General features: G+C 66.1%; 53 protein-coding genes, 4 pseudogenes and 1 riboswitch (1 of these 58 running past the window's edge). Of the genes and pseudogenes, 30 read left to right on the top strand and 27 right to left on the bottom strand.

All coding sequences use genetic code 11. The features are described 5' to 3' along the window. The 4 genes from QMO14_RS18100 to thiC all read left to right on the top strand — a co-directional run. A protein-coding gene (locus tag QMO14_RS18100; RefSeq protein WP_301508801.1) for an acyl-CoA dehydrogenase family protein crosses the window boundary here: on the top strand, positions 1-664 show its 3' portion. The gene continues 467 nt to the left of window position 1, outside the view; 664 of the gene's 1,131 nt are visible here — the last part of the coding sequence; its start codon lies beyond the left edge, outside the window; it ends in the stop codon at positions 662-664. A 1-nt stretch (position 665) separates the two neighbouring features. After that, entirely contained in the window at positions 666-1,505 is an 840-nt protein-coding gene (locus tag QMO14_RS18095) for a metallophosphoesterase (protein ID WP_301508800.1), read from the top strand. A 158-nt stretch (positions 1,506-1,663) separates the two neighbouring features. Beyond that, positions 1,664-2,107, top strand: a complete 444-nt coding sequence (locus tag QMO14_RS18090) for a YchJ family protein (RefSeq protein ID WP_301508799.1) — start codon at positions 1,664-1,666, stop codon at positions 2,105-2,107. A gap of 41 nt (positions 2,108-2,148) precedes the next feature. Beyond that, a riboswitch (TPP riboswitch) is annotated at positions 2,149-2,254 on the top strand. Between the two features lie 89 nt (positions 2,255-2,343). Further along, positions 2,344-4,227, top strand: a complete 1,884-nt coding sequence (gene thiC / locus QMO14_RS18085) for a phosphomethylpyrimidine synthase ThiC (RefSeq protein ID WP_301508798.1) — start codon at positions 2,344-2,346, stop codon at positions 4,225-4,227. Between the two features lie 42 nt (positions 4,228-4,269). On the opposite strand, the gene QMO14_RS18080 is transcribed toward thiC, so the two are convergent. From QMO14_RS18080 to glyQ, 5 genes are read right to left on the bottom strand one after another with little or no spacing between them, the layout of a single operon-like run. Further along, the gene (locus QMO14_RS18080) at positions 4,270-5,244 is read right to left on the bottom strand and encodes a M48 family metallopeptidase (protein WP_301508796.1); all 975 of its coding nucleotides are present in this window, start codon (positions 5,242-5,244) and stop codon (positions 4,270-4,272) included. Between the two features lie 36 nt (positions 5,245-5,280). Further along, complete coding sequence (locus QMO14_RS18075; RefSeq protein ID WP_301508795.1) at positions 5,281-6,054, bottom strand: 1-acyl-sn-glycerol-3-phosphate acyltransferase; 774 nt, start codon at positions 6,052-6,054, stop codon at positions 5,281-5,283. Further along, a complete protein-coding gene (gene gmhB, locus QMO14_RS18070) occupies positions 6,054-6,647 on the bottom strand; it encodes a D-glycero-beta-D-manno-heptose 1,7-bisphosphate 7-phosphatase (RefSeq protein ID WP_301508794.1) in 594 nt (197 codons plus the stop codon). The genes QMO14_RS18075 and gmhB overlap by 1 nt, the downstream gene beginning before the upstream one ends. Positions 6,648-6,669: 22 nt before the next feature. After that, entirely contained in the window at positions 6,670-8,802 is a 2,133-nt protein-coding gene (gene glyS, locus QMO14_RS18065) for a glycine--tRNA ligase subunit beta (protein ID WP_301508815.1), read from the bottom strand. Between the two features lie 15 nt (positions 8,803-8,817). Beyond that, entirely contained in the window at positions 8,818-9,726 is a 909-nt protein-coding gene (gene glyQ / locus QMO14_RS18060) for a glycine--tRNA ligase subunit alpha (protein WP_301508814.1), read from the bottom strand. Between the two features lie 234 nt (positions 9,727-9,960). On the opposite strand from glyQ, the gene QMO14_RS18055 reads away from it, so the two are divergent. From QMO14_RS18055 to QMO14_RS18045, 3 genes are read left to right on the top strand one after another with little or no spacing between them, the layout of a single operon-like run. Then, a complete protein-coding gene (locus QMO14_RS18055; RefSeq protein WP_301508793.1) occupies positions 9,961-10,956 on the top strand; it encodes a diacylglycerol kinase family protein in 996 nt (331 codons plus the stop codon). Next, on the top strand, positions 10,953-11,774 hold the full coding sequence (locus tag QMO14_RS18050) for a metallophosphoesterase (RefSeq protein WP_301508792.1): 822 nt from the start codon (positions 10,953-10,955) through the stop codon (positions 11,772-11,774). The genes QMO14_RS18055 and QMO14_RS18050 overlap by 4 nt, the downstream gene beginning before the upstream one ends. Before the next feature lie 11 nt (positions 11,775-11,785). Continuing rightward, a complete protein-coding gene (locus QMO14_RS18045; RefSeq protein WP_301508791.1) occupies positions 11,786-12,640 on the top strand; it encodes a phosphatase PAP2 family protein in 855 nt (284 codons plus the stop codon). Positions 12,641-12,700: 60 nt separating this feature from the next. Here the strand turns inward: QMO14_RS18045 and QMO14_RS18040 are convergent, their stop codons facing one another. Next, complete coding sequence (locus QMO14_RS18040; RefSeq protein WP_301508788.1) at positions 12,701-13,771, bottom strand: asparaginase; 1,071 nt, start codon at positions 13,769-13,771, stop codon at positions 12,701-12,703. A gap of 168 nt (positions 13,772-13,939) precedes the next feature. Between QMO14_RS18040 and QMO14_RS18035 the strand changes: the two genes are divergently transcribed. Together QMO14_RS18035 and QMO14_RS18030 are read left to right on the top strand one after the other, a co-directional pair. Beyond that, positions 13,940-14,617 (top strand): TetR family transcriptional regulator C-terminal domain-containing protein, encoded by a 678-nt coding sequence (locus tag QMO14_RS18035; protein ID WP_301508813.1) that lies wholly within the window; start codon positions 13,940-13,942, stop codon positions 14,615-14,617. 180 nt (positions 14,618-14,797) lie between these two features. Continuing rightward, entirely contained in the window at positions 14,798-16,402 is a 1,605-nt protein-coding gene (locus QMO14_RS18030; protein WP_301508786.1) for a carboxypeptidase regulatory-like domain-containing protein, read from the top strand. A 42-nt stretch (positions 16,403-16,444) separates the two neighbouring features. Here the strand turns inward: QMO14_RS18030 and QMO14_RS18025 are convergent, their stop codons facing one another. The 6 genes from QMO14_RS18025 to QMO14_RS18000 all read right to left on the bottom strand — a co-directional run bounded on the left by QMO14_RS18025 (position 16,445) and on the right by QMO14_RS18000 (position 22,153). Continuing rightward, positions 16,445-16,780 (bottom strand): hypothetical protein, encoded by a 336-nt coding sequence (locus QMO14_RS18025; RefSeq protein ID WP_301508785.1) that lies wholly within the window; start codon positions 16,778-16,780, stop codon positions 16,445-16,447. A gap of 78 nt (positions 16,781-16,858) precedes the next feature. Then, entirely contained in the window at positions 16,859-17,248 is a 390-nt protein-coding gene (locus QMO14_RS18020; RefSeq protein ID WP_301508784.1) for a hypothetical protein, read from the bottom strand. 253 nt (positions 17,249-17,501) lie between these two features. Next, a complete protein-coding gene (locus QMO14_RS18015) occupies positions 17,502-18,536 on the bottom strand; it encodes a spore coat U domain-containing protein (RefSeq protein WP_301508782.1) in 1,035 nt (344 codons plus the stop codon). Continuing rightward, complete coding sequence (locus QMO14_RS18010) at positions 18,533-20,944, bottom strand: fimbria/pilus outer membrane usher protein (protein WP_301508781.1); 2,412 nt, start codon at positions 20,942-20,944, stop codon at positions 18,533-18,535. The genes QMO14_RS18015 and QMO14_RS18010 overlap by 4 nt, the downstream gene beginning before the upstream one ends. Continuing rightward, entirely contained in the window at positions 20,895-21,626 is a 732-nt protein-coding gene (locus QMO14_RS18005) for a molecular chaperone (RefSeq protein ID WP_301508779.1), read from the bottom strand. Before QMO14_RS18005 ends, QMO14_RS18010 begins: the two co-directional genes overlap by 50 nt. A 14-nt stretch (positions 21,627-21,640) precedes the next feature. Then, on the bottom strand, positions 21,641-22,153 hold the full coding sequence (locus QMO14_RS18000; protein ID WP_301508777.1) for a spore coat protein U domain-containing protein: 513 nt from the start codon (positions 22,151-22,153) through the stop codon (positions 21,641-21,643). A gap of 314 nt (positions 22,154-22,467) precedes the next feature. On the opposite strand from QMO14_RS18000, the gene QMO14_RS17995 reads away from it, so the two are divergent. The 7 genes from QMO14_RS17995 to QMO14_RS17965 all read left to right on the top strand — a co-directional run bounded on the left by QMO14_RS17995 (position 22,468) and on the right by QMO14_RS17965 (position 29,327). Further along, entirely contained in the window at positions 22,468-23,055 is a 588-nt protein-coding gene (locus tag QMO14_RS17995; protein WP_301508775.1) for an NAD(P)H-dependent oxidoreductase, read from the top strand. Further along, on the top strand, positions 23,052-24,320 hold the full coding sequence (locus tag QMO14_RS17990) for an amidohydrolase family protein (RefSeq protein ID WP_301508774.1): 1,269 nt from the start codon (positions 23,052-23,054) through the stop codon (positions 24,318-24,320). The genes QMO14_RS17995 and QMO14_RS17990 overlap by 4 nt, the downstream gene beginning before the upstream one ends. A gap of 20 nt (positions 24,321-24,340) precedes the next feature. Continuing rightward, entirely contained in the window at positions 24,341-25,204 is an 864-nt protein-coding gene (locus QMO14_RS17985) for a creatininase family protein (protein ID WP_301508773.1), read from the top strand. Between the two features lie 88 nt (positions 25,205-25,292). Then, positions 25,293-26,276, top strand: a complete 984-nt coding sequence (locus QMO14_RS17980) for an ABC transporter substrate-binding protein (protein ID WP_301508772.1) — start codon at positions 25,293-25,295, stop codon at positions 26,274-26,276. 20 nt (positions 26,277-26,296) lie between these two features. Further along, the gene (locus QMO14_RS17975) at positions 26,297-27,133 is read left to right on the top strand and encodes an ABC transporter ATP-binding protein (protein WP_301508771.1); all 837 of its coding nucleotides are present in this window, start codon (positions 26,297-26,299) and stop codon (positions 27,131-27,133) included. Further along, on the top strand, positions 27,130-27,939 hold the full coding sequence (locus QMO14_RS17970) for an ABC transporter permease (protein WP_301508769.1): 810 nt from the start codon (positions 27,130-27,132) through the stop codon (positions 27,937-27,939). Before QMO14_RS17975 ends, QMO14_RS17970 begins: the two co-directional genes overlap by 4 nt. An 8-nt stretch (positions 27,940-27,947) precedes the next feature. Continuing rightward, positions 27,948-29,327: an FAD-binding oxidoreductase gene (locus tag QMO14_RS17965; RefSeq protein ID WP_301508812.1), complete on the top strand. Its 1,380-nt coding sequence runs from the start codon at positions 27,948-27,950 to the stop codon at positions 29,325-29,327. 6 nt (positions 29,328-29,333) lie between these two features. Here QMO14_RS17965 and lnt read toward each other — a convergent pair whose 3' ends face one another. The 4 genes from lnt to QMO14_RS17945 form a co-directional block, all read right to left on the bottom strand. Next, positions 29,334-30,899: an apolipoprotein N-acyltransferase gene (gene lnt / locus QMO14_RS17960; RefSeq protein ID WP_301508767.1), complete on the bottom strand. Its 1,566-nt coding sequence runs from the start codon at positions 30,897-30,899 to the stop codon at positions 29,334-29,336. Continuing rightward, positions 30,899-31,777 (bottom strand): HlyC/CorC family transporter, encoded by an 879-nt coding sequence (locus tag QMO14_RS17955; RefSeq protein WP_126023798.1) that lies wholly within the window; start codon positions 31,775-31,777, stop codon positions 30,899-30,901. Before QMO14_RS17955 ends, lnt begins: the two co-directional genes overlap by 1 nt. A 110-nt stretch (positions 31,778-31,887) precedes the next feature. Beyond that, the gene (locus QMO14_RS17950) at positions 31,888-32,616 is read right to left on the bottom strand and encodes a GNAT family N-acetyltransferase (protein WP_176668965.1); all 729 of its coding nucleotides are present in this window, start codon (positions 32,614-32,616) and stop codon (positions 31,888-31,890) included. Between the two features lie 109 nt (positions 32,617-32,725). After that, a complete protein-coding gene (locus QMO14_RS17945) occupies positions 32,726-33,199 on the bottom strand; it encodes an Lrp/AsnC family transcriptional regulator (RefSeq protein ID WP_093206014.1) in 474 nt (157 codons plus the stop codon). A gap of 155 nt (positions 33,200-33,354) precedes the next feature. Here QMO14_RS17945 and hppD point away from each other — a divergent pair, with 155 nt between their 5' ends. From hppD to QMO14_RS17920, 5 genes are all read left to right on the top strand, one after another. Beyond that, positions 33,355-34,482 (top strand): 4-hydroxyphenylpyruvate dioxygenase, encoded by a 1,128-nt coding sequence (gene hppD / locus QMO14_RS17940; RefSeq protein WP_301508765.1) that lies wholly within the window; start codon positions 33,355-33,357, stop codon positions 34,480-34,482. A 35-nt stretch (positions 34,483-34,517) separates the two neighbouring features. Then, a complete protein-coding gene (locus QMO14_RS17935; protein WP_301508764.1) occupies positions 34,518-35,324 on the top strand; it encodes a transporter substrate-binding domain-containing protein in 807 nt (268 codons plus the stop codon). Positions 35,325-35,355: 31 nt separating this feature from the next. Then, the gene (phhA, locus tag QMO14_RS17930; protein WP_301508763.1) at positions 35,356-36,231 is read left to right on the top strand and encodes a phenylalanine 4-monooxygenase; all 876 of its coding nucleotides are present in this window, start codon (positions 35,356-35,358) and stop codon (positions 36,229-36,231) included. Positions 36,232-36,355: 124 nt separating this feature from the next. Beyond that, positions 36,356-38,053, top strand: a complete 1,698-nt coding sequence (locus QMO14_RS17925) for an AMP-binding protein (protein ID WP_301508762.1) — start codon at positions 36,356-36,358, stop codon at positions 38,051-38,053. Positions 38,054-38,059: 6 nt separating this feature from the next. Beyond that, the gene (locus tag QMO14_RS17920) at positions 38,060-38,992 is read left to right on the top strand and encodes an MBL fold metallo-hydrolase (RefSeq protein WP_301508760.1); all 933 of its coding nucleotides are present in this window, start codon (positions 38,060-38,062) and stop codon (positions 38,990-38,992) included. Between the two features lie 59 nt (positions 38,993-39,051). Here QMO14_RS17920 and QMO14_RS17915 read toward each other — a convergent pair whose 3' ends face one another. Further along, entirely contained in the window at positions 39,052-39,456 is a 405-nt protein-coding gene (locus QMO14_RS17915) for a hypothetical protein (RefSeq protein ID WP_301508759.1), read from the bottom strand. Positions 39,457-39,485: 29 nt separating this feature from the next. Continuing rightward, a pseudogene (locus QMO14_RS33395) lies at positions 39,486-39,602 on the bottom strand (hypothetical protein); the annotation flags it as partial. A gap of 365 nt (positions 39,603-39,967) precedes the next feature. Here QMO14_RS33395 and QMO14_RS17910 point away from each other — a divergent pair. After that, entirely contained in the window at positions 39,968-41,326 is a 1,359-nt protein-coding gene (locus QMO14_RS17910; RefSeq protein ID WP_093299162.1) for an integrase family protein, read from the top strand. Positions 41,327-41,686: 360 nt separating this feature from the next. Then, complete coding sequence (locus QMO14_RS17905) at positions 41,687-42,523, top strand: hypothetical protein (protein WP_093299160.1); 837 nt, start codon at positions 41,687-41,689, stop codon at positions 42,521-42,523. Positions 42,524-42,840: 317 nt separating this feature from the next. On the opposite strand, the pseudogene QMO14_RS17900 reads toward QMO14_RS17905, so the two are convergent. Both QMO14_RS17900 and QMO14_RS17895 read right to left on the bottom strand, forming a co-directional pair. Next, positions 42,841-42,954 (bottom strand): annotated as a pseudogene (locus QMO14_RS17900) (transposase domain-containing protein); the annotation flags it as partial. Positions 42,955-43,034: 80 nt separating this feature from the next. Further along, positions 43,035-43,587: pseudogene (locus QMO14_RS17895) on the bottom strand (ATP-binding protein); the annotation flags it as partial. 225 nt (positions 43,588-43,812) lie between these two features. Here QMO14_RS17895 and QMO14_RS17890 point away from each other — a divergent pair. From QMO14_RS17890 to QMO14_RS17870, 5 genes are all read left to right on the top strand, one after another. After that, positions 43,813-44,031: a DNA-binding protein gene (locus QMO14_RS17890; protein ID WP_093299157.1), complete on the top strand. Its 219-nt coding sequence runs from the start codon at positions 43,813-43,815 to the stop codon at positions 44,029-44,031. Continuing rightward, the gene (locus QMO14_RS17885; protein ID WP_093299155.1) at positions 44,028-44,372 is read left to right on the top strand and encodes a hypothetical protein; all 345 of its coding nucleotides are present in this window, start codon (positions 44,028-44,030) and stop codon (positions 44,370-44,372) included. The genes QMO14_RS17890 and QMO14_RS17885 overlap by 4 nt, the downstream gene beginning before the upstream one ends. After that, complete coding sequence (locus tag QMO14_RS17880; RefSeq protein ID WP_228121887.1) at positions 44,369-45,796, top strand: YfjI family protein; 1,428 nt, start codon at positions 44,369-44,371, stop codon at positions 45,794-45,796. The genes QMO14_RS17885 and QMO14_RS17880 overlap by 4 nt, the downstream gene beginning before the upstream one ends. Before the next feature lie 1,023 nt (positions 45,797-46,819). Next, positions 46,820-48,082, top strand: coding sequence for an inovirus-type Gp2 protein (locus QMO14_RS17875; RefSeq protein WP_093299152.1), 1,263 nt, complete (start codon positions 46,820-46,822; stop codon positions 48,080-48,082). 133 nt (positions 48,083-48,215) lie between these two features. Further along, positions 48,216-48,653 carry a DNA-binding transcriptional regulator gene (locus tag QMO14_RS17870; RefSeq protein WP_093299904.1) on the top strand — a complete coding sequence of 146 codons (438 nt, stop codon included), beginning with the start codon at positions 48,216-48,218 and terminating at the stop codon, positions 48,651-48,653. Positions 48,654-48,706: 53 nt separating this feature from the next. On the opposite strand, the gene QMO14_RS17865 is transcribed toward QMO14_RS17870, so the two are convergent. Then, a complete protein-coding gene (locus QMO14_RS17865; RefSeq protein WP_301508758.1) occupies positions 48,707-49,018 on the bottom strand; it encodes a hypothetical protein in 312 nt (103 codons plus the stop codon). Between the two features lie 47 nt (positions 49,019-49,065). Here QMO14_RS17865 and istA point away from each other — a divergent pair, with 47 nt between their 5' ends. Both istA and istB read left to right on the top strand, forming a co-directional pair. Then, positions 49,066-50,577: an IS21 family transposase gene (gene istA, locus QMO14_RS17860; RefSeq protein WP_027730572.1), complete on the top strand. Its 1,512-nt coding sequence runs from the start codon at positions 49,066-49,068 to the stop codon at positions 50,575-50,577. Further along, entirely contained in the window at positions 50,570-51,379 is an 810-nt protein-coding gene (istB, locus tag QMO14_RS17855; protein WP_027730573.1) for an IS21-like element helper ATPase IstB, read from the top strand. The genes istA and istB overlap by 8 nt, the downstream gene beginning before the upstream one ends. A 103-nt stretch (positions 51,380-51,482) precedes the next feature. Here the strand turns inward: istB and QMO14_RS17850 are convergent, their stop codons facing one another. The 6 genes and pseudogenes from QMO14_RS17850 to QMO14_RS17825 all read right to left on the bottom strand — a co-directional run. Next, positions 51,483-53,717, bottom strand: a complete 2,235-nt coding sequence (locus QMO14_RS17850; RefSeq protein ID WP_301508756.1) for a DNA cytosine methyltransferase — start codon at positions 53,715-53,717, stop codon at positions 51,483-51,485. Continuing rightward, positions 53,714-53,881, bottom strand: coding sequence for a hypothetical protein (locus QMO14_RS17845; RefSeq protein WP_301508754.1), 168 nt, complete (start codon positions 53,879-53,881; stop codon positions 53,714-53,716). The genes QMO14_RS17850 and QMO14_RS17845 overlap by 4 nt, the downstream gene beginning before the upstream one ends. Before the next feature lie 6 nt (positions 53,882-53,887). Continuing rightward, positions 53,888-54,622 (bottom strand): hypothetical protein, encoded by a 735-nt coding sequence (locus QMO14_RS17840; RefSeq protein WP_301508753.1) that lies wholly within the window; start codon positions 54,620-54,622, stop codon positions 53,888-53,890. 118 nt (positions 54,623-54,740) lie between these two features. Beyond that, entirely contained in the window at positions 54,741-54,977 is a 237-nt protein-coding gene (locus tag QMO14_RS17835; RefSeq protein WP_301508752.1) for a hypothetical protein, read from the bottom strand. A 1-nt stretch (position 54,978) separates the two neighbouring features. Beyond that, entirely contained in the window at positions 54,979-55,596 is a 618-nt protein-coding gene (locus tag QMO14_RS17830) for a 3'-5' exonuclease (protein WP_301508751.1), read from the bottom strand. Further along, a pseudogene (locus QMO14_RS17825) lies at positions 55,593-56,051 on the bottom strand (recombinase RecF); the annotation flags it as partial. The pseudogene QMO14_RS17825 and the gene QMO14_RS17830, both read right to left, overlap by 4 nt.

Below are 56,051 nucleotides of genomic sequence, written 5' to 3'. Positions count from 1 at the left end.
CAGCGGCAAGAACGGGCAGGTCGCCATCGTCATCGCGGTGACCGACAAGGGCGCGGGCAAGCGCGGCATGAGCGCGTTCATCGTGCCGACGAACGCACCCGGCTACAACGTGGCGCGGCTGGAGGACAAGCTGGGCCAGCACAGCAGCGACACAGCGCAGATCAACTTCGACGGCTGCCGCATTCCGCGCGAGAACCTCATCGGCGCGGAGGGCGAGGGCTACAAGATCGCGCTCGGCGCGCTGGAAGGCGGGCGCATCGGCATCGCCGCTCAGAGCGTGGGCATGGCGCGCAGCGCCTTCGACGCCGCACTGGCCTACGCCAAGGAGCGCCAGGCCTTCGGCGGCTCGATCTTCGACCAGCAGGCCGTTGGCTTCCGCCTTGCCGAATGCGCGACGCAGATCGAAGCCGCGCGCCAGCTGATCTGGCATGCGGCCAGCCTGCGCGACGCCGGCCTGCCCTGCCTGAAGGAAGCCGCCATGGCCAAGCTTTTCGCGAGCGAGATGGCCGAGCGCGTGTGCAGCGCCGCCATCCAGACGCTGGGCGGCTACGGCTACGTGAACGACTTTCCGCTGGAGCGCATCTACCGCGACGTGCGCGTGTGCCAGATCTACGAAGGCACTTCGGACATCCAGAAGCTGCTGATCCAACGCGCGCTGGCGTGACGTGAGCGAGCGCCGAGGGCGACGCCCGGTCTGGCTGTACGCCGCGGCCGTCGTGCTCGCGGCATTGGCCGTCTGGAGCTTCGTCATCGAGCCACGCTGGGTGGCCGCGCGCGTCGAGCCCCTGAGCTCGGCGCAATGGCAGGCGCCCGCCGGCCTGAAGGTCGCGGTGGCAGGCGACTGGCATCTCACATCCCGCTCTGCATGGCGCATCACCGGCGTGGAGCGTGCCGCGCGCATCGTCGAGGAGATCAACACCGCACAGCCCGACGTGGTGCTGCTGGCCGGCGACTTCCTCGCGGGTACGGGTGAAGACGACGAGCCGCTGCCCATCGAAGACATGGCCGCCGTGCTCGGCAAGCTGAAGGCGCCGCAGGGCGTGTATGCGGTGCTCGGCAACCACGACTGGTGGCATGACGGTGAGCGCACGGCAAAGGCACTCACCGCACAGGGCATCCGCGTACTGGAGAACGCCTCGGCGCGCCTGCCCGGCCACGACATCTGGGTGGTCGGCATCGGCGACCATTCCACCGGCCATTCGGAGCCGATGCGCGCGCTGGCCGGCGCGCCGCCCGGCGCGGCGACGCTGGTCATGATGCACGACCCCTTCAGCTTCGCGACCATGCCGCGCACGCGCGGGCTGGTGGTGGCCTCGCACACGCACGGCGGGCAGGTGAGCGTGCCGGGCTATGGCGCACTGATCGTGCCGGGCGCCGCCCCGCGCGAGTGGGCCTACGGCTGGATCACACACAAGGACAGGCGCATGTACGTCACCAGCGGGCTGGGCGTGAGCATCCTGCCGGTGCGCTTCAATATGCGGCCGGAGTGGGTGATGTTCCGGTAGGGCCTGCCGCCGTCGTCTCCGAGACCATGCGCTGATCCGCAAGCCCGCCGACGCGCACCGCGTGCAGCGGGCCATCGCCGCGAATCGGCCTTCATGGCCGCATCCGCGGGCTTGCCCTCTCGGCACAAAGGCCGCGAGGTGTTCCAATGTGGGTCTTCATGAGTGCCTCCGCCCCATTCCCCGGGTCCCTCCTCGGGTCCTTCTCCGGCCCCTGCCCCTGCGGCCGGACCGACCGCCGCGACAAGCCCGTCCCCCACGCCCAGTGCTGCGGCCGCTACCTCGACGATTTCGACCGCACGCCCGCGCCCGACGCCGAATCGCTGATGCGCTCGCGCTACTCGGCCTTCGTGCTGGAGCGCGGCGACTACCTGCTCGCCACCTGGCATCCGTCGAAACGCCCCGCCTCCATCGATTTCGAACCGGGCGTCAAATGGCTCGGGCTGGACGTCCGCGCGCGCTCGGTGCTCGACGCCGACCACGCCGAGGTCGAGTTCGTCGCGCGCCAGCGCGGCCCCTCGGGCGTCGCCACCCGCCTGCACGAGCGCAGCCGCTTCGTGCGCGAGGACGGCCGCTGGTACTACCTCGACGGCGACCTGCGGTAACAACCCGCGGGTTGACTCGACGGTCCGAGGCTCGCACAATCGGCCCCGCTCCGGGGTGCACGCATGTGGCGTGCTGAGATGGCAAAGCTGCCGACCCGCGAACTTGATCCGGGTCATACCGGCGTAAGAAGAGCTGCACTCCCTGACTTCGGTCCGTCCACCTTCCCGTGACGGGCATTTGCCGAAGACCACCGAGCGATTGCGGAGCACCCTTTCCTCAACAAGGAGTGCCTCCGATGAATGCCCCCGACAAGTTCACCTCGCTGCTTTCGCTGACGCGCGAGCCCTTTCCCGCGTCGCACAAGTGCGTCATTCCAGGCAGCCGGCCCGACCTGTTCGTGCCCGTGCGCGACGTGCAGTTGACCAACGGCGAGACCGTGTCGCTCTACGACACCTCGGGCCCATACACCGACCCGAAGGTCGAGATCGACGTGCGCCGCGGCCTGCCCGACGTGCGCGGCGCGTGGATCGCCGAACGCAGCGACACCGAAAGCTACGAAGGCCGCGTGCACCACGCGCTGGACGACGGCGCCAAGAACGAGGACCGCGACGCCCAGCGCCTGGCCGAACTGCGCGCCGGCGCCTCGGCGCTGCAGCGCACGCCGCGCCGCGCGAAGTCGGGCAGCAACGTGACGCAGATGCACTACGCACGCCGCGGCATCGTCACGCCCGAGATGGAATACGTGGCCCTGCGCGAGAACGGCAAGCGCGAATGGATGGCCGAGTACCTCGCCAACGAGGAGCGGGCCAGGCGCGTGGCGGGCAACCCGATGGGCGCGAGCATTCCGCGCATCATCACGCCCGAGTTCGTGCGCGACGAGGTGGCGCGCGGCCGCGCGATCATTCCCGCGAACATCAACCACCCCGAAGTCGAGCCGATGGCCATCGGCCGCAACTTCAAGGTGAAGATCAACGCCAACATCGGCAACTCGGCCGTCACCTCGAGCATCGAGGAAGAGGTGGAGAAGCTGGTGTGGGCCATCCGCTGGGGCGCGGACAACGTGATGGACCTTTCCACCGGCAAGAACATCCACACCACGCGCGACTGGATCGTGCGCAACAGCCCCGTGCCGATCGGCACCGTGCCCATCTACCAGGCGCTCGAAAAGGTGGGCGGCGTGGCCGAGGACCTCACCTGGGAGATCTACCGCGACACGCTCATCGAGCAGGCGGAACAGGGCGTCGACTACTTCACCATCCACGCCGGGCTGCGCCTGCCGTTCATCCACCTGACGGCCGACCGCATGACCGGCATCGTGTCGCGCGGCGGCTCGATCATGGCCAAGTGGTGCATCGCGCATCACAAGGAGAGCTTCCTCTACACGCACTTCGAGGACATCTGCGACATCATGAAGGCCTACGACGTGAGCTTCTCGCTCGGCGACGGCCTGCGCCCCGGCTCGGGCGCCGACGCCAACGACGAGGCCCAGTTCGCCGAGCTGCGCACGCTGGGCGAGCTCACGCAGATCGCCTGGAAGCACGACGTGCAGACCATGATCGAAGGCCCGGGCCATGTGCCGATGCACATGATCCAGTCGAACATGGACGAGCAGCTCAAGCACTGCCACGAGGCGCCGTTCTACACGCTGGGGCCGCTGACCATCGACATCGCGCCGGGCTACGACCACATCGCCAGCGCGATCGGCGCGGCCATGATCGGCTGGGCCGGCACCGCCATGCTCTGCTACGTGACGCCGAAGGAGCACCTGGGCCTGCCCGACCGGGACGACGTGAAGCAGGGGATCATTGCCTACAAGATCGCCGCGCACGCGGCGGACGTGGCCAAGGGCCACCCGGGCGCCCGCTCGCGCGACGATGCGCTGAGCAAGGCCCGCTTCGAGTTCCGCTGGCAGGACCAGTTCAACCTGGGCCTCGACCCCGACACCGCGCGCGAATTCCACGACGAGACGCTGCCCAAGGATTCGAGCAAGGTGGCGCACTTCTGCTCGATGTGCGGCCCCAAGTTCTGCTCGATGAAGATCACGCAGGAAGTGCGCGAGTACGCAGCGAAGAAGGGCGTGGCCGAGGATCAGGCCATGAGCGAAGGCATGGAGGAGAAGTCGAAGGAGTTCATGGCGGGCGGGGGCGAGATGTACGTCCCCATCAAGGCCGTGTCCTGAGGCCCCGGCTCGATCCGGTCTTGAGGCCGGGGAACCCCGGCCTCAGTTCCAGCGCGGAACCGCCTCGTCCTTGAGCTGCTGCCGCAGCACGTCGTAGTCGGGCAGCACGCTCTCCACCGTTTCCCAGAAACGGTGCGAGTGGTCCATCACCCTCAGATGGGCCAGTTCGTGCGCGACGACATAGTCGATCACCGGCAGCCGGAAATGGATCAGCCGCCAGTTGAGCCTGATCGACCCGTCCGCGCTCGCGCTGCCCCAGCGCGTGGCCGCGTTGGACAGCGACAGCTTCTGCCACCGCACGCCGAGCAGCGGCGCGAAGTGGTCCAGCCGCTCGATGAAGAGCTTGCGCGCCTGGCGCATGAGCCAGGCCTGCGCCGCGTCGCGGATCTGCGAGGGCTCGGCGTTCTGCGAAACGGCCAGCCGCAGCACGCGCGGCACGCCGTCTTCCGTGGCCGCATCCAGCGTGCCGCCCACGCTCGAGAAGCCATGCTTCGGATCGAGCCGCATCACGACCGGTTCGCCCAGGAACGGAAAGCCCGCGCCGTCCTTCCACTCGATGCGCGTGGCTTCCACGCGCGCGAGGCGCTGGCGCGTCTCCGTGAGCTTGCGCAGGATCCAGTCCGACTTCTCGTGGATGGCCGCATCGACATCGCGCAGCGCCACCCACCGCGGCGCGCGCACCGACAGCCCCTCGGCGCCCACCAGGAAGCCGATGGTCTTGCGCTTGCCGCGCTTGAACTCGTAGGCCACGCGCGCCGAACCCAGCACCACTTCACGCGTGGCCTGGGGGTGGGCGAAGTTCGCGAGCGTCAGCGCGTCGGCCAGGGGCACCGCGGGCGGCGCATGCGGATCGACAGGCTCCGCGGGAAGAGCCGCCGCATCCGGCTGCACGGCGGGCGGCATCGCCGGCTTGGGCTTCTTCGGACGGCGCGGACGTGCCGGCGCGGGCGCCGGAGGCGCGAACTCGCTCCCCAGCCCCTCGAACAGGTCCATCGTGAACCGGAGCAGTCCCCCCATGGCGGGCTTTCTGGTTTCTGTTCTACCGGCTCGCCTTCAGCTCACCGCTTCCTGCCGGGCGGGCTGCGACGGACTGTTGACGTAGGCCTCGGGGTCGAGGCGGCGCATCTCGGCCTCGATCCATTCCTCGACTTCGCGCATCAGCTCGTCGGGCTTGCGGCCCACGCTGGGGATGGCCGGGCCGATGGACACGTCGACCACACCGGGGCGCTTGATGAAGGCCTTGCGCGGCCACACCTTGGCCGAGGTCACGGCGATCGGGATCACCGGCACGCCTGTTTCACAGGCCAGCCGCGTGCCGCCGCTCTTGTAGGTGCCCTTCTGCCCGCGCGGAATGCGCGTGCCCTCGGGGAACATGATGATCCAGATGCCCTGCGCGAGCAGCTTGCGACCCTGGTTCACCACCTTGTTGAAGGCCTGCGCGCGCTGGCTGCGGTCGATGTGGATCATGTCCAGCCGCGCCATCGCCCAGCCGAAGAAGGGGATGTAGAGCAGTTCCTTCTTGAACACGTAGGCCAGCGGATGCGGCATCAGCGTGGGCATCAGGAAGGTCTCGAGCGTCGACTGGTGCTTCACCAGCAGAACCGCGCCGGCCAGTTTGTCGGTCGGCAGGTTCTCCATGCCGCTCACCCGGGTCTTGATGCCCAGCAGCACACGCGCGCCGCCAATGGCCCAGCCGAGCCAGCGCGCAGCCATCCAGTAGAGCGGAATGCCGCGCTTCCACAGCGAGCTGACGCACATGATGATGCCCCAGGGCACCACGGTGACGAGCATCCACAGTGCGTGGAGAACGGAACGGAAAAACGCCATCAGACAGCCACCTGCAGTGCATCCCGCGCTTCGCGCGCGAGCAGAAAGTCGACAAAGGCGGCGAGATCGTCGTGGACCAACGTGTTCGCCGGGTATTCGGAAGGAAGCGGATCGACGCCGCGGCAGGCCGCGCCCATGCCCGTAAGCAGCAGGTGCGGCTCGCAGCCGGCGGCCGCGCCGGCCTGCAGGTCGCGCAGGCTGTCGCCGCAGGTCGGCACGCCCTTGAGGTCGATGCCGTAGCGGTCGCCGATCTGCAGGAACAGGCCCGGCTTGGGCTTGCGGCAGTCGCAGTCCTCGTCGGGGCTGTGCGGGCAGTAGAAAACCGCGTCGACCTTGCCGCCCACGGCCGCGAGCATCTTGTGCATCTTGGCGTGCATGGCGTTCAGCGAAGCCATGTCGAACAGGCCGCGGCCCAGGCCCGACTGGTTCGACGCGATCACCACGTGCCAGCCCGCATGATTGAGCCGCGCGACTGCCTCCAGCGCACCGGGCAGCGGCGTCCACTCGATGTCGCTCTTCACGAAGTCTTCGCGGTGCACGTTGATCGTGCCGTTGCGGTCGAGGATGACGAGTTTCATGGCGGTGCCGCCCATGGTGGTGTTGCCGTAGGAATGTTCAGACCGCCAGCCGCTCGAGCTGCGCCACCCGGTTCATCGCGGCGTGCAGCGACATCAGCAGGCCCAGCCGGTTCAGGCGCAGGTCGGCCTGTTCGGCGTTGACCATCACGCCGTCGAAGAAGGCGTCGACCGGCTCGCGCAGCGCGGCCAGCGTCTGCAGCGAGGCGGTGTAGTCGCCGGCTTCGAACTGCGCATTCGCGGCGGGCACGACCAGCGCCATGGCCGCATGCAGCGCCTTCTCGGCCGGCTCCTGCAGCAGCAGCTCGCTGACGTGCGCGTCGGCCTCGGGGGCCTTCTTGAGGATGTTGCCGATGCGCTTGTTCGCCGCCGCCAGCGCGGCGGCGGCGGGCAGGGCGGCAAAGGCACGCACTGCGGCCAGAAGCTTGGGCACCTCGCCCAGGCGCTGCGGGCGCGGTGCGAGCACGGCCTCGACTTCCTGCGCGCTGGCGCCCTGCTCGCGCAGGCTGCCGGCAAGGCGGTCGAGGATGAAGTCCTGCAGCTCGCCCGTGGCCCGGCCGCTCTCGAAGCCGGCGATGCCGGCGAACTGCGCGGCCGTTGCCTGCAGCAGCGCGTCGAGCCCCAGCGGCAGGTCTTTCTCGATGAGCATGCGGATCACGCCCAGCGCATGGCGGCGCAGCGCGAAGGGGTCGCGGTCGCCGGTGGGCAGGTTGCCGATGCCGAACATGCCGACCAGCGTCTCCAGCTTGTCGGCCAGCGCCACCACGAGGCCCACGGTGTTGCGCGGCAGTCCGTCGCCGGCGAAGCGCGGCTTGTAGTGGTCTTCGATGGCGTCGGCCACCGATGCATCGAGGCCGTCGTGCAGCGCGTAGTAGCGGCCCATGATGCCCTGCAGCTCGGGGAACTCGCCGACCATGTCGGTCACGAGGTCGGCCTTGGCGAGTTGGGCTGCCTGCGTGGCATGCGCGGCGAGCGCCGTGTCGCCGATCTGCTCGGCGATGCCGCGTGCGATGCGCATCACGCGCTCCACGCGCTCGCCCTGCGTGCCCAGCTTGTTGTGATAGACCACCTTGCCCAGCGACTCGACGCGCGAGGCCAGCGACTTCTTGCGGTCCTGGTCGAAGAAGAACTTGGCATCGGCCAGGCGCGGGCGCACCACGCGCTCGTTGCCTTCGACGACCGCGCTCGCGTCCTCGGGGCTGATGTTGCTGACGACGAGGAACCTGTTGGTGAGCCTGCCCGAGGCGTCAAGCAGCGGAAAGTACTTCTGGTTGGCCTTCATCGTGAGGATGAGGCATTCCTGCGGCACTTCGAGGAACTCGCGCTCGAAGCTGCAGACCAGCACGTTCGGGCGCTCGACCAGCGCGGTCACCTCGTCGAGCAGCGCGTCGTCGTCGATGGGCACCGAGCCGCCGCCGGCCTTCACCGCCGCCGCGGCCAGCTGGCGCGCGATTTCGGCGCGGCGAGCCTCGAAACTGGCGATGACGGCGCCGTCTTCCTGCAGCTGCAGGGCGTAGCTGTTGGCGTCGCGCAGCACGACCGGATCGACCGCCGCTTCGAAGCGGTGGCCGTGCGTTTCGCGGCCGGCCTTCAGGCCCAGCGCCTCGATGGGCACCACGGCATCGCCGTGCAGCGCCACGAGGCCGTGCGCGGGGCGCACGAAGCTCACGCTGGTCCAGCCCGGCAGTTCGCAGCCGCTTTCGAGCTGGTAGCTCATGACCTTCGGGATCGGCAGCTTGGCGATGGCTTCTGCCAGCGCCTTCTGCAGGCCTTCGGCCAGCGTGGCGCCCTTGGCGGTGCTTTCGTAGAACAGGGCTTCGGCCTTGCCGTCCATGGCGCGCTTGAGGCCGGGCACGGCCGAGGCGTCGGCACCGAGCGCGCCCAGGCGCTTGAGCAGCGCGGGCGTGGGCTGGCCCGAGGCGTCGAGGCCCACGGCCACGGGCATGAGCTTCTGCGACACGGCCTTGTCGGCGGCACGGTCGGCCACATGCGTGATGTGCGCCGCGAGGCGGCGCGGCGAGGCGTAGGAGGTCAGCACGGAGCCGGCCTCGGCCAGGCCCTGGGCCACGAGCTGGTCGCGCAGCACGCCCGCAAAGGCGTCGCCGAGCTTCTTCAGCGCCTTCGGCGGCAGCTCTTCGACAAACAGTTCGACCAGGAGGGAGTTCTTGTTCATGGGGGTCGTCATCGCTCAGGCAGCCTTCTTCGGGGGGATCTGCGCGACCCATTCGCGCGGCGCCATCGGGAAGCCCAGGCGCTCGCGGCTGTCGTAGTAGCTCTGCGCCACGCTGCGCGCGAGGTTGCGGATGCGGCCGATATAGGCCGCGCGCTCGGTCACGCTGATCGCGCCGCGCGCGTCCAGCAGGTTGAAGCTGTGCGCGGCCTTCAGCACCTGCTCGTAGGCCGGCAGCGCGAGCTGGGCTTCCATGAGGTGCCTGGCCTGCTTCTCGTGCGCGTTGAAGGCGGTGAACAGGAACTCGGCGTCGCTGTGCTCGAAGTTGTAGGTCGACTGCTCGACCTCGTTCTGCTTGTAGACGTCGCCGTAGCTCAGACCGTCGGTCCAGGTGAGGTTATAGACGTTGTCCACGCCCTGCAGGTACATGGCCAGGCGCTCCAGGCCGTAGGTGATCTCGCCGGTGATGGGCTTGCAGTCGATGCCGCCGACCTGCTGGAAATAGGTGAACTGCGTCACTTCCATGCCGTTGAGCCAGACCTCCCAGCCCAGGCCCCACGCGCCGAGGGTGGGATTCTCCCAGTCGTCTTCCACGAAGCGGATGTCGTTCTTCTTCAGGTCGAAGCCCAGGGCTTCGAGGCTGCCGAGATAGAGCTCCAGGATGTTCGAGGGCGCCGGCTTCAGCACCACCTGGTATTGGTAGTAGTGCTGCAGGCGGTTGGGGTTCTCGCCATAGCGGCCGTCCTTGGGGCGGCGGCTGGGCTGCACGTAGGCTGCTTTCCAGGGCTCGGGGCCGAGCGCGCGCAGGAAGGTGGCGGTGTGCGAGGTGCCCGCGCCCACCTCCATGTCGTACGGCTGCAGCAGCGCGCAGCCCTTGTCGGCCCAATACGACTGCAATTTGAGAATGATTTGCTGGAAGGTCAACATGAAGCTGGCCGGCACGTAGCCGGACATTGGACGGTAGCGCGGCGACACGCCGCGAAAGCGGGCGATTTTACGTTCGGAGGGCTGCTCTCCCACAGCGGGACGGGAAGTCGCCCTCTGGCGGCTTCGGGCCGCGCGTGCGACAACACCCCGGCCCGTCACGCGCGAAGGTCCCGCCGCCCGCGCCCGCACCTCCTCCCCTTCTTGCTTCGACCCGCTTTTCCGAGATTCCTGGACATGCCCGAGCCCCACACGCCCGAGACGCCCGAAACAGCCCTCGACGCCCCCCTTTTCATCGTGCTCAACGCCGGCTCCGGCAGCGAAGACGCGGCCGAGGCCCGCCGGGTCATCGAGGAGGGCTGCGCCGCGGCCGGCCGGCGGCTGCGCATCTTCGTGGTCGACGAGCCCGGCCGGCTGCAGGCGCTGGCGCGCGAGGCGGTCGAGCGGGCGCGCGCCGCCGCCGGCGTGGTGGTGGCCGCTGGCGGCGACGGCACCATCAACGCGGTGGCGCAGGCCACGCTGGGCAGCGGCTGCGCCTTCGGCGTGCTGCCGCAGGGCACCTTCAACTACTTCAGCCGCACCCACGGCATTCCGCGCGACACCGCGCAGGCGCTTCGGGTCCTGCTGACGGAACAGCCGCGGCCGGTGCAGGTGGGGCTGGTGAACGACCGGGTGTTCCTGGTCAATGCCAGCATGGGCCTGTACGCCGACTTGCTGGAAGAGCGCGAGACCTACAAGTCGCGCTTCGGCCGAAGCCGCTGGATCGCCTTCGGCGCCGGGCTGCTGACGGTGCTGCGCGGCCACCGGCACTGGAACCTGCGCATGGCCTGGCGCGGCAAGGAGCGCGACATCCGCACGCCGACGCTGTTCGTCGGCAACAACCCGTTGCAGCTGCACCAGGTCGGCATTCCCGAGGCCGACGCGCCCGAGCAGGGCCAGCTGGCGGCCATCGTGCTCAAGCCGGTGGGGCCGCTGTCGATGCCGGGGCTGCTGGTGCGCGGCGCGCTCGGGCGGCTGGGCGATGCCGACGAGGTGCTGACCTTCCCGTTCGAGTCGCTGACCGTCAAGGCGAGCCGGGCATTGGGCCCGCTCGGTCCGCGCCGCGTGAAGGTGGCGACCGACGGCGAGATCGGCTGGGTCGACATGCCGCTGCTGCTGCGCGTGGCGCCCGAGCGGCTGTGGCTGGTGCGGCCGCAGGAGACGGCGCCCGAACTCGAGGCAGCGCGCGAATGAGCGGCCTGCTGCAGATATCCGACCCCCACTTCGGCACCGAGCAGCCCGAGGTGCTGCAGGCGCTCGAGCGGCTGGCGCATGCGCTGGCGCCCGAGCTGGTGGTGCTCTCGGGCGACATCACCCAGCGCGCCACCGTGGCGCAGTTCGCGGCGGCGCGCGCCTTCGCCGACCGGCTCGGCACACCGGTGCTGGCCATTCCGGGCAATCACGACATTCCGCTGTTCCAGCTGGCGGCGCGCGTGTTCGCGCCGTACGCGCGCTACCGCCGGGCCTTCGGCGACGATCTCGAACCCGTGTTCGACTCGCCCCGATGGCTGGTGGTCGCGGTCAACACCACGCGCTGGTACCGGCATGAAGACGGCGCGGTCTCGTCCGCGCAGGTCGAGCGCGTGGCACGGCGGCTCGAGGCGGCCTCGCCAGCGCAGCTGCGGGTGGTGGTGACGCACCAGCCGGTGATGGTCACGCGCACGCGGGACCTGGGCAACCGCCTGCACGGGCGCGAGGAAGCCGTGGCGCGCTGGTGCGCGGCGGGGGCCGACATGATCCTGGGCGGCCACATCCACCTGCCCTTCGTGCGGCCGCTGCACGACGCCTTCGCGGGCTGCGCGCGCACGACATGGGCGGTGCAGGCGGGCACGGCCGTGTCGCGGCGGGTGCGCGCGGGGCACCCCAACTCGGTGAACGTGGTGCGCGCGGACATCGCCGAAGGCCGCCGCGCGTGCCGCGTGGAACGCTGGGACTACGTGGCGGCCGACAAGGCCTTCGGCTGCGCCGAAGTATTCGGCCTTTCCCTTGCCAACGAGACAGCGCGGCCTTAGGGTGCTGCCGCATGCCGCTCGAAGCCTCCCTTTCCTCCGTCCCCTCCGTTCTCTCCACTTCCCCTCTTGTCGTCTTCGCCGGACAGCTCGGCGCGCATGCGTTGCCCTGGTTCCTGACGCTGCTCGCGGTCTCAGTGCTTGGTGCCGGCGCAGCCTGCCATCTTCTGCAGAGGCGCCACTTCAGGCGGCAGGACCTCGAAGAGCCCAGCGAGCCGCGCATCGCGCTCGCCTTCGCGTCGGGCTTCGTCCTGATCCTGCTGGCGTCGAGCCTGTTCGCGTGGATCGCTTCGAACATCTCCGACGGCCACGTGCTCGGCCAGGCTGACCACGCGCTGACCGACGCCATCGCCGCGAACCTGCCGCGGGCCGCGCTGGTGGCGTTCAGCTGGGTCACGCACCTGGGCGACGCGGCCTTCCTCGGGCCGGTGTGCGTGCTGGTGGCCGCCGTGCTGTGGCGGCACCGGCATCGCGGACTGGCGCTGGGCTGGGTGCTCGCGCTGGTCGGCATCGTGTTGCTGAACCCCGCGCTCAAGCAGATCTTCGCGCGGGCCCGCCCGATCCACGACCACGGACTGGCGCTGGAGACGAGCTACAGCTTTCCGAGCGGCCACAGCGCGGGCGCGATCGTGAGCTACGGGATGCTGTTGTATTTGCTTCTGCGCACGCTGCCGGTGCGCTGGCATGTGCCGGGTGCGATGGCGGCCGCGGGCGCCATCGTCACCATCGCGTGCAGCCGCATCTTCCTGCAGGTGCACTTCGCGAGCGACGTGGTGGCCGGCCTGCTCACCGGCCTGGCCTGGCTGCTCGTGTGCGTGGGCGGCCTGGAGTACGCGCGCCACCGACGGCTGCAGCGCGCGCTGGCCTGAGCATCGCCTGGCAGGCGTTCGCGAGGAACGGACACCGCGAGGCGAGCAGGCCTGGGGAGATCAGTACTCCCAGAAGATGCGCTGCAGTTCCTTGGTGTTGTTGGTCTTGGTCAGGGCAACCATGGCCAGGATGCGCGCCTTCTGCGGGCGCAGGTCGTGCGCCACCACCCAGTCGTACTTGTCGTCGGGCTGCTCGGCGTTGCGAATGACGAAGCCGTCGGGCACGCGGGCGCTGCGGATCACGATCACGCCGTCGGCGCGGGCCTTCTGCAGGTTCGGAACGATGCGGTCGGCCACCGAGCCGTTGCCGGTGCCGCCGTGGATCAGCGCCTTGGCGCCGCTCCTGGCKATGGCGTCGATGGCCACCGAGCTCACGCCCTCGTAGCCCATCGCGATCTCGACCGGCGGCAGCGTGGTGATGCTGTCGATGTCGAACTCCGAGTTCATGGTGTGGCGCTTCACCGGCGCGCGGAACCAGTAGTTGCGGCCCTCGACGATCATGCCCAGCGGGCCCCACTGGCTGGAGAACGCATTGGTCTTGATGTTGACGTTCTTGCTCACGTCGCGGCCGCTGTCGATGTTGTCGTTCATCGTCACCAGCACGCCCTTGCCCATCGCGTCCTTGCTGCCCGCCACGTTCACGGCGTTGTACAGGTTGAGCGCGCCGTCGGCCGACAGCGCGGTGCCCGGGCGCATGGAGCCGACCACCACGATCGGCTTGCTGGTGTGCACGGTCAGCGTGAGGAAGTAGGCGGTTTCTTCCAGCGTGTCGGTGCCGTGGGTGATGACGATGCCGTCCACGTCCGACTGCTTCGCCAGCGCCGACACGCGCCTGGCCAGCGTCAGCAGGTTGTCGTTGGTGAGGCTTTCCGATGCGACCTGGAACACCTGTTCGCCGCGCACGTTGGCCACCTTGGAGAGCTCCGGCAGACCGGCGATCAGCTTCTCGACGCCGACCTTGGCGGCCGCGTAGGTGGCGCTGTTGACGGCCGAGGCGCCGGCCCCGGCGATGGTGCCGCCGGTGGCGAGGATCACCACATTGGGCAGCGCCTGCTGCGCCTGCGCGAGCGCGCTGGCGGCCAGCAGCGCGGCGCCGGCCGCGAAGGCACGGAAACGGGGAGAAAGGTACATGGAAAACTCCTGTGTTGATGTGAATCTTTTCTTGGGCGGCGAGGAAGATACAGGAACCATGCCTGCATGCCCCGGCCGCGCGATGCCGGCATGGCATGCGGTCATGCCAGGAGCACCGGTGGTATTACCATCGTCACCGACCGCGCGTACCGCCGCACACCCGCCACCATGAACGCCGAAACCGCCGCCCTCCCCACCTCGACCGCCCAGGAAATGCCCGCGCCCGACGGGCCCCTGTCGCGCGCCAGGCCCGGGCGCGAACGCATCATGGCGGCGATCCGCACCGCGGCCGTCACAGAGTTCAGCCTGCACGGCCTCAAGGGCACCTCGACGCAGGCCATCGCGGCGCGCGCCGGCCTCACCAAGCCCCAGCTTCACTACTACATCGCCGGCAAGGAGGAGCTCTACGAAGAGCTGCTGATGCAGGTGCTGCACGCATGGAAGGTGGTGTTCTCCTTCGAGGACGCGAGCGATCCGGCCACGGTGCTGGGCGACTACATCCGCAAGAAGCTCGACCACGCCATCGACAGCCCCGAGATGTCGCGCATCTTCACGCGCGAAATTCTCGATGGCGGGCGCAACCTCGACCGCTACTGGCCCAACGCACGGGCCTGGACGCAGAAGAAGATCGACGTCATCAACGGCTGGATCGCGCGCGGGCAGATGCGCCCGCTCGACGCCCGCATCCTGCTGATGCACATCTGGGCCATGACGCAGAGCTACGCCGACTACGCGATCCAGACGCGCGTGATGCTCGGCCTGCCGCCCGACGCGCCCTTCGACCGCGAGCCCATCGGGCGCGAACTGGTGGCCTTCGTGCTGCACGGCTGCGGCATCGAGGCCTGAGCGCCGGCTGCGGCCGGAGCCAATCCTTTCTTCTTACCTCTCTTTCCACCGTCCTCTCGTCTCCTGCAACGCAGTGACTTTGTGCACTGTGTTCGGCGCGCTCGCGCGCCTACCTTCGCGTGCTTCGCTGTCCAGGCTGTCTCATGACAGCGAATCACGAATACACAGGAGAAGAGGACCATGAAGATCAGATTTTTTCTTGCCGCGATCGCAACAGCCGCGGCCCTGGCAGCTTGCGGCGGAGGCGACTCAGGCCCAGGCTTCGTTGCCCTGCCCCCGCCCCAGCAGAACGAGCCGCCGCCACCGCCTCCTCCCCCGCCGCCGCAGAGCAACGCAAAGGTCAGCGGCCGCGTGACGAATGCGCTCGACGGCCAGGGGGTCGCGCAGGTCACGGTCACGGCGGCGGGCGTCTCTGCCGTCACGGACGCCGATGGCAGCTACTCGCTCACCGAGATCCCGCCGAATGCGTCCGTGCTGCTGAGCTTCTCGAAGAACGGCATGGTGCCGCAGAGCCGGGCCACGGCCGCGCTCGCCGGATCGGGTGCATCGACGGTAGTCAACGTGCCGATGCTCCCTGTGGCAGTGACGGAGACCTTCGACGGGCAATCGGCGCACGACGTCGTCGTCCCGGGCTCGACCGCGATGGTTCGCCTGAGCGCCAACTCGCTTCGCCGCCCCGACGGTAGCGCGCCCAGCGGACTGGTGACCGCGCGGGTGACGCCCATCGCGCCGGCCAACGACGTCAATGTGATGCCCGGCAACTATCTGGCCGCGGCAGAAGGCGGCAGCGCGCCGATGGAGAGCTTCGGCGCGCTTGACGCCAGCTTCGCGGACGCCGACGGCACGCCGCTGAATCTGGCTGCAGGCACAAGCGCAACGGTGCGCATCGCCCCGTCCTCGCGCAGCGGCACCCTGCCTGCGTCGGTGCCGCTGTTCTTCTACAACACCACCACGGGCCTGTGGGTGCAGGAGGGCTCCGCCACGCTGCAGGGCACGGCGCCCAACCAGTACTACGAAGGCACGGTGACGCACTTCACCACCTGGAACGCCGACCAGATCTACAACACCGTGCGCATCAACGGCTGCGTGCAGGATGCGGCGGGCGCACGGGTCGCGGGTGCGCTGGTGGCGTCGGAAGGCAAGTCGTACACCGGCCTGGCATCGACGCTGACGAATGCAAACGGTGAGTTCTCGGTCGCCGTGAAGCGTTCCAGCTCGGCCTTCGTGGTCGCCACCACCGCGAGCGAGATCTCCAACTCCCCGACGGTAGAAGCCGGGGATCAGGACATCTCGCTGGGCGGCTGTCTCCAACTCACGCGCTCCGCGCTGTCGATCAAGCTGACCTGGGGCGAGCGTCCGCGCGACCTCGACTCGCACACGCTGGGCGCCAACGCCGACGAACATGTCTACTACAGCGACAAGGGCAGCCTCGCTACAGCGCCGTTCATCGCGCTCGACGTGGACGATGTGGACAGCTTCGGTCCCGAAGTCACGACCTTTGCCAAGCTGGCCAAGAACCGCACCTACCGCTTCTATGTCCGCAACTTCTCGGGCACCTTCGATCCGGGGCAGACCGGTTCGCCCGCGCGGGTCGAGGTGAGCAATCGCGGCGCACAGACGGTCTTCTCGCCGCCCGCAGGCGAAAGCGGCAGCACGGACTTCTGGCATGTCTTCGACATCCGCACTGACGAAGCCTGCAACGCGTCCGTGGTTCCAGTCCAGCAGTTCCTGGCCGATCCTCCGGCGCCGCTCGACACCAGCGGCAACGCGCAGTACTGCAACTGACCAGTGCGACGCGGCGGCGCGGGCAAGCGATGCGCGCGCCGCCTACAGGCCGTGCACGACCCAGGCGCCCGCGGGCGCCGCCGGGACGTGCACGGCGTGCTCGCCGGGCCGGGCGAAGCTGTACTCGCGGCCGCCGATGGTGATCGACCTCATGTTGGTCCAGACCAGATAGTCGTACCCCTCGGCGGTCTGCGCGGCCCGCAGCACCTGGAACACCGGCGGCACGATCACCACGAGGCGCACCTGCGCGGTCGCTGAGTTGGCACCGAAGCTGCTCTCCGCCGCGCACAGCAGCGGCGCGAGCATCGCGAGCGCGGCCAAGACAGCGCGCGCCGATTGAAGCCGATGTACCGACGTGAGGCCCGATCCGTTGTCCATTGCGAGAACGTGAAGCGCGGGCGCGGCACAGGCGCCCGACCTCCGGATATCGGCAGGAACGGAAAGAAATGCAGGGGCTCAGTACGTCACTGTCACCCGAGTCGCGTTGCTGCCGTCGCCGGCCGCGGCGCTCGCGGACTGCGGCGAAGCGCCGCCAGCGGTCACCGCCATTGCACCGAGCGAGCCGTGCAAGGCGGCACCGAGGCTGTCGCGGCCGTCGGCATCGGCACCCGGCACCATGAAGCTCGCTTCTCCGACCTTGTCGAACCGGTACTCCCGCCCCTTGATGACCACCGACGCCATGTTGGTCCAGACGCGGTACGCATGCCCGCCTTTCATGGGCGTGACCTCGAGCACCTTGAAGGTCGGAAGGACGTTGATGCTCAGGGTGAAGCGGCCAGTGGCGCTGCCCGCGCCGTGCGTCGGCTCCGCGGAGCTGAGCTGCAGGGGCAGCAGGAGCAACAGCACGCCGGCAGTTGCCAGCGGTGGAGCCGTTCGCGGCGACCGCAGCGCAGTCGCCCTTGCAGTACGCCTGTTTCCGGGCATGGGAACTCCTCTCGTCGCAACCTGGATGGAGGCATCGAATCGATGCCCAGTCAGGCTTATCGGCAGAGTCGCGGAAAAATGAAGGCCGTCCGGACGTCATTCTTCGCACATTGCCCGCAAATTGCCAGCGGGCATCCCATTTCAGTGCGGCCGCGGGCGCGGCCCAGGCGTGAACTCAGTAGGTCACGCTGACCGTGACGACGTCCATGTAGCTGTCCGGCCGCACGTTGGTGCTGGCACCGAGAACGCGGCCATACAGGGGCAGCGGCTGGACCTGGCCATTGCCTGTGCCCCCGATGGTGTTGGTTCCCGCGATGTTGCCCCAGGCATTCGTGCGGCCGGAGTTGCGGTAGAGCTGGTATGGCACCGTGTCCGTGTTGCCGGGTACGCCCCCGGTCGGCGTCATCGCCCCCGCACCATTGGCCACGTTGTTGGACGGCGTCAGCCCGACCGTGTAGGAGGTGGGCGTCGTGCAGGTGACGTAGATGGTGCTGAGCTGGTCGATGTTGGCCCCGCCCGGCAGGCCGGCGACGGAGCCGAAGTTCAGCGGATCGGCCGTGACGATGCAGCTCTTGGAGACGGTCGCGCTGACGATGAAGGCGAACTGGTCTGCCAGCGTCGTGCCGCAGGTGGTCGGCGCGCCGGCCGTGCTCGACGTGAGCGTGATCGACGTGTGGATCCCCGCGAAGTTGTCTTGGTACGTGCCGGGGGGCGCCGTGCCCTGATTTGCGAGCAGTTCCCCGCGCATGGTGGCGCTTCCCGAGATAGTGTTGTTGCTGGACCGGGCGGGAATGCTGATGTTGATGGTGAACGGATTCGGCACCGCGGCGTTGCCGTTCGAGCCCCAGATCGTGTTGCTCGTCCCCTGATAGAGCTGGAACCTCAGGCTGTCGCCCGCGCCGTTCTTCATGACGCGCGGATTGAAGTTCGTGAGGCCCTCGTTGCCGTCGCCGATGTTGAAGCAGACCCTGGCGTACTCGGTGGTGTTGTTGTTACCGGTCTTGGTGCAGCTGTAGGTCAGCGTGGCGTTGGCGGGCGCTGCGGTGCCGGCGACCAGATCGACGGTGCCGAAGGCCACGCCCGTCATCGATGCGGTGCAGTTGATCGAAGCCTGCGCGCTGCCCGCCGACATCAGCCACAGCAGCACACAGAACAGGGGCAGGCGCAGGGCCTGCAGGGTGCGGGTCAGATGGCTCGTCATGGTGGTCATGGTGTCTTGGCCTCCCTGGCGCAGCGCAGCGGCCCGATCTGCGGGATTGCCGCGCCTTCCTTGCGATAGTCGAAGCTGGTCCGGCAGACGCCACCGGGCGTCTGCACGTCGAGCGTGTTGTGGGCCTGCAGCGATTCCAGGTACACGGCGCCATCGAAGCCGACCAGCGCCGGCTCGCCACCCTGTCCGTTGGCGCGCACGCGGCTGCCCAGCGGCAGCGGCTTGCCCGCCTCGTCCACCAGCAGCAGCGCGGCCGCGCTGACCGGCGTGATGCCGAAGCGCACCAGCGTGCCGGCGCGATCGCTAGGCGAAGCCACCGTCTTCACCCGCTCGATCCTCACATCGGCCGGCAGCTGCATCGGGTCGATGGACAGCTGGTTGTTCTGGTAGGAGCGCAGCGGCGCCACCAGCAGCATGCCCTTGTCGTCCGTGGTACCGATGTCGCGGTTCTCCAGCTTCACGGGCACGCCGGCGATGCCGTCGGTGGAGACCACCGCGAAGGCATCGTCGATGCGCCGGGCCGCGAAGGGCTGGCCGCCCATGAACGCGATCGAGCCGGTGGCGCCCGCGTAGGCGAAGCGGTTGTCGCCGAGCACGCTGATGCCGGCCATGGCGCGGCCGTAGCGGCCGAGGTAGTCGATCTCTGCCTGTCCGCCGTTCTGGCCGCCGCCCTGGCGCAGGCCGGCGCGCCAGCCGATGCCGCCGTCGCCCGGCATGGAGCTCTGCGCGTCGGCGGTGTAGACGGTCTGGTCGCGGTCGCGCTGGACGCCGGCGCTGGCGGTGATTTTTCCGTCCAGCGCCCAGGTGAAGCCGACGAAGAGGCTGCGCTCGCGGCGCTTGTCCAGGTTCTGGTTGACGCTCACGTTCATCGAGGCGCTCTTTCCGATGGCCCGGAACCAGTAGACGCTGGCCAGGCGCGTCGCCTCCTGCGCCGGATAGCGCAGGTAGAGATAGCTGATGCCGAAGCTGCCGAGGTCCTTGGTGGTGTAGCCGACAGACGCCCGGCCCGAGCCGCGCGGCGGCGCGCTGCCGTACAGGGAAGCGACGTCGCGGTACTCGCCGCGCGTGCGCGTGCCCTCGACCGCGAAGTTGAACTGGTTGTCGCGCCAGCTGTAGCCCAGGTTGAGCAGCGAGCCCTGCTCGCCGCGATAGCTGCTGTGCGCCACGGCGCCCGTGAACACGCCGCTCTGCCCGAAGAGCCACGCACCGCCGACGCCGCCCTTGACCAGCCCCTTGGTGGCCTCGCCGTGCGCCTCCAGCGTGAAGCTGTTGCTCACGCCGTAGCGCCAGGTGCCGGTGGCGGCGGGATCGCTGCCGTAGTCGTTCGAGCGCAGGCCGTAGTTCTTTCTCACCACGCCGAGGTCGACGGACCAGTCGGACAGGCCCTCCTGCAGCAGCCGCTGGGTGTCGTACAGCGAGAAGTCGAGCGTGGTGGCACGGCCGAACGCGTCGGTGAGTACCACCTGTGCGTTGCCCGCGCCGTTGATGCTCGGCACCGTGTTGAGCTGGAAGGGCCCCGCCGGAACCTGGCCCGTGTACTGGCGCAGGCCGTTGATGTAGAGCTCCACCTGCGAGGGCAGCGCGGCCGCGCCCAGGAACGCCGGCAGCGGGGTGGTGGTGCGGTAGGGCTGCAGCGAGAAGTTGCGCGAAAGCTGGATGCCGCCGATGCGGGTGGAGCGCGACCACGGCAGCGACGCGGTGGTGGTGTCGCCCACGCGCAGCGTCAGCATGTCGTCGGGGAAAGATCGGCTCCAGGTGGTGTCGAGCCGCACCGAGTCGTGCGCCCAGTCCTCGTTGCCGGAGCGATAGGCGCGCGACATCATGGTGCTGGTGAACACGCTGCTGCCGCTGAAGGCGCGCACTTCGGCCAGGGCATTGAGGCTGGTGCTGTTGCCTCGGCCCTGCGTGCCGTAGAGGTCGTAGTTGAGCAGCAGGCCGGGGGAGGCGCTGGCCTTCGGCGAGTTGATCGTCGACGTGTTGACCACGGTCGTGGGCAGGCGCACCGCGTCGGCGGTGGCATTGATCGCAACACTCTGGGTTGCAGCGTCGTACGCAACCTTCACGCCGGGAAGGCTGTTGAGCCGCACGGGGTCGGACGCGCCCGCCGGCAGGATGAAACCCAGCTGCCGCAGCGTGGAGGCGCTGGCCCAGAGCTCGCGGCCACGCAGGCCGAAATGCACCAGTCCCTGGGGGTTGCCGTTGAGGCTCAGCTCCAGGTAGAGGTCGCTGCCGCCCGGGCCGGTGATGTCGCCTTCGGCCGCGGATGCGACCAGCCAGGGCCCCTGTTCGGCTGCAGTCTTCTCGGCCTGAGCGGCGAATGACGCCAGGCCAGACAGAAGCAGCAGTGGAAGCAGGCGCTCAGCGGACGCGTGGAAGTGGCGGGATCTTTTCCTGCGTCGCGTTGCCATTGATCTTCGTTTCCAGGACTCCGCCGGAGGCAAAGGCTTCCGCGGGTGTCTTCAAGGGCCAACGCATGCTCGCGCCCGGCAGCACGTAGCCCATCAGGCCCGCGTGCACCGCGCTGCGCTTGCCGGCGGCATCGACAAAATCCAGATCGGCGAGCTGGGCGTGCATGCCGCCGCCGTTGGCGATTTCGAGCATCGCCTGGCTGCCCTCGCGGCGCAGCGACCAGCTCAGTTGGGGTGCGGCCGGCTGTGCGCCGGCGGGCGCGATGAAGATGGGAACCGAGTAGCGCAGCACCAGCTGCAGGCCCTTCTTCTCCTTCATCTCGACGGGCAGCTCGTCGATGATGACTCGGTAGGAATTCTCGACCGCACCGGGCGGAACGCCGGTGCGGATGACGCGGATCAGCTGCCGCTCGGACGGCGCCAGCTGCACCATCGGCGGGCTCACGAGGAGCTCGCGCGAGGGCGTGAGCTTTTCGTTGCCGTCTTCCTGCGACCACTGATAGACGCGAACCTGCGCGTGCACCACGTCGTCGCCGGTGTTGCTGAGCCACAGGCCGTCGGCGTTCTGCGTAGCCTGCAGCGTCAGCGTGACCGGGGCAACCTGCAGCCCGCTCGCCGAAGCGGCCGCGTGCGCCAGCAGGGCGAACGCGAGGGCAAGGGTGTGGCGCAGAAAGCGGTGCACGGTCAGGCCATCGATCAGTAGTTGACCTGGACGGTCACGGTGTCGGAGTAGTCGCCAGGCGTCACGTTGACGCTCGCGACCGTGGCGAACACGGGGATCGACTGGGCCGCGCCGGTGCCGGTTCCAGCCACGCCGTTGCCGACCGCCGTGGGCGTGGCGGTGTTACCCCAGATCGGACCCGTCGCGCTCACCGAGCGCAGCTGGTAGGGGATGGTGTCCGGGCCGGCCACGGTGGGATTCATAACACCGGCACCGGTAGTGTTGGTGGGGACGCTCGAGGGCTGCAAGCCGATGTTGTAGGGCGTCGACTTGGAGCAGGTCACGCTGATGTTGCTGCTGGCGGACAGGGCGGTGGCGGTGGAAGTGACCGAACCGAAGTTGATGTTCGAGCCCGCACCTGCAGTAACCGAGCAGGCCTTGGTCACGGTGATGAGGACCTGGAACGTGGAACTGGTCGTTGCGGCGACTGCCGCGCTGGTAGCCAAGGCAGCAAGAACCGCGGCAACGATGAGGGAAGGTTTTTTCATGAGGACGAACTCTCGGATATCGAACGGTTGATGAAGAGAGAAATGAGGCCCAAAGTTCACAAAATTGGGACTGTGAATCTTAGTTAACAATTGGAAGAAATGGTGAGTTGTTGTTACGGCTTCAGTGAAATTCACCACTCACGGCTCGCGTTTCTTGGATTTGCGTGATTTTTGTTACGAAACTCCGCCACTCGCAGGCCGCCTTCCGACAGCTCCGTAGCGCGCTTACCACGCGGCCCCAATCTGGTGCACAGGCTCTGGCACGTCGCTTGCATAACCTGACCACTTGCTCTGATTAAGCGGTCAAACACACCATGCGCGTGCTCGTCGTCTACTGCCATCCGGTCGAAACCAGCTTCCACGCCGCCCTGCACCAGGAGGTTCTGAAGAACCTGCGCGCGGCAGGGCACGAGGTGGACGACTGCGACCTCTACGCCGAAGGCTTCAACCCGGTGCTGTCGCGCGAGGAGCGGCTGGGCTATCACGACGTGCCCTCCAACCAGTTGCCGCTTGCGCCCTACGTGGAGCGGCTGCAGTGGGCCGAGGGCATCGTGTTCTGCTTTCCGACCTGGTGCTTCGGGCTGCCGGCGATGCTCAAGGGCTACTTCGACCGGCTCTTCATGCCGGGCGTGGCCTTCGACATCAGCGACCCGGCCAACGTGAAGCCGATGCTCACGCACATCAAGCGCATCAGCGCCGTCGTCACCTACGGGCGGCCGCGCTGGATGGCCATGTACATGGGCGACCCGCCGCGCAAGATCGTCACGCGGTACATGAAGCGGCTGACCGGCCAGCGCGCCAAGGTGGACTACCACGCCCACTACCACATGAACGTCGCGACCGAACCCCAGCTCAAGCGCTTCATGGCACGCGTGGGCCAGGCGATGGCGCGCTTCGCATGAGCGCGCCATCGCTCCTCGACAACGTGCGCCTGCCGCGCTGGCTGCTGCCGACCGGCTGGCCACAGCGCGACGGTGTGCCGGAACTCGCGCGCATCGCGATCGAGGCCGGCCGCGTGCAGTCGGTGCTGCCCGCCACGCCCGCTGCGCAGCCTTCTGCCTGGAACCTCGACGGCGCACTGGCCCTGCCCTGCTTCGTCGACGTCCACACGCACCTCGACAAGGCCTTCACGCTGCCGCGCATGAAACAGGTGCAGCCCGGCCTGCTCGGCGCCATCGACGCGATGCTCGCCGACCGCGTGCACTGGACGCCCGCCGACGTGCGCGAGCGCGCCTCGCGCGGCCTGCAGTGGGCCTGGGAATGCGGCACCTCGCATCTGCGCACGCACGTCGACTGGTGGGAGCCCGATGCCGTGCCGCTGGCCTGGCCGGTGATGGCCGAGCTGGCGCAGGAGTGGGCCGGCAAGGTGCGGCTGGAGCAGGTCAGCCTCATCAAGCTGCCGCTCTTCGAAGATGCGGCGCAGGCCATGCGCCTTGCGAAGCAGGTGAAGGCCACGGGGCCGCACGCGCTGCTCGGCGGCTTCGTGCACTCCACCAACTGGAGCGAGAACGCGCTGCGCAACCTGCTGGTGTCGGCGCAGGCCTGCGACCTGGACATCGACCTGCACGTGGACGAGGAGCTCAACGCCTCGGCAGTGGGCCTGCAGGCCACCGCGCGCATCCTGAACGAGATCGGCTACGAAGGCCGCGTGGTCTGCGGCCACATCTGCGCGCTCGCGGCCCAGCCCGAGGCGCAGGCCTTCGCCACGCTAGACGCTGTGGCGCGCGCGCCGATCACGGTGGTGTCGCTGCCCGCCACCAACCTGCTGCTGCAGGACGCCGTGACCGGCCGCACGCCGCGCCTGCGCGGCATCACGCTGGTGAAAGAGGCGCGCGAGCGCGGCATTCCGCTGCTCTTCGCGAGCGACAACGTGCAGGACCCTTTCTGCCGCGTCGGCAGCTTCGACCCCGTCGAGGCGCTGGGCACGGCCGCGCTGGTGGCGCAGCTCGACGAGCCCTTCGACGAATGGTCGCAGGCGCTGTGCCGCGGCGACTGGCTGCGGCGCGAAGCCGCGCCCGCAAGGCCCACGCTGGTCGGCCAGGGTGCCGACCTCGTGCTGTTCACGCAGGCCGATCGCCACGGCTGGCCCTCGCGCACCGCCGGCCGCGTGGTGCTGCGGGAAGGCCGCGTCACGCACGGCGACGCGACGCCCTTCTTTCCTCGCTAACGAACAAACAAGGACTCTCCATGCTCCACGGCTATATCCCGCCTCACCGCTTCCTGCCCTACCTGAGCTGGACCGAAATCGCCGCGCTGCCCGACCGCGAGAACACCGTCGTCGTGCTGCCCTGCGGCGCCATCGAACAGCACGGTCCGCACCTGCCCTGCTCGGTCGACAGCGTGATCTGCTCGGGCGTGATGGGCAAGGCGCTCGAAAAGCTCCCCGCCGAGGTGCGCGCCTTCGCGCTGCCGACCATCACGTACGGCAAGTCGGAGGAGCACCTGCACTTCCCCGGCACGATGACGCTGACCGGCACCACGCTGCTTTCGACGGTGATCGAGATCGGCGAGTCGGTGTACCGCTCGGGCTTTCGCAAGCTGCTGTTCGCCAACGGCCACGGCGGCCAGCCGCAGGTGCTGGAGATGGCGGCACGCGAACTGCGCCTGCGCCACGGCGACTTCGTGGTGGTGCCGCACGGCGTGTCGCGGCTGCCGAGCGCCGCGAGCAAGCAGGTGAGCGAACAGGAAAAGAAGCTCGCGATGCACGCCGGCCATTCCGAGACCGCGCTGATGCTCGCGCTCGCGCCCGAGACGGTGCACATGGAGCGCGCGGTCGCCAACTTTCCGCCCCCCTTCCCGATCAAGCTGCTGTCGGCCGACGGCCGCCCGGCCTGTGCGTGGACCTCGCGCGACTTCGGCCCGAGCGGCGTGATCGGCGACCCGACCACCGCCACGCGCGAGCAGGGCGAAGCCATCCTCGACACGCTCTCCGACAGCTGGGCGCAGGCGCTGACCGAGCTGCATGCCCTGCGCTGGGTGGTGCGCGAGGAAGCCACCTGGGAGCGCGGGCACCAGCAGGGCTTCATCCAGCAGAGCTTCCACCCGGCCTGAGATGGGCCTGAGCCCGCTTCTTGCAACGGCCGCTTCTCCTTTCCGGTTTTCTTTCTTCTTCAACTCCCTGCCCTCGAGAGGTTCACCCATGCGCTCCTTCGCACTGTCCATCGCCGGCGCCGCCGCCATCGCTTTTCTCGCCGCCACGCCCGCGCAGGCCGAGGACAAGTTCACCTACATGACCAACTGGTACGCGCAGGCCGAGCACGGCGGCTTCTACCAGGCCGTGGCACAGGGCATCTACAAGAAGTACGGCCTCGACGTCACCATCAAGATGGGCGGCCCACAGGTCAACATCACGCAGATGATGGCCGCCGGCCAGGCCGACTGCATCATGGGTTCGAGCGACATCCAGATGATGCAGGTGCGCGAAGGCGGCGTGCCGGTGGTCAACGTGGCGGCCTTCTTCCAGAAAGACCCGCAGGTGCTGATCGCGCACGACGACGTGAAGAAGTTCGAAGACCTGAAGGGCAAGACGCTGCTGATCGGTGCGCAGGCGCAGCGCGGCTACTGGCCGTGGCTGAAGACGAAGTTCGGCTTCACCGACGAGCAGACGCGGCCCTACACCTTCAACATCCAGCCCTTCGTGGCCGACAAGAATGCGGCGCAGCAGGGCTACCTGACCTCGGAGCCCTACGCCATCCAGAAGGCCGGCGTGAAGAGCACCGTGCTGATGTTCAGCGACCATGGCTTTCCGGCCTATGCGACCACCGTGTCGTGCATGGAAAAGACGGTGAAGGAACGCGGCAAGCAGGTCGCCGCCTTCGTGAAGGCCTCGGCCGAAGGCTGGAAGAGCTACCTCGCCGACCCGGCGCCCGCCAACGCGCTCATCAAGAAGGACAACCCCAACATGACCGACGACCAGCTGGCCTACAGCGTCGCCAAGCTCAAGGAGATGGGCATGGTCACCGGCGGCGACGCGGCCAAGCTGGGCATCGGCGTGATGACGGATGCGCGCGCCAAGGCCAGCTACGACTTCCTGGTGTCGGCGAAGCTGCTCGACCCCGCCAAGGTCGAACTGGCGAAGACCTACACGACCGAGTTCGTGAAAGACGCGAAGGTCCTGCCCTGAGCGCGCCAAGGCCCCGCCGCATGAACCGCATCGATCCCCAGACGCTGGCGCCGCCGCCGGAGCTCGCACCCGCCGTGCCCGCCGTCGAGGTGCTCTCGGCCGAGAAGACCTATCCCAACGGCACGCGGGCCCTGCTGCCGGTGGACCTGTCCATCGCCGAGGGCGAGTTCGTCACCCTGCTCGGCCCCTCGGGCTGCGGCAAGAGCACGCTGCTGAAGATGGTGGCGGGCATGCTCGAGCCCAGCGACGGCCGCCTGCTGGTGTGGCGCCGGCCGGCGGCGCAGTTGCACGACTGCCCGCGCAAGATGTCCTTCGTGTTCCAGTCGCCCACGCTGATGCCGTGGGCCAGCGTGCGCACCAACGTGCGCCTGCCGCTGGATCTGGCCGGCGTGCCGCGCAAGGAAGCCGACGCACGGGTGATGGAATCGCTCGCGCTCGTGGGGCTGGAGAAGTTCGCCGACGCGCTGCCGCGCGCTCTTTCGGGCGGCATGCAGATGCGCGTGTCGATCGCGCGCGGCCTCGTCACGCAGCCCGACCTGCTGCTGATGGACGAGCCCTTCGGCGCGCTCGACGAGATCACGCGCCACAAGCTCGACGCCGACCTGCTGGAGCTGTGGCGCAAGAAGAAGCTCACGGTGATCTTCGTGACGCACTCGATCCACGAAGCCGTGTTCCTGTCGAGCCGCGTGGTGATGATGGCCGCGCGGCCCGGCCGCGTGGTCGAGCAGTTCCACATCGACGAACCGTACCCGCGCAACGCCGACTTCATGGTGACGCCCGAATTCGCGCGCCACGCCAAGCAGCTGCAGGACAGCCTGCTGCGCGCCAGCAGCACTGACGAGGAGGCAGCGCGATGACTGCGAAGACCGTTCCCCTGCTGGGCCGGCCGCGCGTGCAGCGCGTGCTCTACCCGGTGCTGATCGGCGTGGTGCTGGTCGCCCTTTGGCAATGGATGGTGGTGGCCATGGAGCTGCCGCCCTACCTCGTGCCCTCGCCCTACCTGATGATGCAGACACTGGTGACCGACTGGGCGCCGCTGGGCAACGCGCTGCTGGTCACGCTGAAGATCACGGTGCTGTCGTTCCTGCTGGCCACGGTGGCGGGCGTGCTGATCTCGTTCCTGTTCGTGCAGAGCAAGCGCATCGAGACCGCGCTCTTCCCGTATGCGGTGCTGCTGCAGGTCACGCCCATCGTGGCGGTGGCGCCGCTGATCATCATCTGGGTGAAGAACCCGGTGGCGGCAATGACGGTATGCGCCGCGCTGGTGGCGCTGTTCCCGATCATCAGCAACACCACGCTGGGGCTGCGCAGCATCGACCCCGACCTGCAGAGCTACTTCAAGCTCAATCGCGCAACGCGCTGGCAGCAACTGGTGCGGCTGCGCATTCCGAGCGCGCTGCCCTATTTCTTCGGCGGCCTGCGCATCTCCAGCGGCCTCGCGCTGATCGGCGCGGTGGTGGCCGAGTTCGTCGCGGGCACAGGCGGCTCGGGCGCGGGGCTGGCCTACCAGATCCTGCAGGCGGGCTTCCAGCTGAACATTCCGCGCATGTTCGCGGCGCTGCTGCTCATTTCCCTCACCGGTGTCGCGCTCTTCGTGCTGATGGCCTGGCTCACCAAGCTGGCGCTGGGCTCATGGCATGCGAGCGAACTTTCACAGGACTGACCTTGACCATGAACGCCCCTGTTTCCGCCATCGAGCAGCTGCTGCTCGAACTCCCCGACCTCGACTGGATCACCGACGAGAGCCGCGTCACGCGGCTGTCCTCCGACTTCTCGTGGTTCAGCCCCGTGCTGGTGCGCCAGCTCAAGGACAAGCGCGCCGACGTGGTCGTGCGCCCGCGCACCGAGGAAGAGATCCGCGCGGTGGTCGGCGCCTGCGCGCGCCGCTGCGTGCCCATCACCATCCGCGGCAGCGGTACCGGCAACTACGGCCAGACCACGCCGCTGGCCGGCGGCGTGGTGCTCGACATGACGGGCTACAACAGCTGCCTGTGGGTGCGGCCCGGCGTGGCGCGTGCGCAGGCCGGCATCCGCCTCGGCGAGCTGGAGAAGCAGACCAAACCCACGGGGCAGGAGCTGCGCTGCGTGCCCTCGACCTACCGCAGCGCCACGCTGGGCGGCCTCTTCGGCGGCGGCTTCGGCGGCGTGGGCTCGATCAACTACGGGCCGCTGGGCGCGCCCGGCAACGTGATCGGCATCCGCGCGATGACCATCGAGGCCGAGCCGCAGGTGGTGGAGCTGCGCGGCGCCGAGGCGATGCGCATGCACCACCTGTGGGGCACCAACGGGCTGGTGCTGGAGCTGGAGATCGCGCTGGCACCCGCGCATCCGTGGCTGGAAACGCTGGTGACTTTCATCGACTTCGAAAGCGCGCTGAACTTCGCGGACAAGCTGGCGCACGCGCCGGGCATCGTGAAGCGCGGCGTGACCTTCTTTGCGGCGCCCATCTCCGATCATCTGTCGCAGCTGGCCGCGCACCTACCCAAGGGCTGCCACACGGTGCTGTCGCTGGTGGCCGAATCGTGCGAGCCCGCGATGCTGCAACTGGTGGAGGCGCACGGCGGCACGGTGAGCTACCGCAAGACGGCTGCCGAGGTGCAGAAGAGCAACCGCACGCTGATGGAATTCACCTGGAACCACACGACGCTGCACGCGCTGAAGGTCGCCCCCAACCTCACCTACCTGCAGAGCGGCTTCATCCCCGGCAAGCATGTCGAGCAGGTCATCGAGATGGAGAAGCTGCTGGGCGGAGAAACCGGCGAGGTGATGATGCACATCGAGTTCCTGCGCAACGTGGCCGGCCTCATGACCTGCAGCGGGCTGCAGCTGGTGCGCTTCAGCACCGAGGAGCGCCTGCAGGAGATCATGCGCATCCACCGCGAGCACAACGTGCACATCAACAACCCGCACGTGAACATCGTGGAAGACGGCAAGGCCGGCGGGCCGCTGCCGCCGGAGGTCATCGAGGTGAAGAAGCGCTTCGACCCGCTGGGGTTGCTGAACCCGGGCAAGCTGCGCGACTGGCCTGTGAAGGCGGCCGCGGCAGCCTGACCGATTTCAGTTCTGGCGGCGGCCCTGCACCCAGGCCACCGCCACGATGGCCATGGCCAGCAGCCACAGCGGCCAGAGGCCGAAGGGTGCCACCCAGCGCGCGAAGGGCGTGAGACCGCGACGGCCTTCCACCGTGGCTTCGAGCACGCCGCGCGTGAGACGCGGCAGCTCGTGCGTGACGCGGCCCTGGGCGTCGATCACCACGGTGGCGCCGGTGTTGGTGGAGCGCACCATCGGCCGCGCGAACTCGAGAGCGCGCATGCGCGAGATCAACAGGTGCTCGTCGATGGCCACGGTATCGCCGAACCAGGCGATGTTGCTCACGTTGAGCAGGATGGTGGGTGCCGTGGCCTCGTCGCGGAAGTTCGCGCCGATCTCGTCGCCGAACAAGTCCTCGTAGCAGATGTTCGGCGCGATGCGCTGACCCTGCCAGACGAAGGGCGCCTGCGCGAGCCCGCCGCGCGCGAAGTCGCCGAGCGGGATGTTCATCATCTGGATGAACCAGCGGAAGCCCCAGGGAATGAACTCGCCGAAAGGCACGAGGTGGTGCTTGCTGTAGGCGTAGGGCTGCTCGTCGCCGGGGCGAAACCCCAGCACCGCGTTGCTGTAGGTGCCCTGCCCTCCCAGCGGCAGGCCGACGATGGCGGCCTGGTTGCCCTGGCTGTAGCGGGCCTTGATCGCTTCCAGGTAGCCGGCGGGCAGCTGCCGCGGCAGCAGCGGCAGTGCGGTTTCGGGCGTGACGACAAGCGAAGCCTTCGCATCGCGCAGCTGTTCGCCGTACCAGCGCAGCGCGGTTTCGATGCCGCCGCCGGGAATGAATTTCTCGTCCTGCGGGATGTTGCCCTGCAGGAGTGCGACGCTCAGGCTGCCGGCCGCGCCTTTGGCGCCTTGCACATCGTCGCGCAGCGCGGGCACGAGGTTCGGCACGGCGAACACAAGTGCGATCAGCACCACGCCCGGCACGGCTTCCACGATGCGGATCGGGCGATGCAGCGCGACCAGCGCAACGGCCAGTGCTGCCGCGGCGCCGATGCCGTAGACGCCCACCCATGGCGCAAGCGCCGCGAGCGGTCCCTCGACATGCGCATAGCCGCCGGCGCCCCAAGGGAAACCTGTGAACCAGCTGCCACGAACCAGCTCGGCCAGCGTCCAGAGCGCGGCGAAAACCAGCGCGCCCGTCACCCGGCCCTTCGGCCCCCGCACGACGAACCACGCCGCGGCGACTGCGTAATAGAGGCCCAGCGCGGCAGCCAGCGCGAGCACGGCGATGGCCGCCAGCGGCGCCGGCAGGCCGCCGTAGGTATGCATCGAGATGAAGAGCCACCAGAAGCTGCCGGTGAGCCAGGCGGTGGAGAACAGCCAGCCGTGCAGCCCCGCGCGGCGCCAGCCCGCGCCCTGCGAACGCAGTCCATCGAGCAGCCACACGAACACGCCGAGCGACAGCAGCTGCAGCCACCACAGCGGCTTTCCGCCGGCCGGCGAAGCCATCGAGAGCGCCTGCGCGAGCCCGGCGGCGACGAAGCCGATCGGGCGAAACAGGGAGGCGAAGGAGGAAGCCGGCGCGCGAGCCATCAGTCGGCCGCGTCGCCGCCGCGCGCCGGGGACACCTTGAACCAGCGCACCGCGCCGCCCTTGGTGTGCAGCACGACGAAGTCGAAGCCGCCGATCGCATGGTGCTCGCCGCGCTTGGGCACGTGGCCCATCTCGTGCGCGATGAGCCCGCCGATGGTGTCGAAGTCTTCGCTGAGCTGCTCTTCGTCGAACACGATGCCGAAGGCCTCGGCGACGCGCTCGATGGGCGTGTCGCCCGAGACGCGGTAGGTGTGGTCGGCGAGGCCGAAGATGTCGCCCTCGTCCTCGGCGATGTCGAACTCGTCCTCGATCTCGCCGACGATCTGCTCGAGCACGTCCTCGATGGTGATGAGGCCGGCCACGCGGCCGAACTCGTCGATGACGATGGCCAGGTGATTGCGGTTGCCACGGAACTCGCGCAGCAGGTCGTTCAGGCCCTTGCTCTCGGGAACGAAGGTGGCCGGTCGCAGCAGCGCGCGGATGTTCAGGCCCGGCGCGCGCTGCAGCTTGAGCAGGTCCTTCGCGAGCAGGATGCCGATGATGTTTTCCTTCTCGCCCTCGTACACCGGAAAGCGCGAGTGCGCGGTGTCGATGACCAGGTGCAGCAGCGCGTCGAAGGGCGCGTCGATGTTCACCAGGTCCATGCGCGGCGCGGCGACCATCACGTCGCCGGCAGTCATGTCGGCCATGCGCAGCACGCCTTCGAGCATCACGCGCGACTCCGCGCCGATCACCTCGTTGTCCTCGGCGTCCGCCAGGGTTTCGATCAGCTCGTCGCGCGAATCAGGTCCGGGGTGGATGAATTCGGCGAGTTTCTGGAGAAAGCTGCGCTTGTCTTCCCGTTCGACGGGAGCGCGTTCAGGGTGAGGTTCGGCCACTGCGGGAGGGCGGAGTTGAGGAGGGACAAGGATACCGGATTGCGTGTGACACGCTCTACCGGGCACTCCCTCAAGGGTAAGAACGGAGGCGGCCACCAGGGCCGCGGGGCTCAGGGCGCCGACTTCTTCCGGGCATCGCGCATGCCGCTGCGCACTTCCTGCAGGCTGGCGAGGAAGGCCCAGAACTGCTTGGCGCGGCTCTTGAGCGCGAAGTCGACGGCGGCATAGTGCTCCAGGGCGATCTCGCTCATGCGGCTGTCGAAAGTGGCGCTGGGCAGTTCGAGATGGGCCTCGGCTTCGGCGCCGCTGCGCACCACGGTGGCCCCGGCGTTGCGGGCGATCTTCAGCATGGCGGCGTTCTCGCTCAGCGCATGGATGAAGAGCATGCCCACGCCTTCGTTGCGCGCCACGACCACGGCGCGCTCGAACAGGCGAGCACCGTAGCCACGGCCGCGGGCATGGGCCGAGACGGAAACGCCGAACTCGGCGCAGTCGCTGTGCTGGTCGCCGGGTGCGAATGCCAGGTGTGCCATCGCGATCAGGTCGAGACGGCGGTTGTAGATGCCGAAGAGTTCGTCGCGCTCGAAGTCGAGGCTGTCGACGTAGCGCTGGATCTGCTCGTCGGCCGCCGCGTAGCCGAAGCGCAGGTAGCGGTCGTGCGGGGTGAGGTCGAGCAGGTGGCGAGCGATGCGCTCGCGTTCGCGGGGGCCGATCGAGCGGATCGGCACCATCACCGGCTGAGGCGCGCTGACTGCGCGTGGTTGCGCCTCGACCATTGGCGCCTTCAGGAAAGAGCCAATGCCGAGAGACGCTTTGAGAAGAGTCTTGGCGGTAAGCATGGCTCCAATGTAAGGGTTTTCACCTAAGCAACAAGTTCACAAGGTTAATCCGGAAGACACATTCGTGATCCTGTGCCGAAGCGTGTAGCGCCCTCGCAACCAAATGTTGCTAGACAGGCACAGCTGTTGTGGCTTTGACACGGTCCAGCACGAAGCTGGTCTTGCAATCTTCCACGCTCGGGTGCTTGAGCAGGGTGTCCATGATGAAGCGGCTGTAGTGGGCCATGTCGGCCACCACCACTCGCAGCAGATAGTCCATGTCGCCGGTGAGGGCGGCGCATTCGACGACCTCGGGCCAGGTCTGCACGCTGGCGCGGAACAGGTCCATGGGATTGCGCTTGTGGGTTTCGGTGTGCTTTTCGAGCCGCACGTTGAGGTAGGCGGTCAGCCCCAGGCCGATGGCTTCGGGCTGCACCAGGGCGACGTAGCGGTCGATGACGCGATGCTCCTCCAGTCGCTTGACCCGGCGCAGCACGGCGCTGGGCGACAGGCTCACCTGCTCGGCGATCTGGTCGTAGGTGGCGCGGCCGTCCGCTTGCAGCGTGCGCAGAATGAGCCTATCAATCTTGTCCAGTGCTTCCATTTCTCCATTCTTGCAGTTTTACTGCGCAAGAGCCACCATGGGCGCGTGGAAACGCAGAAAACCTGAGAGGCATCCACCCTACATTGCATGACCGGCCGATTTCGCGCCCTGTTATTCGTTCGATTCATTCAATCCCCACCCTCCGGAGACCGCACATGAGCCAAGCCGACGCACCCGCCTTCACGCCCTGGGAGAACCCCATGGGCACCGACGGCTTCGAATTCATCGAGTACGCGGCACCCGATCCGGTCGCCATGGGCAAGGTGTTCGAACGCATGGGCTTCAAGGCCGTGGCCAAGCATCGCCACAAGAACGTGCTGCTTTATCGCCAGGGCACCATCAATTTCATCCTGAATGCGGAGCCCGATTCGTTCGCGCAGAAATTCGCGCGCGAGCACGGTCCGAGCGTGTGCGCCATCGCCTTCCGCGTGCAGGATGCCAAGCAAGCCTACGAACGCGCCACGGCACTAGGCGCCTGGGGCTTCGCCGACAAGGCCGGCCCCGGCGAGCTGAACATTCCCGCCATCAAGGGCATCGGCGACAGCCTGATCTACCTGGTGGACCGCTGGCCCGGCAAGAACGGAGCGAAGCCCGGCGACATCGGCAACATCGGCTTCTACGACGTCGACTTCGAGGCGCTGCCCGGCGTTGCGCCGGAGCAGGCACTTTCTCCGTTCGGCAACGGCCTGACCTACATCGACCATCTGACGCACAACGTGTACCGCGGCCGGATGAACGTCTGGGCCGGCTTCTACGAAAAGCTCTTCAACTTCCGCGAGATCAAGTACTTCGACATCGAAGGCCAGGTGACGGGCGTGAAAAGCAAGGCCATGACCAGCCCCTGCGGCAAGATCCGCATCCCGATCAACGAAGAGGGCAAGGAGCAGGCCGGCCAGATCCAGGAATACCTGGACATGTACCGCGGCGAAGGCATCCAGCACATCGCGATGGGTTCGGACGACCTGTACAAGACGGTCGACGCGCTGCGCGCCAACGGCGTCACGCTGCTGGACACCATCGACACCTACTACGAGCTGGTCGACAAGCGCATTCCCGGCCACGGAGAAAGCGTCGAGGAGCTGCACAAGCGCAAGATCCTGATCGACGGCAAGAAGGACGCGCTGCTGCTGCAGATCTTCAGCGAGAACCAGCTCGGCCCGATCTTCTTCGAGTTCATCCAGCGCAAGGGCGATGACGGCTTCGGCAACGGCAACTTCAAGGCGCTGTTCGAGAGCATCGAGCTCGACCAGATGCGCCGCGGGGTGCTGAGCGCCGCAAAATAAGGGCCCCATCCCTTATTCACGCTTCTGGAGCACGCATGCGCAGCTGTACGCCTTCGATCGGTCTGACCTTCATTGCGGCGGCTGCCGCCCTTCTTTCGGGTTGCGCCATGGCGCCGGCGGCCACGCCGGTCGCCGGCGCCTCGCACCTGGACACGGTGCAGAAGGCCGCGGTGCTGCGCATCTGCACCCCGGGCGACTACAAGCCCTTCAGCTTCCAGAAGCCCGACGGCGCCTTCGAGGGCATCGACGTCGACCTGATGGCCGGCTTCAGCGCCAGCCTCGGCGCGAAGCCCGAGTGGGTCAAGACCACCTGGGCCAACCTGCTGCCCGACCTGAGCGCCGGCAAGTGCGACATCGCCGTGGGCGGCGTGTCGGTCACCACCGACCGGCAGAAGCGCGCCTTCTTCAGTGCGCCCTACATGGTCAACGGCAAGACGCCCATCGCGCGCTGCGCCGACGTGGCCAAGTACCAGAGCGTGGCCGCCATCGACAAGCCGTCGGTGCGCGTCATCTTCAACCCGGGCGGCAGCAACGAGCGCTTCGCCCGGGCCAATTTCAAGCACGCCAGGCTCACGCTGCACGGCGAGAACGTGACGATCTTCGACGAGATCCTCGCCAACCGCGCCGACGTGTTCGTCACCGAGGCGGCCGAGGCCATCACGCAGCAGAAGCTCAGGCCGGGCCTGTGCGCGATCAACCCCGACAAGCCGCTTCAGTACGGCGAAATGGCCTGGATGCTGCCGCGCGACGACGTGGCCTTCAAGTCGTACGTCGATCAGTGGCTGCACCTGCAGCAGGCCGGCGGCGACTTCCAGCGGACGATGGACCGCTGGCTCAAGTAAACAAGCAAGCAACTCAGGACAGAGCTCTTTCATGGAATCCGCCGCCGCTGCCGTTGTCACTCCCGCCGTCTACGGCGCCTCCGATCGCCCGCCCCGCGGCGACTACTCGCGCGGCGGCGCAGTGCTGGCCGACTACACCTGCCCGCAGGACTGGGCCAGCTACACGCCGGCCGACCACGACACCTACCGCCGGCTCTACGAGCGGCAGGTGGCGCAGCTGCCAGGGCTGGCCTGCGATGCCTTCATCAAGGCGCTGCCCTCGCTGGGCGTGAAGGACCGCATCCCGCGCTTCGACGAGCTCAACGAGCGGCTGCACCGCGCGACGGGCTGGGAGATCGTGGCGGTGCCAGGGCTGATTCCTGAACTGCCTTTCTTCACGCTGCTGGCGAACCGCAAGTTTCCGGTGACGGACTGGATCCGCAAGCCGGAAGAGTTCGACTACATCGTCGAGCCCGACGTGTTCCACGACCTGTTCGGCCACGTGCCGATGCTGTTCGACCCGACCTTCGCCGATTACGTGCAACGCTATGGCCAGGGCGGCATCAAGGCGCACGAGCTGGACGCGGGCGAGAAGCTCGCGCGGCTCTACTGGTACACGGTGGAATTCGGACTGATCCGCCAGCCGGACGGCCTGCGCGCGTACGGCGCCGGCATCCTCAGCTCGGTGGGCGAACTCAGGCATGCGGTGCTCAGCGACGAGCCGCGCCGGCTGCCGCTGGACCTGCTGCGCACCATGCGCACGCGCTACAAGATCGACACCTACCAGGCCAACTACTTCGTGATCGACAACTTCCAGCAGCTGTTCGACCTCACCGAGCCCGATTTCACGCCGCTGTACGAGTCGCTGAAGGTCGCGACCGACATCGAAGCCGGTGTGCTGCTGCCGGGCGAGTCCGGCAAGGCCTGAGACTCCGAAGGGTTGTTCCCGCGCGCAGCTATCGCGCGTGCGACAGCGCACGCCCTCCCCCTAGGACAAGCCCGCTGGTCGCGGAGGCAGAGTGCCTTCCACAATCCGCGCCAAAGGAGCTTGCATGCAGACCACCACATCCGCGCGACAGAACTATCCGGCCGGCGTGCCGCACGAGATTCATCCGGAGCAGTACCGCTCGTTGCCCCAGATGTTCGACGAGGCTTTTGCCCGCTATGCAGACCGGCCGTTCTCGGTCTGCATGGAGCGCTGGATGTCCTACGGCGAGCTCGATACGCTGTCGAAGGCGCTGGGCGCCTGGCTGCAGTCGCGCGGGCTGGAGCCTGGTGCGCGGGTGGCGATCATGCTGCCCAACATTCCGCAGTTCGCGGTCACCATGTGCGGCGTGCTGCGCGCGGGGTACACGTGCGTCAACGTCAATCCGCTGTACACCGCGCGGGAGCTGGAGCACCAGCTGAAGGACTCCGGCGCGACGGCCATCGTCATCCTCGAGAACTTCGCGGCCACGCTCGAAAAGGTGATCGAGCGCACGCCGGTGAAGCACGTGGTCATGACGTCGATGGGCGACCTGCTGGGCGGCTTGTATGGCGCCTGGATCACGGTGGCCGTTCGCCATCTTGCAAAGCTGGTGCCGGCCTACAAGCTGCCGCTGAGTGACGGGCGCAGCGTGACGCCGTTCAGCCAGGCAATTGCCGAGGGGCGCGGCCGCACGCTGGGGCCTGACCAGAGCACGCTCGACTCGATCGCCTTCCTGCAGTACACGGGCGGCACGACCGGCTTGTCGAAGGGCGCGGTACTGACCCACCGCAACATCGTCGCGGCCACGCTGCAGGCCGAGGCCTGGTTCACGCCGGCACTGTCGCGCGCGGGCGATCTGGCGAAGGTCAACAGCATCGCGGCACTGCCGCTGTATCACATCTTCGCGCTGACGCTGTGCCTGCTGGTGATCCGCCAGGGATCGCACATGACGCTGATCCCGAACCCGCGCGACTTCAACAAGTTCATTGCGGTTCTGAAGAAGCGGCCCTTCCACATGCTGCCCGCGGTCAACACCTTGTTCAATGCGCTGCTGATGCACCCGGACTTCAAGTCGATCGACTTCTCGACGCTGTTCGTCTCGCAGGCGGGCGGCATGGCCGCCTCGGAGGGCACGGCGCGCAAGTGGTTCGACGCTACCGGCTGTCCGATGATCGAAGGCTGGGGCATGAGCGAGACGTGTGCGATCGGGACCAACAACCCGGTGACGAATACCGAGTTCACCGGGACGATCGGCCTGCCGCTTCCCAGCATCGAGATCGCGATCAAGGACGACGAGGGGAATTCACTGCCTGTAGGCCAGCCCGGGGAACTCTGCATCAAAGGGCCGAACGTGATGACCGGGTATTACAACCAGCCCGCGGAGACTGCCGCGGCGTTCACCGCCGACGGTTTCATGCGCACCGGCGACATCGCCGTGATGCAGGAAGACGGCTACAGCCGCATCGTCGACCGGAAGAAGGACATGATCCTGGTGAGCGGCTTCAATGTGTTCCCGAACGAGCTCGAGAACGTGATTTCGCTGTGCCCAGGCGTCGTGGAGTGCGCTGCCGTGGGCGTGCCCGACGAGAAACAAGGCGAGGCGATCAAGGTTTTCGTGGTCCGCCGCGACCCGGCGCTGACCGAGGATGCGGTGCTGCAGTACTGCCATTCGCAACTCACGGGGTACAAGCGGCCCAAGCACATAGAGTTTCGGGAATCCCTGCCGAAGACCAATGTCGGGAAGATCCTGCGGCGTGAGCTTCGCGTCAATGCGCGGGCCTGAGCGGCGATGAGCCATTCGTCGGCGAGTGCTGGGCTGCCGGCCGGTGTCGTCGTGTTCGAGCGCGGGTGGTTGTCCTCGAACAATGTACTGTTCCTGGGCTGCGACGAGACGGCGCTGATCGATACGGGGTATGCGACCCACGCCGACCAGACCTTGGAGTTGGTCGAAGCTGTGCTCGGAGACCGGCCGCTCGACCGGATCTTGAATACGCATCTGCACAGCGACCATTGCGGAGGGAATGCCGCGCTGCAGGCTCGCTATCCATCGGCTCGCACGGAGATCCCACCGGGCGAGGCTGCGTTCGTGGAGAGCTGGGACCAGCAGGCGCTGAGCTTTCTAGCCACCGGGCAGACCTGTCCCCGATTCCGGTTTACATCGTTGCTGTTGCCGGGAACTGAGTGCCTGCTTGGCGACAGGCCGTGGCAGGTGCATGCGGCGCCGGGGCACGATCCTCACGCGATCATTCTGTTCGAGGAGGAATCGCGGACGCTGATTTCAGCGGATGCCTTGTGGGAGAACGGGTTCGGCATTGCGTTTCCCGAACTGGCGGGGGAGCCATCGTTCGAGGATGCGGGGGCGACCTTGGACTTGATCGAGGAACTTGCGCCTCAACGAGTGATTCCTGGACACGGTGCCCTGTTCGGCGATGTTGCCAAGGCTCTCTCGGTGGCGCGCCGACGGCTCGATGGGTTGAGGCGCGATCCGGTCAAACATGCGCGGCATGCGATCAAGGTCTTGATGAAGTTCAAGCTGCTGGAGGTGCAGGTGATTTCGATGGAAGACTGGAATGCCTGGCTTCGAAGCACGCCCTATCTCGGCGTCATCCGATCACGCTTCTTCAGCGATGTCGAACTGGATCGACTGACCGGCGATATCTTGGCTGAATTGGTTGCCGCGGGCGCAGCCGAGGCGAGTCAAACGGATCTCCGCAACCGCTGATTGCCTGCATTCCTGACCTTTCGGTCCTGTTGGGCTGTCTTTTTCGCCGCTCTGCCGCTCTATCTCCAGCGTGTTGGGAACGCCTCGCGTGTCACCATCGTTGAGCTTCTTGTCGGCGCCATACGTCTTGAAGAGTCAAGCAGCTTCGTTTGCCGCTTCGATGCCTTCCGCTTGGCGTCCACCGTCAGCAGCTCATGTGGCGGAACATCAGGCTGGACCGTCCAGTTGCCTTCGTAACGCTGCGAGGCATGCTCCGAAAGCCTGAGCCAATCTCGCGCGAAGTCCTTCTCCTCCAGGCGCCCCTCATTCAACGCCGTCCTGGCACTGACAAGCCGCGTGCACTCTTGGCATTGGTTGCCTTGCTCGTTGATCCGGGTCTCGGCTTCGAAGAGCCATGACGCAAAGTCACCAGTGTTTTCGAGCTTCTGCTGCTCCGAGCGAAGGCATCGTCCGATCTCGCCCATTGCTCGGCAAATCTCGGCTTCGCTTCAGACGGATCGCTGGTCTTCAGCGATCTCTTGTACTCATGACCGAGCGCAGATCGCAACTCGGGCTGCACCTTGCGGCGCAACTGATAGATCCCAGTCGTGGACTTGAACGGCTGGGCCATGAAAGAGCGTCGGCGGACTGTGGATGCGCCGCCGATTCCATGAAGCGTAGGTGCCACGGTGTACCTGCTTGGTGCACCAAATCAGGCGGATAGCGAGGCGCCACAAACTGAAAAGCCCCTGATTCCGTTAAGAATCAAGGGCTTAGAAGAGTGGTGGCCTGGGGCGGAATCGAACCACCGACACGCGGATTTTCAATCTGCACAAGTAGGCATTTCCTTTGTGATGACTTAAGTTGATACATGCGACAATTTCTTTTAAAATCAAACACTTACTTGATAATTGAAAGATTTTCATGCGGATTGTCGTTGACCCAGATTGCTCTAGAATGCCTACATGGTGCCTACACGGCACTGTGTAGGCACCTATGACGACAAAACTGACTCTGACCACTGCACGGGTAGAGAACCTGCCCTGCGAGCCCGGTAAACAACAAACCATCCATTGGGACGCCAAGACCCCCGGCTTCGGCTTGCGGGTCACTGCGGCCGGCGCTCGCTCCTACATCTTCGAGTCCCGCCTGTTCAGCAAGACGCTGCGTATCACGATCGGTGATGCACGCGCCTGGGAGTTGGGCAGAGCGCGCACGGAAGCCTGCCGCCTCAAGATGCTCGTGGACGAGGGCAAGGACCCCAGGGAAGTGAAGGCCGAGCAGCGCCAGGCTTTGGAGGCTCGCCGAGAAGAGGCCGCACGCCAAGACGTGCTCTTTGGCCAGGCGTGGGACGCCTACATCCAAGAGCGCAAACTGTTTTGGAGCGAACGCCACTCCCGCGACCACGTGCAGCACGCCTCGGAAGGCGGGGTAGCGAGGAAGCGGGGGCAAGGCCTCACCCAGGCTGGTCCGCTGGCCGCACTGCGCGCGCTCCGGCTACCCGACCTCACGGGACCACGCATCGCACAATGGCTCACGGCCGAGACCGCCACCCGTCCGACGATGACCGCACTGTCGTTTCGGCTGCTGCGAGGCTTCATCCGCTGGGCGCAAGACATGCCGGCCTACAAGGGGCTCATTCCCGCCGATAGTTACCAAACGCGTGGGGTGAAAGACGCTGTCCCGCGCGTGAGGGCAAAAGAGGGCGACTGCCTGCAACGGGAACAGTTGGTCTCCTGGTTCACCAGCGTGCGCGGGATCCACAACCCGGTCATTAGCGCGTACCTCCAAGGCCTACTCATCACTGGCGCACGGCGGGAAGAGTTGGCGGCGCTGCGCTGGGAAGACGTGGATTTTCGCTGGCGCAGCCTGACGCTTAACGACAAAGTGGAAGGTGCGGGAGGGCGGACCGTCCCACTCACCCCCTATCTGTCCAGCCTACTGCTCGAACTCAAGCGGCTGAACGAAGTATCGCCGCCTCGGCGACAACTCAAACGCCTCGAAGCACGAGGCCTCACCTGGAGCCCTTCACCTTGGGTCTTTCCAAGCCCCGCCTCGGCAACTGGCAGGCTCGCAGAGCCGCGCAGTGCCCACAGCAGGGCACTCGAGCAAGCTGGCTTGCCGCACATCACGCTGCACGGCTTGCGCCGATCGTTTGGCACCTTGTCCGAATGGTGTGAGACCCCAGCCGGTGTCATCGCCCAGATCCAGGGGCATAAACCCAGCGCGATCGCCGAGAAGCACTACCGCCGCCGTCCACTAGACCTACTGCGCAAATGGCACGATCAGATTGAGGCATGGGTATTAAAAGAGGGGAAAGTCGAGTTCCCCTTCGCTACCCGAGCGGCCCTATGAGCGGTCCCACTATTGCCTGTTTTGCCTGGAACTTACCGTAACAAGAACAGTAAGCTTAGCCGGTGCTTCGAGGCACCGCGCGACGCAATCGACGATTTCACTATCATCGCCAGCGGGGCTCGACGCAGGGCTATGTCAGCCCGACGCAAGCTGAAGGGCTTGACTCGCTGCGCAGGAAAAGGTGAGACGCATAATGACCTCGGCTATGGGAGCCGAGAGTCGAGGGCAAGGTCACGATCTTGACGGTGCTCGATCCCTTTGCTTTCCGGTGAAAACCTTTACCCTGAATCTGGTCTCGGCGCAAGAGCGGCCGGAACGAGAAGCGACAAGCCCAAAAAATTACTCATAGTGCGAAAGAACATGGACTCGATAGATCTCACCGTAGAAGAGCTGAAAAAACTCGACCGCGTCAACGCCACAATCATTGAGTTCTTGCAACGCCCTACGTGGACCATTGCGGTCGGCGCAATGCTCATTAGCGGAGTACAACCTGCTGCTTACGCCACGAAGATCCCTGACGAAGGTAGCCAGCTACTGAATCCAGCCGTTGCCGCCTCGTTAAATCAACTGCGTAGCGCTTGTTCTGTGATGGAAGAATGGGCTGAAAGCTATGAGGACGATGACGGCTCCAGGTCCGACGTACCGACGGAGCAGGCGCCCATCGACTTCCTACTCTGGTGCGAAGAGGCTTATAGGGGAGCAATTGCTCCTCCTGAACTTCTCCACTACTTCTTTCGCCTCGCAGGGTTCCAAAAAGCAGGCCCTGCACCGCAAGACGTGGTGGCACGCCTCCTTGAGTTGGAACAGCATGCCGCCGTTGAACGCAGCAGGCAACCCCCGCTCGAGATCGAAACCTCGCTTCCAAACGCCCAGCAACCAAGTCCTGGGCATTTTTTCAAGCGCATGGAGGTCCTAGTCGAGAACCGCAAGATCATCTTGCCCATTGCAATGGAAATCGCCGAGGCCCTAGACAAGACCTGGCCTACTGGAATTCGACAGCCAAGGCTCGTGTGGAACCATTTACTAGAAATGGCTAAGAGCGGAAATCACTTCTCGCTCAGATTCACGGACCCTGACATTTTGGAGGTTCCGTGTGGGACGCATATCTGGGCACCCTACACTCGTGACGCTCTAGATCAGTTCCTTCGTCGCAACAGGGTGCACTTGCTGGGCGCAAATGGCGGCAACTCGCAATAGATCAGCGACGTTAGCTCGCCCAGGCCCTTGCGCGGAAAATCGTTGATTTCGTTGGCAATCGCATAAAGCTTTCCTGGATGGTCTGCACGATTGGCGCTGGCACTCACGTACCAGACCGTCGAGGTTCTTCTTGCCACACCGCTGCCAAGGGCGGACCAAATCAGCGAGATATACCGCAATGCCCATGTTGGCTGCCAACTCTTTGTGGCGCGTGATCTCCTGCCCCAAAAATCGTCGGCCAGTGTCCTGCGCGTTGCGCTGTAAGCGCGTGGCGATCCCATCTTGACGGCAGTCGCAGATCAGGCTGCCGACGACACTCAGCGATGCGGCAGCAGTTCGATGACGCGATTGGCGGGCTGGGTGGGCAGGCGCTCGAGAACGTCGCTGAGGTACGCGTGCGGCTCGTGTCCGTTGAGCTTCGCTGACTGGATCCCGGATCGACACTTCAAACTCCCCCACCAGTGGACACCAAAATTCCTCCAGGCAGGACGAGGGTTTCGTTATTGATCGCTCACGCGTCGGGGGCGATCGCCAGGCGTGCAACGGCCTCCTTCAGCCGATAGCTCCTGCCCTCGAATTCGAGCATGACGGCACGATGCATGAGCCGATCGAGGATCGGTGGTTCCCGTGGTCGCGTCGCCAAGGTATTTGCGCCCGTCCTGCACGACGCGGTTGGAGGTCACGACGATGCTGCCGCAGCTTTTGTAGCGCTGATGCACGATGGCCTGGAGCAACTTGGCGGCGTCGGCGATTCACCGCGCAAGGAAGAGATCGTCCAAGACAAGCAGATCAGATTCGACGTACGCACGCATCAGCGCCGTCTGCACCTTGGGTGCTTGCCAGTGTGAAGCTGGCAACTCGATGTCGGCCTCGACGTAGCGAACTTCATGCCCTTGCAGGGTGGCTTGGTAGGCGGCGGCCTTGGCAACATGCGACTTCACGGCGCCTGGCTTGCCGATGATCAGGGTGTTGGCCCCGTCAGCGATGAACTTCAGCGTGTGCAGCTCGAAGTACGCCTGACGGGGCAGCTTCGGATTGAAGCGCCAGTCGAAGTCGGTGAGCGTGGGCTGCTAAACGAATCGCGAGCAAGCTTCGCACTTCAGAACCGAGCCCGCCTTCATTGGCATTCATTTCCGGTCTCGGGCATTCACCCCGTCCTCCTGCACAACGCTCCATTTGACACTGGCTCCACGCATCGGCATGGAGCCACGGCGACGGACGTGAAACATCGTTGACGACGTGGCTCCTTCCGGCGCGAAGTTTCTTCAACCTGTTCAGAAGGAGCCATCATGGCACTTGATATCCGCGCTCTGCCCCATCCGGCGGATCGCTTCCGGCTCACCACCACTGAGTTTGCAACGCAGCAACTCGTCAATGCACAAACCGTTCGGAAGCGCCTGAGCCTCCACGGCTCCTATTTCGGTGTCAAACCGCTGCGTCTGCTGAACCGCCGACTCTTGTGGCCCGCCGATTCGATCAAGACGCTGATCGAGGAGAGCCAGCAATGAGCGACATGGCCACCACCCTCGAATTCGAAGGCCGCGATGCGCTGATGAAGTCGCTCGACGCGCTCCAGCCCACGGGCGAGCGCAGCACCGCCACCAAGTTCACCGCGCTGTATGCCAACATCGAGCAGGCGCTCACCCGCGGCGTGACGCAGCGTGCTGTCTTGGAAGCGCTCGGGCGCGACGGCCTGAAGCTGCATCCGGCGAAATTCAAGAAGCTGCTCGAGGAAGCTCGTGCTCAGCGCAACGAAAACGGGGAAGGCCTCCGCTGCTCGTCCTGCGGTGGAGTGCAAATGACGCCGCCCGCGACGGAAGCCCAACTCGAAGAAGGGAGCGAAAAGTGAACCCTCCCATCATCACACCTCCCTACCCTGTCGATGCGCTGCCCCCCGAACTGGCGCGTCTTGTCGGGGAGATCCAAGCCAAGGTGCAGGCTCCCGATGCTTTGATTTGTATGGCCATCTTGTCCGCCATCTCGGCGGCGAGTCAGAGCCTCGTCGACGTCCTGCTGCCCACTGGCCAGCTCCGTCCTGTCTCGACCAACTTCTTGACCATCGCAGAGTCTGGCGAACGCAAGTCGGCAGTCGACGGCATCGTGTCGGCCCCCATTCACGCTCATGACGAGGCTCGCTCGGTCAAGTACCAAAAGGATCTCTCGCAGTACATGTGCGACATGAAAGTGTGGCAAGCAAAAGACCAGGTACTCCGGGGCAAGCTCAAGAAGGCCGCGCACCAAGACGAGCCGACCGATGAGATCCAACAGCAGTGGGAGGCGCACGAGAAGAAGAAGCCGATTACACCCCGTCTGCGGCAACTCCATCGTCAGGACATCTCCGAACGCGCGCTCATCGAGGCACTCGAGGGTGACTGCGAATCCATCGCGCTCATGTCGGACGAAGGTGAGGCCGTCCTCAAAGGCAGTGCGATGACGACGTTCAGTGTGCACAACCGGGTCTGGGATGGCGCCAAAATGCTGTCGCTTGATCGCGGACGCGGTGTGCACATCGTCGCCCGCCATCCGCGAGGCACCATGAGCATCATGGTCCAGCCCGCCGTGCTCAAGAACTACCTGCACCGTCACGGCGACCTCGCTCGCGGTTCTGGCTTCTGGGCGCGTGTGCTGGTGGGAGCTCCGCCCTCCACGCAGGGCTTCCGCTTTGTGTACTGGTACAACGAGCAATGGGTCTATCTCCCTGGCTTTCACAGCAGCATCAAGGAGTTGCTCGAAGAATACGACCGACGGCTCGCCGAAGGTCCGATCAAACGCAAAGTGCTGGAGTTCTCGCCCGAGGCGGTGACACGCTGGATCGCGTTAACGAACCAGGTGGAAGCGATGTTGCAGCCGTTCGGCTATTTGAACGACATCAAGGATTTCGCATCGAAGTCGATGGAAATGACGGGTCGCCTCGCGGCGCTACTGCACTTTTTCACCAAGCAGCAGGGGCAGATCAGTCTCAACGCCTTGGAATGCGCATTCTTGATCATTTGCTGGCATATCGATGAATTCAAGCGCCTGTTCGGGCATCAAAGCGGCGTGACGCAACTTCAAGCCGATGCCAAGGCGTTGGAGCACTACATCCAGACGCTCTTTTACGGGAACGGCAATCAGCCGCTTCCCCGCAATGAGATTCTGCGAAATGGCCCGATCCGCCCTGCTTCGCGCTACGACGAGGTCTTAGACTACCTAACCGCTGGCAGCAAAGTGTGGATCGGCCGGCTCGGTCGCCGCCGCTTCATCTATCGCGGTCCCAACTTCGGCGCGCTCTGAGCGCTCCCGCGGGAGGCGGCTTCGGCCGCTTCGACTTCCGAAACAATGCGATTCCATGCGATTTGTCGCATGGAATCGCATTGTTTTATGACTCAGTGAACCTGACGTCCCTTGAAGGTGTTTCAGGCCAAGCGGCTTGTAGCTCGACCGGACCGACGAGCAGCCAGCGGCCACGCTGCCGCAGCGTCGACGGGACCCGCATGAACAGCACGTTGCCCCGAGCAGGGCTCGATCTGGCTGGAGGCATACCGCCCCGCGCAACTACTCCAACGCCTTCTACTCGAGTCGCATTCGGACACGATAGCCATGGTCGCCTCCAACATGCGCAAGCATCGCGCGAGCGACGACAGCCAAGCGCATCGTGCTTTTGCATCGATAGCTTTTTGAATGCAGGCGCACTTCGCCGCTACGCTCACGAAATACGTCGCCGCTCATCCGAAAAGTACGCGACGTCTGCACGCGTACTAGCTCGGCACGCAGCTGGAGAATCGCCGTCTGCTCGATGCTCGGCGGCTTGCTCTCAACGTTGGCGAACTTGTTCCGGCACTGGCCTTGGTCCAGTCGAAAAGGTCTGTTCGAGCACCGCCGATGTGTGCACCACCGACCCGATTTCTTGGCAGCGCTCAATCAACGCCTGTCGCTCAAATTCCAGCTGTAGTGCGCCCCCTCATCGCTTGCGTCATCCACGCGCTCCTGACCTCGATTGAAGTGCACAGCAGCGGATGCGTGCGGGAAAGGCGAAGCCAACTTTGCACCAGCGCCGCGCTTTCGGAATCGTTGCTCACTACCTCGAAAACACACCCGTCGAGCGTGATAACTTTTTATCGACCTGATGTCATATCTATGGCAATAGATACGTGATTCCCCTGGACATCTTCGCTTCATTGGGGAGAAGAGGTTTCGGATTATCTCTTTATCTCATTCGAAATTATCTACCCCGTCCCAGGACCCTCTTTCCGTCGAGATTATCGATCTCATTCGGATCTGTATCTAGTTGCCATCAGACGCGTGGACTTTCCCACTATGACATTCACCCAAATGACCAACTTCATAGCAACACCATCATCTTGTCCGCCTTCGTCACCATCGTTTAGTGACAAGCGTGCCTTGTGCATCAGCATGATCTACCACGATACCTTCAATGGGAAGGAATGCCTTCGCATACCGTCTGGCTTTCAGACGGCCAAGCACATTGAAGACATTGTCGGCCTCACCCGCGATCTGCTCGCAGAGGGGCCCTCTCAGTGCGCACCAAGCAAGTCCCCCGTTCAGCGCTTCGGATCAAAGCTAGACCAGCGAGTTCAACGTGCACTCTGGTTGACACCACAACAACTGCAGGAGAACCTTCCAAAGCATCGCCTTCACCCCTACGTCGAGCTCTTCATCCAGTGCGCTGCCAGAGAGCGCCTGTTTAACTGGAGGGCCTTGGGCAAAGCACTAAGCAAGGCGGAGCACAAGCAGTACGCTGAAGCTCGACAGCGAATGCTTGCGGCATTGCGCTCAGGAGCGCGTGAGCCGGCCTTTCGCAAGACAGTCAAACTTCATCAAGATAAGGTGCGGCGCAACCTTACCTGCATCCGGCGCTACACCGATGCTCAATTCCGTCGTCACTCGCGTCTCCTGGTGATTCGAGTCGATTGCATGTTCATCGAAGGGTTTGCCCCGGCGCATGACTGGACCCAAGCACGCGCCTACCGCGAGACACTGATCAAGTTCCTCAATCGTGTTCTTCCCAAGGTGATTCAGTCGCAGAAGGATCGAGATGCAAAGAAGAAGCCCCAGCCGATTGCCGGGTACATCATCGGCACCGAATACGGAATCGAGACCGGCTGGCACTTTCACGTCACGCTGTTCTTGAACGGTGACGATCATCAAAACGACGTTGGCATTGCAACGGCGATCGGTTTGAATTGGCTGAAGGAGATCACGGGTGACAACGGTCGCTACCACAATTGCAATCTCGACGCGAAGCAAGGCAAGCACAAAGCGGTAGGCGTCGGGATGGTTCACCGACACGACTTGGCCAAGCGCAAGATTCTGAGCAGCGTGGTGACGCGCTACGCCGGGAAGGGTTGCTACTACGCCGAGGCCCAGACAGGGACGAAGGATCGCCTGTTGAACAAGGGAGGCTGGCCTAAGGCAAAGGACCCGAAAAAGGGTGGCCGTCCTGAGAAACTGCTACCGCTGCAGCGAGAACTGTTGACGCACATGTTTTCCGAGAAGAAGAAGCGCTTCTTCCCGATCTGGAGGCCGAGTGAACCGTCTCAGCCGTCAGTGAGTTACTGACCCCAAGACGATGCACAATCGCCCGACAGCGCGGTGGCGGGAGCTTTCCGCGGGAATCATGTGTGCGCAGAAGCGTTCACTCTAAGGAAATCCGCCTGCTGGCAAGGCGGCAATGCAACGACACAATCCCTTCATGCCAAATATCGCCTCTATCCTCAAATCCGAAATCTCTCGCGTCGCCCGCAAGGAAGTACGAGCTGAAATCGAAACGCTCAAAAAAGCCTCGGTCGCACATCGCGCCTCGATCGCCGAACTGCGCCGCCAGGTAAGCGCCCTGGAGAAAGAACTTCGTCGTGTTGCGAAGGGCGCGACGCGCTCCGACACAGTCAAAAGTTTGGAGGATGAAGAAGCCGGCACGAAGCGCCGATTCAGTGCGACGAGGTTGGTGGCACACCGTTCAAAGCTTGAACTGTCCGCCGCAAGCTATGGGCAACTGGTGGGTGTCTCGGGGCAGACCATCTACCACTGGGAGCAAGGTAAAGCACGTCCGCGAGCGACGCAACTCGAAAGTCTCGCGGCGGTGCGAAGCCTGGGCGCACGCGAAATCGCGGAGCGCCTGTCCACGCAATAGAACCGCAGAAACTCGGGCGGCAGGAGCACCGCCTCCACCTCTATGCCTGTGACCTATCTTTCAAAGAACCGATTGGCCCGCTCCTTCTCGCGCTCCTCGTGGATCATTGAAAAAAGGTTCTTCAGCACCGAACGCAGATCTCGAATCGCAACGGGCTCATCCCAGTTTCCCTGGAACAGGTCCTGGTCGATTGACCTCCCTCCCTGATTCAAAGAAGTGACCGCAGCTTCGCAAAGACGTCCAACCTCCAGGACCCACCGATAGGCCAATTTCGCCTTTCTGGGGTCGCCCAGCGTGTTGGCGCCGACCGGAAACTGAGCCAGTTTTGCAGGTAGTGCCGAAGTAAAAGTGAGCCAGGTGTTCAACCTACCCTGCTGTTTATTTAAGCAGCGGGGTTCGAGGAGTGATCACCATGGACATGATTGGCAAGATCCGACGGCTGCACGCGAGGGACAAGCTGTCGGAGCGCGAGATAGCGCGCAGGACGGGACTGTCGCGCAACACGGTTTCCAAGTGGCTGCGCGCGCCGGTGAAGGAGGCGCCGAAGTACCGGCGCGATCCCCGCCCCAACAAGCTCAGCCCGTTTGAGGAAGCGCTGAAGCGGGCATTGACGGCCGATGCGCGACGGCCCAAGCATGAGCGGCGCACAGCACGTGCGCTGCACGCCGAGATCAAGGCGGCGGGCTACGACGGCGGTTACTCGGCCGTCACTGACTTCGTTCGAGCCTGGCGCCAGGGCGAGGGACAGGCGGTCAACGTCACCGCGTTCGTTCCACTGACCTTCGAGCTCGGCGAGGCCTTCCAATTCGATTGGAGCGAAGAAGGCCTGGTCGTCGGCGGCATCTACTACCGCATGCAGGTGTCGCACCTGAAGCTGTGTGCGAGCCGTGCGTTCTGGCTGGTGGCCTACCCGAGCCAAGGCCACGAGATGCTGTTCGACGCCCACACAAGATCGTTCGCAGCGCTGGGCGGTGTGGCGCGCCGTGGGATCTACGACAACATGCGCACCGCAGTGGACAAGGTTCACAAGGGCAAGGGCCGCACCGTCAATGCCCGCTTCGCAGTGATGTGCGCGCACTACCTGTACGACCCCGACTTCTGCAACGTGGCCTCGGGCTGGGAGAAGGGGCGTGTGGAGAAGAACGTGCAGGACAGCCGTCGGCGCATCTGGATCGAGGCGGGCCGGCGCCGCTTCGGCTCCTTCGTCGAACTCAACGCCTGGCTGGGCGAGCGATGCCGAGCGCTGTGGAACGAGGTGCGCCACCCCGAGCACAGCCAGTTCAGCGTGGCCGAGATGCTCGAGCACGAGCGTCCCCACCTGATGCCCATGCCTGAGCCCTTCGATGGCTACGTAGAGAAGCCAGCGCGGGTGTCGAGCACCTGCCTGGTGTCGGTGGCACGCAATCGCTACTCGGTGCCCTGCGAGCTGGCTGGGCAGATGGTCAGCACGCGGCTGTACCCGGGCAACGTCGTGGTGGTCGCAGAAGACGCGGCAGTGGCGCGCCACGAGCGCCTGAGCGCCTCTGGCGGCACCCGCTACGACTGGCAGCACTACATTCCGCTCATCCAGCGCAAGCCTGGTGCATTGAGGAACGGTGCGCCCTTCGCGGACATGCCCGAAGCGCTGCAGCAACTGCGCCGCGGCCTGCTGCGCCAGGCCGGTGGAGATCGCGTGATGGCCCAGGTGTTGGCCATCGTGCCGACGGCGGGGCTGGATGCGGTGATCGTGGCGGTCGAGCTGGCGCTGGAGAGTGGTCCGCCATCGGGCCGTGTCAGCGTGGAGCACGTCGTCAATGTGCTCGGGCGGCTCACCGCACCGGCAGCACCGCAGAGTGCGCAGACGGCGCTGCAGATCGTCACGCCACCGCTGGCCAACACGGCCCGCTACGACGGCTTGCGTGGACAGGAGGTGGACCATGCGTGACGTGACAGTCGAACTCAAGGCGTTGCGCCTGCACGGTATGGCCAGTGCCTGGTGCGATCTGGCGGAGCAAGGTGCCGCGTCCGGCTTGGATGCCTCGCGCTGGCTGGTCGAGCACCTGCTGCAGGCGGAGACCACAGACCGTTCGATGCGTTCGGTCCAGCACCAGATGAACTCGGCGCGCTTCCCCGTGCACCGGGATCTGGCCGGCTTCGACTTCGACGCGTCGGTGATCGACCAGAAGCTGGTCCACCAGCTCGCGATGCTGGAGTTCACCGAGGCCGCGCACAACGTGGTCTTGGTCGGTGGTCCAGGCACAGGCAAGACCCATCTGGCAACGGCTCTGGGCGTGTCGGGCATCGTGCGCCACGGCAAGCGCGTGCGGTTCTACTCGACGGTCGATCTGGTCAATGCACTGGAGCAAGAGAAGGCCCAGGGCAAGGCCGGGCGTATCGCGCTGAGCCTGCTGCGAATGGATCTGGTGATCCTGGACGAACTGGGCTACCTGCCGTTCAGCCAGGCCGGCGGCGCGCTGCTGTTCCACCTGCTGTCCAAGCTGTACGAGCACACCAGCGTGGTGATCACCACCAACCTGGACTTCGCCGAATGGTCGACGGTGTTCGGCGACGCGAAGATGACAACCGCCTTGCTCGACCGCCTCACGCACCACTGCCACATCGTGGAGACGGGCAACGAGAGCCATCGCTTCCTGCACAGCAGCGCCACTGCGAAGAAGCGCATCAAGGCCAGGGAGCAGACCCGCAAGACAGGCGCCAAGGCCGATCCAACCGACGCCACCGATTGACGACTACTGCTCGTAGCAAGGCGCTACGGGCTACGCCCTTCGCGCCTTATGAGTTCGATCACAAGAAGCGAAAGGAGGTCACAGAACAAGGCAAGACATACACTTATCCACAGTCGACCATTGCTGCGTCGGCTTCCACCCCTGGCTCACGATTCAAGCGGCGCGGTGGCTCAGTTCTACTTCGGCGCGGACACACCAGCCCCATGCGGCCCTTCGTGGGTAGCGTGTGCATGGGCTCTGCCAGGCCCTGCCACTGGCCGCCGCTGCTGTAGTACTTCACGCAGTAGGCGGTGATTAGGCGCTGGTTGGAGCCCTTCGACGTGATGGTCGAGAGCGGGTCGTCCGCCGCGCGCCCGGGGTTGTCCTCGTAGAAGCCGCCGTAGGCCTGCTCGATGCACGCGGACACCAGCGCCTGCTCGCCGCGGTGCGCGCCGGTGATGGTGCGCAGCGGCTCCGCCGGGTCGTTGCCCGCGCGCTCGCCGTGGTGTGTGAGGTGCGTCAGGTGCACCGCGGCCACGGCGCTGGTGGCCCCGCTGGCTGTCACCGTGTTGAGCGGCCGCTCGACGCTGCGCACGCCATGGCTGAAGCGCTTTCCGCCGTCCTTGCCTTCGCCGTGCCCGGCATCGACCAGGTGCGCAGCCACGATGCCCAGCGGCACGCTGCCGCCAGGGCGCTTGATGAAGCTGTTTGCCGTGACGGTGTGCAGCGGCTCCTGAATGTCGTGGCCCACGCTGTTGGCGCGGAACTTCGTTATGAACGCGCCTTCGACAACCGCGTGCTTGACGCCACCGGCCACCACGGTGCCCAGCGGGCGGGTGATGTCGAGCGCGCGCGGCTCCTGCCCAGCGCGCTCGCCGTAGCCGATGGTCACCAGGTTGGCGCTCGCCAGCGCGTGGTGCGTGCCGCCCGCGGAGATGGTCGACAGCGGCTGCTCGATGTCGTCGCCCTGCAGGTGGCTTTCCTCCGTGCCGCGCAACGGCGCCAGCGTCGGCGCGACCACCGAGAAGTGCCCGCCCTTGACCTGCGCGCAGATAGTGCGCGGCGGCTCGTCGGCAGCCATCGTGCGTTGGTTGCTGGCGTTAGCGTGCTCGGTCAGGAAGGGCGCGGCCGCCGCGTCGAGCGGGAAGATGCCCGCCTCGTTGCCACATGTCGGGCATGCGCCGGGTATGCCCGCATCGCCCTCGCGATAGCTGGGGAAGGTGTTGCCGCAGTTGTTGCAGCGGTACTCGTGGGGCCGCTCGGGGGTGGCAGGCGGTGTCGGAAAGATCGGGTCCGCGCCCTGCAATGGCGCCAGCACGGGCCCGACGGCCGCAAAGCCATTGGAGGATGTGACCGTGCGAAGCGGCTGGTCGGCGCTCCAGGCGTTCGGCCCGCGGCCGGTCGTCTGACCGTTCGCGGTGTTCGCGACGAAGGGCGCCAGCACTGGCTGCGCTACGCACGAGTCGGCCTTCGAGGTGATGGTCTGCAGCGGCGCGCCGACCGAGCGCGAGGGCGACTGGCCCATGCGGCCGCCCACGCCCACGATGAAGGGCTTCGGGCTGGCCAGCACGTGCCGCCACAGGCCCTTCGCCACGCGGCGCATGGTGTTGGCCGCCAGCGGGCGCTCGCGGCCGAACACGCTGCGCGCTGGCAGGCTGAAATCGATGCATTCGGCGGCCGAGCGCCAGGGCAGCTGCTTGCCGGCAAGCACTGCCGCGCTGGTAGGGTCGCCATGGGTGGCGTCGGGCCAGACGATGGGCAGGCCGTCGCGGCGCGCCACGAGGAACAGGCGCTTGCGGATCGTTGGCGCGCCTTGGTCGCACGCCCGCAGCTCGCGCCATTCGACGTTGTAGCCGTGGCCGCGCAGCTGCCGCACGAAGCTCTCGAAGGTCTTGCCCTTGCGCGCCGGGTCAGGCCGGGCGGTGCCGTCGGCGCCCACCAGCAGCGGGCCCCACGTCGTGAATTCTTCGACGTTCTCCAGCATCAGCACGCGCGGCTTCGTCAGCGCGACCCAGCGCATGCCGACCCATGCCAGGCCGCGGATGTGCTTCGCCACGGGCGTGCCGCCCTTGGCCTTGCTGAAATGCTTGCAGTCGGGCGACAGCCACACCAGCGCCACCGGCTGATTGCCGGTCACCTCGATGGGGTTTACCTCCCACACGCTTTCCAGCAGGTGCCGGGTGTGCGGGTGGTTGATGGCGTGCATTGCCAGCGCCTCGGGATCGTGGTTGATCGCGATGTCCACCGGACGCCCGAATGCAGCTTGGAGGCCCGTCGACGTGCCGCCGCCCCCGGCGAAGTTGTCAATGATCAACTCGTGCCCGAGGTCGAGCCGCATGGTGAAGTCGTCACGCTTCATGCCGGCGTGCCCTCGCTGATGGCCAGGGCGTCGCGCACGGACTCGACCGGGATGTTGAGCGACTGTGCGGCGGCGCGCATGGCCAGTTCCCGATCTGAACTCAGCTCCAGGGCGCGCTCGAAGGCGCCCTGGATCTTCTCAATGGTGAGGATCTCGAAGTCCATCGGGTCTCAGGCCTTCGACTCTTCCGCGAAGACCTCTTCCGCGGTCTTTGCGGTGTTGGCCTTGCGGCGGCTCGCCGGCGCTGCTGCGGTGCTGCCGGGCGGGTCGTTCGGGAACGGCCATGCACCTTCGCCGTCGCCTTGCTTCTGGGCGGTAGGTGCGCTTGCCGGCGGCGCGGCGCCTTGGCGCTGCTCTTCGCCGTCGTCGAGCTGCTGCTGGCGGACCTCTGGCTCCAGCAGCTTCAGCGGCACCTCGCGGCTCTTGAGCATGGCGAGCTCGGCCAGCACCAGCTTCGGCACGTCGACCATCTCGATGCTCCACCAGGTCGCCACGGTGCCGCCCTGCTTGGCCTGGAAGCGCCAGTTCTCGAGCGATGCATCCGTGATCGGGAGGTTCGACTTGCCGCCGACGCCGTGATCGATCTCGCCGGTGTAGCCCGTTAGCTTCTCGGTCCACGGCACCTTCTTGATGTGGCGCGCCATGGAGGTCAGGTGCGGGAGATCGCTGATTTCCTCGACTCCCGGCAAGGTCTGGCGCTTGTCCTTGGCGCTGCCGCCCGCAGCCTCGGTCTTCGTGAACAGGGCGGTGCGCAGCGCGGGATCGAACGCTGCGAGCGCGTAGTTCGGAAGGTCGGCCTGCACGTTGAGGCGCACGCCCGGGTTCGCGCCCGGCGGCCGGTTCTTCTGGCTCAGCAGGTGGACATCGAGCACCTTGACCTTCGTGAACTCGGGGAGAGAAAACATGGAGTAGCTCCTGTGGTTGAAGAAAAGAAAGAAGGCGCCGCTTGCGCGGGCCGGCAGGGAAAACGTGGTCTGGAGGAGGGAGGGAGCCCGGCCGGCTTGTGTCGCCCAAAAAGGGTTGTCAGAACGGCAGTTCGTCGTCGTCGGACGGCTCGCGCTTGGCGAGCACGAGGCTCTCGACGGGAGCGTTGGCCGTGCGGCGGACTTCGACGGCGTGCAGCACGTAGAAGTAGTTGCCGGGGTTTGCGGCCGCGAGGCGTTCGGCTTCGTCGCCCGCACTTTCAGCGCTCAGGTGCTGTCGTGAGGGTGGTCGGTGGCCGTGCGGGCTCCACACCAGCCAGAACTCGAGGTTGTCCATGTCAGGCCGCGATCAGTTCGGTTGCCGGCCCCGTGGCGGCGAAGTAGACCTCCTGGCAGGCCCGGACGTCGACGATGGCGCTGTGGGCTCCTTCGAGCTTCTTGCCGGTGAAGAACTCGTAGGCCTCGCCCAGGTTGGCGCTCTTGTGCTTGAAGAAGCCGGCGCGCTTCATCTTGTCCGTGGGCGGCAGCTTCAGGATCGGCGTGCTGATCAGCTGCGTGCATTCCGCGCTGCCGGCCTTCCAGTCGTCGGCCGTGGCCTCGTCCAGGAAGCGCATGCAGGCGATGCGCGCGATCCGGGCGTCGAAGCTTTCGTTGTGGCCGATGCGGACAGCGGCGCGGCGCCACATCGCGAGCAGCATGCGCAGCGCGAGGTGCTCGGGGATGCCGACGTCCAGCGCCATCTCGGTGGTGATGCCGTGGATGGCGGCGGTGTCCTCGGGAATCGTCCAGCCATCGGGCTTCACGACGACGTCGAGCGTGCTGAAGACGCGCCGCGTCTCCAGGTCGACCAGTTCGGCGCCGACCTGCACGAAGTGCGGCTGGTCGGGGTGCTCGCTCGGCTCCTTGAAGAGCGGGAGCGACTGGGTTTCGAAGTCGTAGAAGAGGGCGAGTTTCATGCTGCTTCCTTGAGCTGGCCGACGTGGCCGTTGTTGATCCACTCCGCGGCGACGGTGGCCGGCAGATCTGAGGGCAGAGCCTTCAGCGTGCCGAAGAGGAGGGCGGTTTCGATCTCGCCGTTCTGGGCGAGGACATCGAGCCAGGCCAGCAGGTCGCCGCGGCCCTGGGCGTCGAGCACGTCGAAGCGGTCAAGCACCAGCAGCTTTACGCCGGACTGGAAGCTGATGGCCTCGGCCACCATGGCATCGACGCGCCAGCGCTCGGACTCGCTCAGCAGCGCGTACGGCCGCGCGCCGCCGCTGGGCGTCATGCAGGTGATGGACATGTCGGCATCGATGCCTACACGCAGCCACTCCGCATCGACCGCGCTCTGCTGCAGCCGGGTGTTGATCGGCTCCAGCGCTTCGGCCAGCATCTGGCCCGGAATGCCGTCGGGTGCGAGGTCAACGGCCAG

Origin of the sequence: Variovorax sp. CAN15, assembly GCF_030462475.1 — a bacterium.
Lineage (GTDB): Bacteria > Pseudomonadota > Gammaproteobacteria > Burkholderiales > Burkholderiaceae_C > Variovorax.
Note: the sequence above shows the minus strand (reverse complement) of the source record. Positions and strands in the feature narration are given on the sequence as shown.

Bases quoted from the DNA above. Each gene is read 5' to 3' on its own strand.
- QMO14_RS18035 (WP_301508813.1), top strand. From the start codon at position 13,940: ATGAACGCCGAAACCGCCGCCCTCCCCACCTCGACCGCCCAGGAAATG.
- QMO14_RS17985 (WP_301508773.1), top strand. From the start codon at position 24,341: ATGCTCCACGGCTATATCCCGCCTCACCGCTTCCTGCCCTACCTGAGC.
- istB (WP_027730573.1), top strand. From the start codon at position 50,570: ATGCGTGACGTGACAGTCGAACTCAAGGCGTTGCGCCTGCACGGTATG.
- QMO14_RS17915 (WP_301508759.1), bottom strand. From the start codon at position 39,456: ATGGGCGAGATCGGACGATGCCTTCGCTCGGAGCAGCAGAAGCTCGAA.
- QMO14_RS17965 (WP_301508812.1), top strand. From the start codon at position 27,948: ATGAACGCCCCTGTTTCCGCCATCGAGCAGCTGCTGCTCGAACTCCCC.
- thiC (WP_301508798.1), top strand. From the start codon at position 2,344: ATGAATGCCCCCGACAAGTTCACCTCGCTGCTTTCGCTGACGCGCGAG.
- QMO14_RS17845 (WP_301508754.1), bottom strand. From the start codon at position 53,881: ATGGACTTCGAGATCCTCACCATTGAGAAGATCCAGGGCGCCTTCGAG.
- QMO14_RS17990 (WP_301508774.1), top strand. From the start codon at position 23,052: ATGAGCGCGCCATCGCTCCTCGACAACGTGCGCCTGCCGCGCTGGCTG.
- QMO14_RS17875 (WP_093299152.1), top strand. From the start codon at position 46,820: ATGACATTCACCCAAATGACCAACTTCATAGCAACACCATCATCTTGT.
- QMO14_RS18015 (WP_301508782.1), bottom strand. From the start codon at position 18,536: ATGACCACCATGACGAGCCATCTGACCCGCACCCTGCAGGCCCTGCGC.
- QMO14_RS17995 (WP_301508775.1), top strand. From the start codon at position 22,468: ATGCGCGTGCTCGTCGTCTACTGCCATCCGGTCGAAACCAGCTTCCAC.
- QMO14_RS18090 (WP_301508799.1), top strand. From the start codon at position 1,664: ATGAGTGCCTCCGCCCCATTCCCCGGGTCCCTCCTCGGGTCCTTCTCC.
- QMO14_RS18050 (WP_301508792.1), top strand. From the start codon at position 10,953: ATGAGCGGCCTGCTGCAGATATCCGACCCCCACTTCGGCACCGAGCAG.
- QMO14_RS17850 (WP_301508756.1), bottom strand. From the start codon at position 53,717: ATGAAGCGTGACGACTTCACCATGCGGCTCGACCTCGGGCACGAGTTG.
- QMO14_RS18010 (WP_301508781.1), bottom strand. From the start codon at position 20,944: ATGGCAACGCGACGCAGGAAAAGATCCCGCCACTTCCACGCGTCCGCT.
- istA (WP_027730572.1), top strand. From the start codon at position 49,066: ATGGACATGATTGGCAAGATCCGACGGCTGCACGCGAGGGACAAGCTG.
- QMO14_RS17840 (WP_301508753.1), bottom strand. From the start codon at position 54,622: ATGTTTTCTCTCCCCGAGTTCACGAAGGTCAAGGTGCTCGATGTCCAC.
- QMO14_RS17885 (WP_093299155.1), top strand. From the start codon at position 44,028: ATGAGCGACATGGCCACCACCCTCGAATTCGAAGGCCGCGATGCGCTG.
- QMO14_RS17945 (WP_093206014.1), bottom strand. From the start codon at position 33,199: ATGGAAGCACTGGACAAGATTGATAGGCTCATTCTGCGCACGCTGCAA.
- QMO14_RS17925 (WP_301508762.1), top strand. From the start codon at position 36,356: ATGCAGACCACCACATCCGCGCGACAGAACTATCCGGCCGGCGTGCCG.
- phhA (WP_301508763.1), top strand. From the start codon at position 35,356: ATGGAATCCGCCGCCGCTGCCGTTGTCACTCCCGCCGTCTACGGCGCC.
- QMO14_RS18080 (WP_301508796.1), bottom strand. From the start codon at position 5,244: ATGGGGGGACTGCTCCGGTTCACGATGGACCTGTTCGAGGGGCTGGGG.
- QMO14_RS18030 (WP_301508786.1), top strand. From the start codon at position 14,798: ATGAAGATCAGATTTTTTCTTGCCGCGATCGCAACAGCCGCGGCCCTG.
- QMO14_RS17910 (WP_093299162.1), top strand. From the start codon at position 39,968: ATGACGACAAAACTGACTCTGACCACTGCACGGGTAGAGAACCTGCCC.
- QMO14_RS17870 (WP_093299904.1), top strand. From the start codon at position 48,216: ATGCCAAATATCGCCTCTATCCTCAAATCCGAAATCTCTCGCGTCGCC.
- QMO14_RS17835 (WP_301508752.1), bottom strand. From the start codon at position 54,977: ATGGACAACCTCGAGTTCTGGCTGGTGTGGAGCCCGCACGGCCACCGA.
- QMO14_RS17830 (WP_301508751.1), bottom strand. From the start codon at position 55,596: ATGAAACTCGCCCTCTTCTACGACTTCGAAACCCAGTCGCTCCCGCTC.
- QMO14_RS17905 (WP_093299160.1), top strand. From the start codon at position 41,687: ATGGACTCGATAGATCTCACCGTAGAAGAGCTGAAAAAACTCGACCGC.
- QMO14_RS17920 (WP_301508760.1), top strand. From the start codon at position 38,060: ATGAGCCATTCGTCGGCGAGTGCTGGGCTGCCGGCCGGTGTCGTCGTG.
- glyS (WP_301508815.1), bottom strand. From the start codon at position 8,802: ATGAACAAGAACTCCCTCCTGGTCGAACTGTTTGTCGAAGAGCTGCCG.
- glyQ (WP_301508814.1), bottom strand. From the start codon at position 9,726: ATGTTGACCTTCCAGCAAATCATTCTCAAATTGCAGTCGTATTGGGCC.
- QMO14_RS17950 (WP_176668965.1), bottom strand. From the start codon at position 32,616: ATGCTTACCGCCAAGACTCTTCTCAAAGCGTCTCTCGGCATTGGCTCT.
- gmhB (WP_301508794.1), bottom strand. From the start codon at position 6,647: ATGGGCGGCACCGCCATGAAACTCGTCATCCTCGACCGCAACGGCACG.
- lnt (WP_301508767.1), bottom strand. From the start codon at position 30,899: ATGGCTCGCGCGCCGGCTTCCTCCTTCGCCTCCCTGTTTCGCCCGATC.
- hppD (WP_301508765.1), top strand. From the start codon at position 33,355: ATGAGCCAAGCCGACGCACCCGCCTTCACGCCCTGGGAGAACCCCATG.
- QMO14_RS18025 (WP_301508785.1), bottom strand. From the start codon at position 16,780: ATGGACAACGGATCGGGCCTCACGTCGGTACATCGGCTTCAATCGGCG.
- QMO14_RS17890 (WP_093299157.1), top strand. From the start codon at position 43,813: ATGGCACTTGATATCCGCGCTCTGCCCCATCCGGCGGATCGCTTCCGG.
- QMO14_RS18045 (WP_301508791.1), top strand. From the start codon at position 11,786: ATGCCGCTCGAAGCCTCCCTTTCCTCCGTCCCCTCCGTTCTCTCCACT.
- QMO14_RS17935 (WP_301508764.1), top strand. From the start codon at position 34,518: ATGCGCAGCTGTACGCCTTCGATCGGTCTGACCTTCATTGCGGCGGCT.
- QMO14_RS18055 (WP_301508793.1), top strand. From the start codon at position 9,961: ATGCCCGAGCCCCACACGCCCGAGACGCCCGAAACAGCCCTCGACGCC.
- QMO14_RS17980 (WP_301508772.1), top strand. From the start codon at position 25,293: ATGCGCTCCTTCGCACTGTCCATCGCCGGCGCCGCCGCCATCGCTTTT.
- QMO14_RS18000 (WP_301508777.1), bottom strand. From the start codon at position 22,153: ATGAAAAAACCTTCCCTCATCGTTGCCGCGGTTCTTGCTGCCTTGGCT.
- QMO14_RS17975 (WP_301508771.1), top strand. From the start codon at position 26,297: ATGAACCGCATCGATCCCCAGACGCTGGCGCCGCCGCCGGAGCTCGCA.
- QMO14_RS17970 (WP_301508769.1), top strand. From the start codon at position 27,130: ATGACTGCGAAGACCGTTCCCCTGCTGGGCCGGCCGCGCGTGCAGCGC.
- QMO14_RS18075 (WP_301508795.1), bottom strand. From the start codon at position 6,054: ATGGCGTTTTTCCGTTCCGTTCTCCACGCACTGTGGATGCTCGTCACC.